Annotated in this window: 46 protein-coding genes, 2 tRNA genes and 1 pseudogene (1 of these 49 cut by a window edge); 24 read left to right on the forward strand and 25 right to left on the reverse strand. The window is 72.2% G+C overall.

The genetic code is table 11. The features are described 5' to 3' along the window. The first annotated feature begins 261 nt into the window (after positions 1-261). The 5 genes from dnaG (at position 262) to AB0M26_RS13185 (ending at position 5459) form a co-directional block, all read left to right on the forward strand. A complete protein-coding gene (dnaG, locus tag AB0M26_RS13165) occupies positions 262-2196 on the forward strand; it encodes a DNA primase (RefSeq protein WP_365259139.1) in 1935 nt (644 codons plus the stop codon). Between the two features lie 143 nt (positions 2197-2339). Beyond that, a complete protein-coding gene (locus tag AB0M26_RS13170) occupies positions 2340-3698 on the forward strand; it encodes an RNA polymerase sigma factor (protein WP_365259143.1) in 1359 nt (452 codons plus the stop codon). Between the two features lie 249 nt (positions 3699-3947). Continuing rightward, positions 3948-4598: a hypothetical protein gene (locus AB0M26_RS13175; protein ID WP_365259145.1), complete on the forward strand. Its 651-nt coding sequence runs from the start codon at positions 3948-3950 to the stop codon at positions 4596-4598. Positions 4599-4600: 2 nt separating this feature from the next. Next, complete coding sequence (locus AB0M26_RS13180; RefSeq protein ID WP_365259148.1) at positions 4601-5026, forward strand: SgcJ/EcaC family oxidoreductase; 426 nt, start codon at positions 4601-4603, stop codon at positions 5024-5026. Between the two features lie 37 nt (positions 5027-5063). After that, a complete protein-coding gene (locus AB0M26_RS13185) occupies positions 5064-5459 on the forward strand; it encodes a VOC family protein (protein WP_365259151.1) in 396 nt (131 codons plus the stop codon). A gap of 66 nt (positions 5460-5525) precedes the next feature. Here AB0M26_RS13185 and AB0M26_RS13190 read toward each other — a convergent pair whose 3' ends face one another. Further along, on the reverse strand, positions 5526-6404 hold the full coding sequence (locus AB0M26_RS13190) for an SDR family oxidoreductase (protein WP_365259431.1): 879 nt from the start codon (positions 6402-6404) through the stop codon (positions 5526-5528). Between the two features lie 40 nt (positions 6405-6444). Between AB0M26_RS13190 and AB0M26_RS13195 the strand changes: the two genes are divergently transcribed. Beyond that, complete coding sequence (locus tag AB0M26_RS13195; RefSeq protein ID WP_365259154.1) at positions 6445-6954, forward strand: MarR family transcriptional regulator; 510 nt, start codon at positions 6445-6447, stop codon at positions 6952-6954. Positions 6955-7037: 83 nt separating this feature from the next. Here the strand turns inward: AB0M26_RS13195 and AB0M26_RS13200 are convergent, their stop codons facing one another. From AB0M26_RS13200 to AB0M26_RS13215, 4 genes are all read right to left on the reverse strand, one after another. Continuing rightward, the gene (locus tag AB0M26_RS13200) at positions 7038-8969 is read right to left on the reverse strand and encodes an ABC transporter ATP-binding protein (RefSeq protein ID WP_365259157.1); all 1932 of its coding nucleotides are present in this window, start codon (positions 8967-8969) and stop codon (positions 7038-7040) included. Continuing rightward, the gene (locus AB0M26_RS13205) at positions 8966-10699 is read right to left on the reverse strand and encodes an ABC transporter ATP-binding protein (RefSeq protein ID WP_365259160.1); all 1734 of its coding nucleotides are present in this window, start codon (positions 10697-10699) and stop codon (positions 8966-8968) included. The genes AB0M26_RS13200 and AB0M26_RS13205 overlap by 4 nt, the downstream gene beginning before the upstream one ends. A gap of 91 nt (positions 10700-10790) precedes the next feature. Then, the gene (locus AB0M26_RS13210) at positions 10791-12314 is read right to left on the reverse strand and encodes an FGGY family carbohydrate kinase (protein ID WP_365259162.1); all 1524 of its coding nucleotides are present in this window, start codon (positions 12312-12314) and stop codon (positions 10791-10793) included. A 534-nt stretch (positions 12315-12848) separates the two neighbouring features. After that, positions 12849-13148 (reverse strand): YtxH domain-containing protein, encoded by a 300-nt coding sequence (locus AB0M26_RS13215; protein WP_365259165.1) that lies wholly within the window; start codon positions 13146-13148, stop codon positions 12849-12851. A gap of 160 nt (positions 13149-13308) precedes the next feature. Here AB0M26_RS13215 and AB0M26_RS13220 point away from each other — a divergent pair. Together AB0M26_RS13220 and AB0M26_RS13225 are read left to right on the forward strand one after the other, a co-directional pair. After that, positions 13309-13381: transfer RNA gene (locus AB0M26_RS13220), tRNA-Asn, on the forward strand. A gap of 177 nt (positions 13382-13558) precedes the next feature. Beyond that, positions 13559-13632: transfer RNA gene (locus tag AB0M26_RS13225), tRNA-Ile, on the forward strand. A gap of 490 nt (positions 13633-14122) precedes the next feature. Here AB0M26_RS13225 and AB0M26_RS13230 read toward each other — a convergent pair. Both AB0M26_RS13230 and AB0M26_RS13235 read right to left on the reverse strand, forming a co-directional pair. Beyond that, positions 14123-14377 (reverse strand): Txe/YoeB family addiction module toxin, encoded by a 255-nt coding sequence (locus tag AB0M26_RS13230; RefSeq protein WP_365259168.1) that lies wholly within the window; start codon positions 14375-14377, stop codon positions 14123-14125. Beyond that, positions 14374-14637 carry a type II toxin-antitoxin system prevent-host-death family antitoxin gene (locus tag AB0M26_RS13235; RefSeq protein WP_142164117.1) on the reverse strand — a complete coding sequence of 88 codons (264 nt, stop codon included), beginning with the start codon at positions 14635-14637 and terminating at the stop codon, positions 14374-14376. Before AB0M26_RS13235 ends, AB0M26_RS13230 begins: the two co-directional genes overlap by 4 nt. Before the next feature lie 382 nt (positions 14638-15019). Between AB0M26_RS13235 and AB0M26_RS13240 the strand changes: the two genes are divergently transcribed. From AB0M26_RS13240 to AB0M26_RS13270, 7 genes are all read left to right on the forward strand, one after another. After that, on the forward strand, positions 15020-16702 hold the full coding sequence (locus AB0M26_RS13240) for a DUF6880 family protein (protein ID WP_365259171.1): 1683 nt from the start codon (positions 15020-15022) through the stop codon (positions 16700-16702). Positions 16703-17140: 438 nt separating this feature from the next. Beyond that, positions 17141-18751: a TIGR02677 family protein gene (locus tag AB0M26_RS13245; protein WP_365259174.1), complete on the forward strand. Its 1611-nt coding sequence runs from the start codon at positions 17141-17143 to the stop codon at positions 18749-18751. Beyond that, positions 18748-19986 carry a TIGR02678 family protein gene (locus tag AB0M26_RS13250; RefSeq protein WP_365259176.1) on the forward strand — a complete coding sequence of 413 codons (1239 nt, stop codon included), beginning with the start codon at positions 18748-18750 and terminating at the stop codon, positions 19984-19986. The genes AB0M26_RS13245 and AB0M26_RS13250 overlap by 4 nt, the downstream gene beginning before the upstream one ends. Continuing rightward, entirely contained in the window at positions 19983-24086 is a 4104-nt protein-coding gene (locus tag AB0M26_RS13255) for a TIGR02680 family protein (RefSeq protein ID WP_365259179.1), read from the forward strand. Before AB0M26_RS13250 ends, AB0M26_RS13255 begins: the two co-directional genes overlap by 4 nt. Then, the gene (locus tag AB0M26_RS13260) at positions 24077-25330 is read left to right on the forward strand and encodes a TIGR02679 family protein (protein ID WP_365259181.1); all 1254 of its coding nucleotides are present in this window, start codon (positions 24077-24079) and stop codon (positions 25328-25330) included. Before AB0M26_RS13255 ends, AB0M26_RS13260 begins: the two co-directional genes overlap by 10 nt. A gap of 325 nt (positions 25331-25655) precedes the next feature. After that, complete coding sequence (locus tag AB0M26_RS13265) at positions 25656-26018, forward strand: YbjQ family protein (RefSeq protein WP_365259184.1); 363 nt, start codon at positions 25656-25658, stop codon at positions 26016-26018. Between the two features lie 138 nt (positions 26019-26156). After that, positions 26157-27101 carry a DUF5996 family protein gene (locus AB0M26_RS13270; RefSeq protein WP_365259187.1) on the forward strand — a complete coding sequence of 315 codons (945 nt, stop codon included), beginning with the start codon at positions 26157-26159 and terminating at the stop codon, positions 27099-27101. Positions 27102-27121: 20 nt separating this feature from the next. Here the strand turns inward: AB0M26_RS13270 and AB0M26_RS13275 are convergent, their stop codons facing one another. Continuing rightward, entirely contained in the window at positions 27122-27565 is a 444-nt protein-coding gene (locus AB0M26_RS13275; RefSeq protein ID WP_365259190.1) for a VOC family protein, read from the reverse strand. A 354-nt stretch (positions 27566-27919) separates the two neighbouring features. Here AB0M26_RS13275 and AB0M26_RS13280 point away from each other — a divergent pair, with 354 nt between their 5' ends. The 3 genes and pseudogenes from AB0M26_RS13280 to AB0M26_RS13290 all read left to right on the forward strand — a co-directional run. Then, positions 27920-30430 carry a SpoIIE family protein phosphatase gene (locus AB0M26_RS13280; RefSeq protein WP_365259193.1) on the forward strand — a complete coding sequence of 837 codons (2511 nt, stop codon included), beginning with the start codon at positions 27920-27922 and terminating at the stop codon, positions 30428-30430. Positions 30431-30516: 86 nt separating this feature from the next. Then, positions 30517-30675 (forward strand): hypothetical protein, encoded by a 159-nt coding sequence (locus tag AB0M26_RS13285; protein WP_365259196.1) that lies wholly within the window; start codon positions 30517-30519, stop codon positions 30673-30675. Positions 30676-30756: 81 nt separating this feature from the next. Beyond that, positions 30757-31014, forward strand: a pseudogene (locus tag AB0M26_RS13290) (sugar ABC transporter permease); the annotation flags it as partial. 20 nt (positions 31015-31034) lie between these two features. On the opposite strand, the gene AB0M26_RS13295 reads toward AB0M26_RS13290, so the two are convergent. From AB0M26_RS13295 to AB0M26_RS13360, 14 genes are all read right to left on the reverse strand, one after another. Next, on the reverse strand, positions 31035-31553 hold the full coding sequence (locus tag AB0M26_RS13295; protein ID WP_365259199.1) for a GNAT family protein: 519 nt from the start codon (positions 31551-31553) through the stop codon (positions 31035-31037). Between the two features lie 65 nt (positions 31554-31618). Continuing rightward, entirely contained in the window at positions 31619-34912 is a 3294-nt protein-coding gene (locus AB0M26_RS13300) for a GH92 family glycosyl hydrolase (protein WP_365259202.1), read from the reverse strand. 249 nt (positions 34913-35161) lie between these two features. Beyond that, a complete protein-coding gene (locus tag AB0M26_RS13305; RefSeq protein ID WP_365259205.1) occupies positions 35162-35629 on the reverse strand; it encodes a hypothetical protein in 468 nt (155 codons plus the stop codon). A gap of 130 nt (positions 35630-35759) precedes the next feature. Then, positions 35760-36521 carry a DNA polymerase ligase N-terminal domain-containing protein gene (locus tag AB0M26_RS13310; protein WP_365259208.1) on the reverse strand — a complete coding sequence of 254 codons (762 nt, stop codon included), beginning with the start codon at positions 36519-36521 and terminating at the stop codon, positions 35760-35762. A gap of 183 nt (positions 36522-36704) precedes the next feature. Continuing rightward, positions 36705-37289: a hypothetical protein gene (locus AB0M26_RS13315; RefSeq protein ID WP_365259434.1), complete on the reverse strand. Its 585-nt coding sequence runs from the start codon at positions 37287-37289 to the stop codon at positions 36705-36707. Between the two features lie 26 nt (positions 37290-37315). Then, positions 37316-38131 carry an FkbM family methyltransferase gene (locus AB0M26_RS13320; RefSeq protein ID WP_365259211.1) on the reverse strand — a complete coding sequence of 272 codons (816 nt, stop codon included), beginning with the start codon at positions 38129-38131 and terminating at the stop codon, positions 37316-37318. Then, on the reverse strand, positions 38128-38358 hold the full coding sequence (locus tag AB0M26_RS13325) for a Trm112 family protein (RefSeq protein ID WP_365259214.1): 231 nt from the start codon (positions 38356-38358) through the stop codon (positions 38128-38130). Before AB0M26_RS13325 ends, AB0M26_RS13320 begins: the two co-directional genes overlap by 4 nt. Next, positions 38355-39404 carry a hypothetical protein gene (locus AB0M26_RS13330; protein ID WP_365259437.1) on the reverse strand — a complete coding sequence of 350 codons (1050 nt, stop codon included), beginning with the start codon at positions 39402-39404 and terminating at the stop codon, positions 38355-38357. Before AB0M26_RS13330 ends, AB0M26_RS13325 begins: the two co-directional genes overlap by 4 nt. After that, a complete protein-coding gene (locus tag AB0M26_RS13335) occupies positions 39404-40231 on the reverse strand; it encodes a class I SAM-dependent methyltransferase (protein ID WP_365259217.1) in 828 nt (275 codons plus the stop codon). Before AB0M26_RS13335 ends, AB0M26_RS13330 begins: the two co-directional genes overlap by 1 nt. Continuing rightward, the gene (locus tag AB0M26_RS13340) at positions 40228-41853 is read right to left on the reverse strand and encodes a condensation protein (protein WP_365259220.1); all 1626 of its coding nucleotides are present in this window, start codon (positions 41851-41853) and stop codon (positions 40228-40230) included. The genes AB0M26_RS13335 and AB0M26_RS13340 overlap by 4 nt, the downstream gene beginning before the upstream one ends. 133 nt (positions 41854-41986) lie before the next feature. Then, positions 41987-46747, reverse strand: a complete 4761-nt coding sequence (locus AB0M26_RS13345; RefSeq protein ID WP_365259223.1) for an alpha-(1->3)-arabinofuranosyltransferase family protein — start codon at positions 46745-46747, stop codon at positions 41987-41989. Next, positions 46744-47493, reverse strand: coding sequence for a class I SAM-dependent methyltransferase (locus AB0M26_RS13350; protein WP_365259226.1), 750 nt, complete (start codon positions 47491-47493; stop codon positions 46744-46746). The genes AB0M26_RS13345 and AB0M26_RS13350 overlap by 4 nt, the downstream gene beginning before the upstream one ends. Then, on the reverse strand, positions 47490-48677 hold the full coding sequence (locus tag AB0M26_RS13355; RefSeq protein WP_365259229.1) for a glycosyltransferase family 4 protein: 1188 nt from the start codon (positions 48675-48677) through the stop codon (positions 47490-47492). The genes AB0M26_RS13350 and AB0M26_RS13355 overlap by 4 nt, the downstream gene beginning before the upstream one ends. A 159-nt stretch (positions 48678-48836) precedes the next feature. Continuing rightward, positions 48837-50009 (reverse strand): DUF3068 domain-containing protein, encoded by a 1173-nt coding sequence (locus AB0M26_RS13360; RefSeq protein ID WP_365259232.1) that lies wholly within the window; start codon positions 50007-50009, stop codon positions 48837-48839. 176 nt (positions 50010-50185) lie between these two features. On the opposite strand from AB0M26_RS13360, the gene AB0M26_RS13365 reads away from it, so the two are divergent. The 3 genes from AB0M26_RS13365 to AB0M26_RS13375 all read left to right on the forward strand — a co-directional run bounded on the left by AB0M26_RS13365 (position 50186) and on the right by AB0M26_RS13375 (position 52728). Continuing rightward, complete coding sequence (locus AB0M26_RS13365; protein ID WP_365259234.1) at positions 50186-50377, forward strand: hypothetical protein; 192 nt, start codon at positions 50186-50188, stop codon at positions 50375-50377. 3 nt (positions 50378-50380) lie between these two features. Then, entirely contained in the window at positions 50381-51586 is a 1206-nt protein-coding gene (locus tag AB0M26_RS13370) for a helix-turn-helix domain-containing protein (protein ID WP_365259237.1), read from the forward strand. A 548-nt stretch (positions 51587-52134) separates the two neighbouring features. Then, a complete protein-coding gene (locus tag AB0M26_RS13375; protein WP_365259240.1) occupies positions 52135-52728 on the forward strand; it encodes a hypothetical protein in 594 nt (197 codons plus the stop codon). Between the two features lie 398 nt (positions 52729-53126). Here the strand turns inward: AB0M26_RS13375 and AB0M26_RS13380 are convergent, their stop codons facing one another. Beyond that, positions 53127-53576: a MarR family transcriptional regulator gene (locus AB0M26_RS13380; RefSeq protein WP_365259243.1), complete on the reverse strand. Its 450-nt coding sequence runs from the start codon at positions 53574-53576 to the stop codon at positions 53127-53129. A 109-nt stretch (positions 53577-53685) separates the two neighbouring features. Here AB0M26_RS13380 and AB0M26_RS13385 point away from each other — a divergent pair, with 109 nt between their 5' ends. Continuing rightward, positions 53686-54705, forward strand: coding sequence for an NADP-dependent oxidoreductase (locus AB0M26_RS13385; protein ID WP_365259440.1), 1020 nt, complete (start codon positions 53686-53688; stop codon positions 54703-54705). Positions 54706-55019: 314 nt separating this feature from the next. Here AB0M26_RS13385 and AB0M26_RS13390 read toward each other — a convergent pair whose 3' ends face one another. Continuing rightward, positions 55020-55505, reverse strand: a complete 486-nt coding sequence (locus tag AB0M26_RS13390; RefSeq protein WP_365259246.1) for a hypothetical protein — start codon at positions 55503-55505, stop codon at positions 55020-55022. A 13-nt stretch (positions 55506-55518) separates the two neighbouring features. Further along, positions 55519-55989 (reverse strand): plastocyanin/azurin family copper-binding protein, encoded by a 471-nt coding sequence (locus AB0M26_RS13395; protein ID WP_365259249.1) that lies wholly within the window; start codon positions 55987-55989, stop codon positions 55519-55521. A gap of 254 nt (positions 55990-56243) precedes the next feature. Between AB0M26_RS13395 and AB0M26_RS13400 the strand changes: the two genes are divergently transcribed. Then, entirely contained in the window at positions 56244-56834 is a 591-nt protein-coding gene (locus AB0M26_RS13400; RefSeq protein WP_365259251.1) for a sigma-70 family RNA polymerase sigma factor, read from the forward strand. Beyond that, positions 56827-57280, forward strand: partial view of a hypothetical protein gene (locus tag AB0M26_RS13405; RefSeq protein WP_365259254.1) — the 5' portion only. The gene runs 311 nt beyond the window's last position; only the first 454 of its 765 coding nucleotides appear in the window; the start codon lies at positions 56827-56829; the stop codon falls past the right edge of the window. The genes AB0M26_RS13400 and AB0M26_RS13405 overlap by 8 nt, the downstream gene beginning before the upstream one ends.

Below are 57280 nucleotides of genomic sequence, written 5' to 3' on the forward strand. Positions count from 1 at the left end.
CCCGCGTAGGTGGTCTGCCGCCATGGGTTGTGTGCCCGCGGAGGTGGTCTGCCGCCATGGGTTGTGTGCCCGCGGAGGTGGTCTGCCGCCATGGGTTGTGTGCCCGCGGAGGTGGTCTGCCGCCATGGGTCGTGTGCCCGCGGAGGTGGTCTGCCGCCATGGGTCGTGTGCCCGCGGAGGTGGTCTGCCGCTACGGGTCGTGCGCCCGCGCCACGGACCACTGCGGCCGGGGTTGTCCGACCCCGGCCGTAGAATCCCCCCGTGGCAGGCAGGATCATCGATGACGACGTGAAGGCGGTCAGGGACGCGGTCCCGATCGACGCCGTCGTATCCGAGTACCTCCAGCTGCGCAACGCCGGAGGGGGCAACCTGAAGGGGATCTGCCCCTTTCATGATGAGAAGTCGCCCTCGTTCCATGTCAGTCCGAGCAAGGGGCTCTACCACTGCTTCGGCTGCCAGGAGGGCGGCGACACCATCGACTTCGTGATGAAGGTCGATCATCTCTCCTTCTCCGAAGCCGTCGAACGGCTCGCCGCCCAGGCCGGGGTCACGCTTCGCTACGAGGAGGGCGGTTACACCCCGGGCCGGCAGCAGGGCGAGCGGATCCGTCTCATCGAGGCCCACAAGATCGCCACGCAGTTCTACATCGATCAACTCGACAGTCCCGAGGCCGAGATCGGGCGGAAGTTCCTCGCTGCCCGTGGCTTCGACCAGGCCGCCGCGCAGCACTTCTCCGTCGGCTACTCCCCGGCCGGCTGGGACCATCTCGTCCGATTCCTGCGCGGACGCGGGTTCACCGACAAGGAGATGATCCTCTCCGGTCTCGCGCAGGACGGCCGCCGCGGGCCCATCGACCGCTTCCGCGGCCGTCTGATGTGGCCCATCCGCGACATCACCGGCGAGGTCGTCGGCTTCGGCGCGCGCAAGCTGCGCGAGGACGACAACGGCCCCAAGTACCTGAACACCCCCGAGACCCCGCTGTACCGCAAGTCCCATGTCCTGTACGGGATCGACCTCGCCAAGAAGGACATCGCCAAGACCAGCCGCGCCGTCGTCGTCGAGGGCTACACCGACGTGATGGCCTGCCATCTCGCCGGTGTCACGGGTGCCATCGCCACCTGTGGCACCTCCTTCGGCGGCGACCATGTGAAGATCCTCCGGCGGCTGCTGATGGACAACGCGAGCGCCGAGGTCGTCTTCACCTTCGACGGCGACGCGGCCGGGCAGAAGGCTGCGCTCCGCGCCTTCGAGGACGACCAGAAGTTCGCCGCCGAGACCTTCATCGCCATCACCCCCGGCGGCATGGACCCCTGCGAACTCCGCCTCGCCGAGGGCGACGAAGCGGTCAGGGCCCTGGTCGAGTCCCGCACCCCGCTGTTCGCCTTCGCGTTGCGGTCGATCGTCTCGCGCTACAACCTGGACACCGAGGAGGGCCGGATCGCCGCCGTCGACGCCGCCGTCCCCGTCGTCGCCGCGATCAAGAACACCGGTCTGCGCGACCGCTACGCGATCCGCCTCGTCGGCATGGTCGGTATCACCAGCCAGGCCGAGGAGCAGTCCATCATCCGGCGTGTCCGCGCGCTCTCCCGCAGCCGGGCCGGTCAGGGAGGCGACGGCCCGGCCCAGGGGCGTAACGTTCGTGGCGCGCCGGGCCCGCAGCCGTCCGGCGTCCCGGCGGCGGGGCAGGGAGCAGGCCCCCGGTCCCCGCGCGGCCCTGCCCTGAACCTCCGCAGCCCCGCTCACCGTGTGGAGCGCGAGCTGCTCAAACTCGCCCTGCAGCGGCCCGACTTGGTCTCCCCGGCTTTCGACGCATACGGTGCCGACGAGTTCACCGCCCCGCCCTACGCGACCGTCCGCACGGCGATCGAGAACGCCGGGGGAGCGGCGGCGGCCGACGGGGACTACCTCGCCCGGGTCCGTGACGCCGCGCCCAACGACACATTGCGCGCCCTGGTCACCGAGCTCGCTGTCGAGCCACTGCACACCCGGCGCGTCCCCGACGACCTCTACGCCGGCACGCAGTTGGTGGCCGTGCGGCTCGCCGCCGTCAACCGCAGGGTGGCCGAGATCCACGCACAGCTCCGCCGCCTGGAGAGTGGGCCGGAGACCTCCGCCATGATCGCCGTGCAGAACGAGCTGAAGGTCCTCCAGGACTACGGCCGGTCCCTCAAGGACCGTGGCGCGGCCGCTCTGTAGTCACCGGGCTCGCCCCTCCTCCTCCGCGCGCGCCGGTGCCGTTCACGTCATCACCCCGCAAACCAGGGCGAGTTGCTGTAATCGACCGGACGCATCGGGTCACTTTCCGCCGAGAAAGTGGGCGCAGACCTCTCGTGGCGGGCATGTGTCGTACCCCACACTGGGGGGCGGTGCCTGAGTCATCGGAGCGCGGCGGGCCCGGCCGGTCGGGGCCGGAGCCCCCTGCCGATCCGCTTCAGACGGACGGGACGGACCGCGGCCCGGCCGCAACCGTTCCTCAGCCGCATGGCCCTGATCCGGCAGCGCTCACCCTGGAGGTCGCTCCCGTGCAGACCCGGACCCTGAACGGCGAGGCCACCACGAAGCCGCCGCAGGAGCTCGCACCGCACCATCCGGACCTGGAGGACCGGCCCGTATCCGGCAGCGGCCCCGTATCCGGCAGCGGCCCCGTATCCGGCAGTAGTCCCGTATCCGGCAGCGGTCCCGCGCCGGAGACCGCCGAGGTCGCCGGGACCGCCGCGGGGGTCCTTGTCGAGAAGGCCGGGCCCCCTATGCCGCTGCGCGCGCCGCTGCGCGCCATCGAGTCCGGCGGCCCCTCCTCGGATCTGTTCCGCCAGTACCTCCGTGAGATCGGCCGGATCCCGCTGCTCTCGGCCGCCGAGGAGGTCGAGCTCGCCCGGCGGGTGGAGGCGGGCCTCTTCGCCGAGGAGAAGCTGAGCACCACCCCGGACCTCGACTCCCAGCTCGCCCTCGACCTCGACAAGCTGGTCGTCCTCGGCCGGATGGCCAAGCGCCGCCTCATCGAGGCCAACCTCAGGCTCGTCGTCTCCGTCGCCAAGCGCTACGTCGGGCGCGGCCTGACCATGCTCGACCTCGTCCAGGAGGGCAACCTCGGCCTGATCAGAGCCGTGGAGAAGTTCGACTACGCCCGCGGCTTCAAGTTCTCCACGTATGCCACCTGGTGGATCCGCCAGGCCATGTCCCGGGCGCTCGCCGACCAGGCGCGCACGATCCGGGTGCCCGTCCATGTCGTCGAGCTCATCAACCGGGTCGTCCGCGTCCAGCGCCGCATGCTCCAGGAGCGCGGCTACGAACCGACGCCGTACGAGGTAGCCGCCCATCTCGACCTCCCCGAGGAGCGGGTCAGCGAGGTGCTGCGCCTCGCCCAGGAGCCGGTCTCCCTGCACGCGCCCGTGGGTGAGGAGGACGATGTCGCGCTCGGCGATCTCATCGAGGACGGTGACGCCACCTCACCTGTCGAGTCCGCCGCGTTCCTGTTGCTCCGCGAGCACTTGGAGGCCGTGCTCTCCACGCTCGGCGAGCGGGAGCGCAAGGTCGTACAGCTCCGGTACGGGCTGGTCGACGGCCGCCCGCGGACGCTCGAGGAGATTGGCCGGATCTTCGGCGTGACCCGCGAACGGATACGCCAGATCGAGTCCAAGACCCTCAACAAGCTCCGCGAGCACGCCTTCGCCGAGCAACTGCGGGGCTATCTGGACTGACGGGCCGGCCCGCCGCGCTCGTCGATTCCACGCCATGGCGTCGTGGGACCGAACGGCCGTCATGGCCGACCACTTGGAGCCGGTGGCCGCGGTCGGCGTTCGATAAGCGAACAGATCATTGAGTCGGCCGAAGGACTGACATAGACTCAACTCACCGCATTCACCGGTCATTTGCTGTTTCACGAATGGCCATTCTCCGGGCATGGTCGGCGACCCCGGCCTGCCCTTTTTCAGGGAGACAGAACTGTCATGCCCTTGACAACACCCACCTCATCCCTGTCCACCCCACCCACCGTGCTCATGGACGACCGCGCGCTCGATCTGTTTCTCGGCGCCGCCGTCGCTCAGTACGACCGCCTCACCCCCGACACCCCGCTGCCGTGCTTCGCTCTCCTCCTGGGTCATGTCCGGTCCGGCAGCGTCCATATCGAGGACGTGGCCTTCGGGCGCAACGCGCGGACGAGCGACCCCGCGGCCAGGCGTGAGTTCACCGAAGCGATCCCGCCGCGGTTCGGCCCCTCCTACGAGAACGAGACACGGGGCTGGTGGTTCGACTCCCGCGATCTGCTGGCGATCTCGCGCCAGGCCGAGGACGAGGGACTGGAAGTTCTGGGCTCGATCCATATGCACCCCGACTGGCACCGGATCGGCCCGCCGCAGGAGCGGGACGCCGTCCTCAGTGAGCGGCCGACGCCCATGGACGCGTATCTCTTCCGCGGCACGGGCTGGCCGGTGAACATCATCTGCTACCTGGAGCGCCGGAACGGGACGCTCTTCCACGCACTCGGCGCCTGGGCTCCACTACCGGAGGGCAGCCCGGAACTCCCGTGCCCGCAACTGTCGTTACGGGTCGGGACCAGCGGCCCCCGGGTTCCCTGCGGCGCGGAAGCGACGGTGTGACCATGACCGCCATGACGACGCTGACGGCCGACGACGAGCAGCAAATCCATGAGCTGTGGGATGCGATGGCCCGGTCCTGGGCGGCCGGTGACGCCGCGTCCTTCGCGGCGAACTTCTCGGAGACCTGCGACTTCACCACCGTCCGCGGGGAGAAGCCGCCCGGCCGCGACGGCATCGCGGCCGGACACGACCGGCTGTTCCGTACGGCGTACCGGGGGACGGTGCTCCGCGCGCGGGTCACCGGGATCCGGGCGCTGCGCCCCGATCTCGCCACGGTGAACGCCGAGTCGACGATCGTGGGCGCCGATGGTACCCCGCTCGTCTCCACCCATGCCCTCGCCGTCGTGGAACGGACCGCGTCCACGGGCGGGTGGCGGATCACCGCGTTCCACAACATGGTCCCGGTCGCCGCGGCCGGCGGGCGCTGAGCCCCGGCATCCCCCACCACGTCAAGGAGCCTCCACCATGACCGCCACCTCCAGGCCCAAACTGCGCCATCTGGCCATCGTCGTACGCGATCCCGAGCGCCTGGCCGCTTTCTACAGCGAGATCTTCGCGATGGAGCTCTTCCACCGGGATCCCGACGGAAGCTGCTTCCTCAGCGACGGATATCTCTCCCTGGCCCTGATCAAGCACCAGTTGGACGGGGAGACGCCCGTGGGGATGAACCACTTCGGTTTCCATGTCGCGGACACCGAGGCCATCTCCGCCGCGCTCGTGGCGAGCGGCGCGGACAAACCCGCGGAGCGGTTCACCGACCGGCCGTTCGCCGAGTACCGGGCCATGGACCCCGAGGGGAACTGGTTCGATCTCTCCGAGCACGGCTTCGGTGGGCCCAAGCCGCCGGAGGGCGGTGCGTAGAGCGGATGTCGCCGGAGGCCGGGCCCGCACGCCGGCCCGGCCTCCGGCCGTTTCGGGGGAGGCCCGTCAGCCCAGCCAGCTCCCGGTCATGGCCAGCGTGGCGGATCCGTCGCCGTCGGCCAGCTTGGTCGCGGCGACGGCGCTGACGAACGGGGAGGTCTGGACGCGGAACGCGGGGCGCTCGGCGAGCAGGAGGTCCACGAGGGGCGCCGCGGCCTGCTCCGGTGTCTGGGAGTTGGTGGCGAAATGCTCCGCCGTCCGGTTCGCGTACGCCTGCAGGGCGTCGGCGTACGGGCCGGCCTGGGCGACGGCGGCCACCGGATCCACGCCGATGTTGGCGATGAACTCGCTGGAGACGGGCCCCGGTTCGACGACGCCGACGGTGACGCCGAGCCGGGCGGCGACCGGGGCGAGGCTCTCCATGAACCCCTCTACGGCGAACTTGGCGGCGCAGTACGCCTCGTTGAACGGCTGCCCGATCACGCCGCCGATCGAGCTCACGGTGATGAGCCGTCCGCCGGTGGCGCGCAGGTGGGGCAGAGCCGCCTTGGTCATCTGCACGACGCCGAAGAAGTTGACCTCCATGACGCGGCGTACGTCCTCGACGGTGTCAGTCTCGATGGTGCCCGCGTGGCCGGCTCCGGCGTTGTTGATCAGGGCGTCGAGCCGGCCGTGGTCGGCGATGACGCCGTCGACGGCCGCCTGGACGGAGCCGGGGTCGGTGACGTCCAGCTGCCGTATGTCGAGCTCGACCCCGGCGGCCTCGGCGGCCTTGCGCAGGGCATCGGCACGTGAGGTGTCGCGAAGGGTGGCGACGGTGGTCCAGCCGGCCTGGGCCGAGGCCACGGCGGCGGCGAGGCCGATGCCGGAGGAGGTGCCGGTGATGAGAACGACCTTGGGGGACATGGAAGTGCCTTTCGCTGGTGCGTGTGCACACATATTAATATTACGTGTGTGCGCACGCAACCCGATAGAATCTGCTCACATGACGAGAGGGAAGCTCACACAAGCGGAAATGTCCCCGGCCGACCATGCCTTCTACGGTCTGGTGTGGGCCGGGACCGTCCTGACCGACCGCGTCGACAAGGCGCTGAACAAGGCGCACGGTCTCCCGGTCTCCTGGTTCGAGGTGATGCTGTGGCTCGCCTCCCAGAATGACCCGGTCCCGGCGTCAGTCCTGGGCAACAGCACCATGCTCAGCCGCAGCCAGGTCTCGCGCGTCCTCGACGCGCTTCAGGAGCGGGGCCTGGTCGTGCGCACCCCCTCCGCCCGGGACGCCCGCTCCATCGAGGTCGCTCTCACCGCGGAGGGGCATGAGCTCTTCGAGCAGGCGGATGCCACCCGCCGCGACTGCCTCGCCCCCATCTTCACCGAAGTCCTCGACGAGGGGGACCTGGAAGCCCTGCGCACCGTCTGGCGAAAGCTGAAGGGGCGCAAGGCCGAGCTGGCCCCGCCCCCCGCGACCGGCCGGAGTGGCCGCTCCGGCACCGCATGACGTAAGCGGGCGGCAGGCGCCCGCTTACGGTCCGGCGGCACGGGCGGCAGGCGCCCGCTTCACGGCACCGCGGTCACGGGCGGCTAGTCGACCTCCGCCACCGCCTGCGCGAACTGGGCCGCGTACAGCCTCGCGTACGCACCGCCCACGGTCAGCAGCACCTCGTGCGTGCCCTGCTCCACGATCGCGCCGTTCTCCATCACCAGGATCAGGTCCGCGTCGCGGATCGTGGACAGCCGGTGGGCGATGACGAAGCTGGTCCTGCCCCGGCTGAGCCCGGCCATGGCCCGCTGGATCAGCACCTCCGTACGGGTGTCCACCGAGCTGGTCGCCTCGTCCAGCACCAGGATCACCGGATCGGACAGAAACGCCCGGGCGATGGTGATGAGCTGCTTCTCCCCCGCGCTGACGCCCGTGCCCTCGTCCTCGATCACCGTGTCGTAGCCGTCGGGCAGGGTGCGGATGAAGCGGTCGGCATGCGCTGCCCGCGCCGCCTGCTCGATCTCCCGGCGGGTCACCTCGCGCGAGGCGCCGTATGCGATGTTCTCGGCGATCGTGCCGCCGAAGAGCCACGTGTCCTGGAGCACCATGCCGATCCCGGACCGCAGTTCCTCCCGGGGCAGCGTCGCCGTGTCCACCCCGTCGATGGCGATCCGGCCGCCGCTCACCTCGTAGAACCGCATCAGCAGGTTGACGAGCGTGGTCTTCCCGGCGCCGGTCGGCCCGACGATGGCGACCGTCTGGCCCGGCTCGACCGCCAGGGACAGATTTTCGATGAGGGGCTTGTCCGGCTCGTAGCGGAAGGACACCTGCTCCAGCGCGACCCGGCCGCGGCGCTCACCGGGCGGGGGAGGGGAGGCGGGCTCGGGCGACTGCTCCTCCGCGTCCAGCAGTTCGAAGACCCGTTCGGCGGAGGCGACGCCGGACTGCACGAGGTTGGCCATCGAGGCGACCTGCGTCAGCGGCATCGAGAACTGCCGCGAGTACTGGACGAACGCCTGCACATCACCGATCGACAGGGCGCCCGTGGCGACACGCAGTCCGCCGACGACCGCCACCAGCATGTAGTTGATGTTGCTGACGAACATCATCAGCGGTTGCATGCTTCCGCTGATGAACTGCGCCTTGAAACCGGCCCTGTACAGGGCCTGGTTCTGCTCGGCGAAGTCCCGCGCGGACTCCTGCTGCCGTCCGAAGATCCTCACCACGGCGTGCCCGGTGTACATCTCCTCGATATGGGCGTTGAGCGTGCCCGTCGTCTTCCACTGCTGGACGAACTCCGGCTGCGCGCGCTTTCCGACCCGTGTCGCGACCGTCGCCGACAGCGGAACTGTCACCAGCGCGACCAGCGCCAGCAGCGGCGAGATCCAGAACATCATCACCAGCACACCGATGATGGTCAGCAGGGAGTTGACGAGCTGCCCCAGCGTCTGCTGCAGCGTCTGCGCGATGTTGTCGATGTCGTTGGTGGCCCGGCTGAGGACCTCACCGCGCTTCTGCCGGTCGAAGTACGACAGCGGCAGCCGCGACAGCTTCGCCTGCACCTGCTCGCGCATCCGGAACACGGTGCGGTTGATGGCCCGGTTCGAGAGCCGGGTGGCCGCCAGCATCAACAGTCCGCCCGCGGTGAAGAGGGCCAGCGCGAACAGAAGGACACCGCCCACCGCGCCGAAGTCGATGCCCTGGCCGGGCGTGAAGTCCGTCCCCGAGAGCATGTCGGCGACACCGCCGTCGCCCCGGTCCCGGAGGCCCTCGATCGCCTGCTCCTTGGTGAGCCCGTCCGGTATCTGCCGTCCGACGATCCCCGCGAAGACCAGATTGGTGGCGTCACCCAGGATCTTCGGCCCGGCCACCGAGAACCCGACGCTGCACACCACCGCCGATACCATCGCGATCAGCGTCGCCCGTTCCGGACGGAACTGCCGCAGCAGCCGCCTGCCGGATCCCTTGAAGTCCATCGAGCGCTGGACGGGACCCCCGCCCATCATGCGCGCCATCGGTCCCCCGCCGCTCATGCCGCCTCGGCCTCCGTGAGCTGGGAGAGCACGATCTCCCGGTAGGTCTCGTTTTCCCGCATCAGGTCGTGGTGCCGACCGGTGCCAACGATCCGGCCCTCGTCGAGGACCACGATCCGGTCGGCGTCGCGGATGGTCGACACCCGCTGGGCGACGATCACCACGGTCGCCTCGGACGTCTCTTCCGTCAGCGCCAGCCGCAGCGCGGCGTCCGTAGCGTAGTCCAGGGCCGAGAAGGAGTCGTCGAAGAGATAGATCTCCGGGCGTTGCACCAGCGTGCGCGCTATGGCCAGCCGCTGCCGCTGCCCGCCGGAGACGTTCGCACCGCCCTGGGCCACGGGCGCTTCGAGCCCGCCCTCCAGCAGCTCGACGAACTCCTTCGCCTGTGCCACTTCCAGGGCGTGCCACAGCTCCTCGTCGGTCGCCTCGGGACGCCCGTAGCGCAGGTTCGAGGCAACCGTCCCCGCGAAGAGGTAGGGCCGTTGCGGCACCATCCCCACCGTCCGGGCCAGCAGCTCCGGATCCAGCCTCCGTACGTCCTCGCCGTCGACCAGCACCGCGCCGCCCGTCGCGTCGAACAGCCGCGGTACGAGCCCCAGCAACGTCGACTTGCCGCTGCCCGTCGACCCGATGACCGCGGTCGTCTCACCGGGCCGCGCGGTCAGCGAGACACCGTGCAGCACCGGCGCCTCCGCGCCCGGGTAGCGGAAGTCGGCGTCGCGGATCTCCAGATGGCCATGACGGCCGAGTACGGTGACGGGCTCGGCCGGCCGCACCACGCTCGTCCGGGTGTCGAGCACCTCCTGGATGCGCTCGGCGCACACCTCGGCCCGCGGCACCATCATGAACATGAAGGCGGCCATCATCACGGCCATGACGATCTGCATGAGGTAGGAGAGGAACGCCGTCAGCGCGCCGATCTCCATTCCCCCGCTGTCGATCCGGTGGGCACCGAACCAGACCACGGCGACACCGGAGAGGTTCACCACCGTGGTCACGGTCGGGAACATCAGCGCCATCCACCGTCCGGTCGCCAGCGACACATCCGTCAGTTCGGCGTTGGCTGTGCCGAAGCGCTTCTGCTCGTATGCGTCGCGGACGAAGGCGCGGATGACTCGATTGCCCGCGATCTGCTCCCGCAGCACCCGGTTGACCGTGTCGATACGGGTCTGCATGGTGCGGTACAGCGGGCGCATCTTCCGGATGATCAGGCTCACCGCGATGCCCAGCACCGGGACCACCGCCAGCAGAATGGCGGACAGCGGTACGTCCTGACCGAGCGCCATCACGATGCCGCCGACGCACATGATGGGGGCGGTGACCATGAGCGTGAACGCCATGACCACCACCATCTGGACCTGCTGGACGTCGTTGGTGGTGCGGGTGATCAGCGAGGGCGCCCCGAACTTGCCCATCTCCCGCGCCGAGAAACTCTGCACCCGGTCGAAGACGGCCGCCCGCACGTCCCGGCCGAGGGCGGCGGCGGTGCGTGCACCGAAGTAGACGGCCCCGATGTTGCCGGCGACCTGGACCACGCTGATCGCGAGCATGATCCCGCCGAAGCGCAGGATGTAGCCGGTGTCGCCGGCCACCACGCCGTTGTCGATGATGTCGGCGTTGAGCGTCGGCAGGTAGAGCGTGGCCGTGGTCTGCACGAGCTGCAGCAGCACCAGTGCGGCGATGGTGCGTCGGTACGGGCCGAGACGGGCCCGCAGGAGTCGGATCAGCACAAGGAGTCTCTCTTCGGTTCGGCGCCGGTGCACTGCGCGTCGGGAACACCCTGCCGCCTCAACTCCGGTTGAGGTCAAACGAGTTTTGCCACTAACCGCTGCGGGTGAAAGCGCCCGGGTGGGTCTCTTCGCGCACGGATGCAAACTGCTGCCGCACGGCCTGGCCCACCGCCAGGTCCGCACCCGGCTCACCAGTCGCCTCTCCCGTGCCCGGGTCGAACACCTGTACCGAAGGGCCCTGCCACAGCGGTGGCTGCTGCGGCGACAGGGTGCCCTGCGCCACGCCGAGGGCCCACGCCGCCTGACGGGCCGCGCCGATCGCCGCGTAGTCCGCGGCCTGCGGAACGATCACCTGCGCACCGAGTATGGCCGGCGCCAGTGCCTGTACGGCCGGCAGTTCGGCCGCCCCGCCCAGCAGGAACACCCGCCCCCCGGCCTCCCCAGGGGCGCCCCCCGCCTGGACTCCGCGGCCGCGCAGCACGTCGAGGGCGTCCGCCAGTCCGCACAGCATGCCCTCGAACGCCGCCCGCGCCAGATGCTCGGGCTTCATGCTCTCCCGCCGCAGCCCCGCCAGTGTCCCGGCGGTGTGGGGGAGGTACGGCGTGCGCTCGCCCTCGAGATAGGGGAGCAGCACCAGCCCGTGCGAGCCGGGTGTGGACTTCAGCGCGAGCGCCGAGAGCCCGTCCAGATCGGTGCCGAGCAGCTCGGCGGTGCCGCGCAGGACGCGTACGGCGTTGAGTGTGTGCACGACCGGCAGATGCATACCGGTCGCGTCCGCGAACGAGGTGATGGTGCCGGTGGAGTCCGCCAGCGGCGCGTGGTGAACGGCGAAGATCGAGCCCGACGCGCCGAGGGAGACCACCACATCGCCGAGGCCGACACCGAGGGCGAAGGACGCGGCCATGGTCTCGCCCGTACCGGCGGATATGAGCAGCCCCTCGGGTGTGGTCCCGGCGGGCTCGGAGGGGCCGAGGACGTCCGGCAGAGCCACCGGGCGGCCCAGCGCCAGCTCCACGAGATCCGGGCGGTAGGCGCCTGTGGCCGCCGACCAGTAGCCGGTGCCCGAGGCCCCGCCCCGGTCGGTGGTCTGCCGGGGCGGACGCCCCAGCAACTGCCAGACCAGCCAGTCGTGCGGCTGGAGGACGACGGCCGTGCGCTGGGCCGACTCCGGCTCGTTCCGCGCCAGCCAGCGCAGCTTCGCCACCGGCTGTGCGGCGGTCGGGACACATCCCACAGCCTCGGCCCACGCCGTACGCCCGCCGAGCGCGTCGACCAGATCGGCGGCCGCGGACTGCGCGCGCTTGTCGTTGCCGAGGAGCGCGGGCCGTACGAGGGAACCGTCGGCGTCGAGGGGTACGAGTCCGTGCTGCTGGGCCGACACGCCGATGGCCTGCACGCCCTCGAGCACCCCGCCGGTCGCCGCTTCGCCGAGCGACATCAGCCACAGCTGCGGATCGATCTCCGTGCGCTTCCGGCCGCCGGCCGTGTCCTCGCCCTGACCGGGTTCGGAGGGATGCGGGGCACAGCCCTGCCTGAGCACGGCACCGGTGTCGGTGTCGCAGACGACGATGCGTGTGTACCCGGACGAGCTGTCCAGGCCGGCGACTATCCCCATGAGCACAGATGATGCCGCATGCACGGGATGATGCGGCCGGTCAGGCACGAGGTCGACGGAACCGGGGACCGTCGGCCCCGGCCCCGGGGCGCGCCGGGTGGGGGAGGAGGGATGCGGCGCAAACGCGTGAGAGCGGTTGTCGGGGGCGCGTTGAGAGGGTGCGCCGGGGACCGGGGGAATCACCGCGCGGTGGAGGGCGGACGGATTCGCGGAGGTGGACGTGACCGTGATCACATCGTCGGCCGAGCGGAGGGGCGCGAGGAGGACGGGGGTCGGCCCGAGCGCGCCGCCCGGGCCGAGAGCGGTCCCGTGTCCCGTCTTCGGAGTCCGCCTGCCCCGCGACACCTGGAACGCCTCCCCGACTACCGCTGGGTGGAGGTGCACCCAGCGATCGCCGGCAGAGTGTCCTCACGCTGCGTTGCCGCCGGCGCTCGCAGTGCGGCGCCGCTCTCGTCCTCCGCTCTGCGATCGCACGCACCACACGCCGCGGGGCCCGCCCTTCGGGCTGACTGCGCTGCTTCGAAGACGGGCCCCCTAGGTGTTCGTGGTGCCCCAGTCGTCCGCATCCGCGGATCGCTGGTCGCGCAGAGAGCGCACGCGCTCCGTCACGGAGTCCGGCAGGCGGTCACCCATCCTGGAGCCGACGGTTTCCATGGCGCGCGAGGCGGCGCGCCGCCCGTTCGTCGCCGCGGCCTCGGCCGCATTGCGGACGGCGGGGTTCTGGGAGACCTGCCGCGCGGTCTTGAGGAGCTGCTCGTACCGCTCCCGTCCGGCCCGTGTTCCCAGCACGTAACCGACGGCCAGACCGGAGATGAACGTGAGCCGGTACCGCATGGCTTCCACCCTTCATTCGATGCGTACTGAGCGCATGCCCAGCCCGGTGGGTGCCGATGCGGATACCGATTTCGGCGCACCCCCTGGCATGCGCTAATGTATTGCTCGCAGCGAGGGAACGCCCCCGGAGAGCAATCAGGGGCGGGTCCGAGCGGAGCAGTCCCCTGTAGCTCAATTGGCAGAGCAGCCGGCTGTTAACCGGCAGGTTACTGGTTCGAGTCCAGTCGGGGGAGCACATGATGAAGGCCCCCATCGAGGGGCCTTTTTTCATGACTTCACGAGGGTGGGAACCGCGGGCACGTGATCGATGTCATCCGAGCGAGGCGACTGCAGCCCACACGGGCGGCAGATCTTATGAGCAGCTATGCTGCGGCAGACGGCGCGCACAGATGTGCGCGGCGCGCCGATACGGGGCGGTAGCTCAGCCGGTTAGAGCAGCGGACTCATAATCCGTCGGTCGTGGGTTCGAGTCCCACCCGCCCCACCCACCTCGCTACGCGAGGAGAACCGTTTCTACCTCGGAAACGCGAGAACGGCGGGCATCACTCGCAAGGTGGTGACCTCCCTTCACCGTTCATGTCAAGATCCAGGGGACACGTAGGGGACATGGTGCGGGCGGCATGCGAGGCATGGGCGAAATTGGCCGTATCGCCTGATCGGCACCGTGGAGGGAAGGCGTCGAGCGAGGCCTCGGCTCTGTGTTGCCTCTTCCGCGCGCCGGGGTGCAGCTCTTGGTGCGGAGTATCACCGCAGCGTGTTCCATAGGCGTGAGCCCCTTTGAGCCGGAGTACCCGTGGGTCCGCTTCCGGCGCGGCCCACCGCGACGAACAGGCCGACGGGTTGGGTGCTCTCTGCCGCCCTTCATCAATCCCGAGGAGCGAAGGGCGCTGGGATGACGCCGTGCAGTGTGAGCTCGCACAGCGGGGCCGGTGTCCCTCGAAGGGGAAGGGTGGCGCCGCGTTCTTCGGGCCGTGTCAGTAGTGGTACCGAGCCTGAACGATGGTCAACTCATCGTTGGTCGGCTTGTACACGAGCCGGTGTGTGTCGTCGATTCTCCGGGACCGGTAGTCCGAAAGGTCGCCCTTCAGGGGCTCCGGCTTGCCGATGCCCTTGAAGGGATCGCGCATGGTGTCGTCGATGAGCTTGTTGATGCGTTTGACCATCTTGCGGTCGTTCTCGGCCCAGTAGGTGTAGTCCTCCCAGGCGTGGGTCGTGAACGAGATCTTCACGCCCGCTCCGCGTCGGGGTCGATCAGCTCGCGATGCTGGGCCTTGCCGGCCTCCGCCTCGGCGATGGAGTCGAGCAGGCGACGGGCGTTCTTGGGGGAGCGCAGGAGGTGCACTGTCTCGGTCCAGGAGCTGAAGTCCTCTTCGGACATCAGGACGGCGTTCCCCTTGCGGGAGGTGATGTGAACTGGTGCGTGATCCTCGTTGACCTGTTCGATCAGCGGAAACAGGTTCTGGCGCGCCTCGCTGGCGGTGATGGACATGCTTGCCGCCTCCCTTCTCGACTTGTACAAGATATAGTACGAGTCTCGTGGTGTCCACTGATCGCCAGTCGATGACGAGAGGGTTGCAGCGGACGTCTCATGGCTATGCGGAATGCGGCGCCGATCCCGGGATGTGGAGGCTGTTCTCGGCTCACCGGTACGGCGACCGTGTCATTGGCTTCGGGGTCGCCCGTTCGGCTGGAGCGAGGCTCGACAGCGTCCACCCGTCTGACCCGCGGAAACGGGAACACGCAGGCAAGATCGAGGCCGGGGCCGAGCTGCGGGCGGGGTCGGGAGGCGTATTCGGGTAGGTGAGGAAGTCTGGCTTATCGGTGGGCTGGTCGGTGTTCCGCACCTGCCGCCTCGCGGTTGAATGGCCGGCGTGGCACGGAAAGCGGTGGGATTCGGCGAGGACGATCTGCGGGCGCTGGCCGGGGCGCGGTCCTTCGAGCGGGGGCTGGGGTATCTGGACGCGGTGAGCGGTCTGGAGGTGGGGGAGGGCTCGGTTACCGCAGTGGTGCGCGGTACGGATGTCTACGAGGTGGAGCTCACCCTCGGTGGCGGTGAGGGCATGTCGGGGTGGTGCGACTGCCCGTACGGGCAGGAGGGCAACTTCTGCAAGCATTGTGTGGCGGTCGGGCTGACCGTGCTGCGGCGGGCGAAGACGATTCCGCATCAGCGGGCCGCGGCACGGGCACGAGCGTCCGGCTTGGAGGCGTGGCTCTCGGCGTGCTCGCGTGACGAACTCCTGGCGCTGGTGCGGGAACAGATCGCCGAGGACCGGGAACTGCGTCGGCGCTTGGAGCTGCGGGCCGCCGCTGCTCGTTCCGACCTCGGTATCGTCCGGGAGCGGATCCTGGCGCTGATCGATCCGCGGCCTTTCGCCCGGTACGGGTACGTCGAGCACGCCGATGCCCCCGGGTATGCGCAGCAGGTGGCAGAGGCGGCGGCCGCGTTGGGCGCCCTGACCGCCGGCGGGCAGGCGGCGCAGGCGGTCGCTCTGGCCGAGGAGGCGATCCGGGTGCTGGGGGAGGCGTACGGGGAGATCGACGACTCCGACGGGGTGGTCGGGCAGGCCGCTGACACGGTGGTCGAGGCCCATCGGGAGGCGTGCGGAGTTGCGCGCCCCGATCCGGAGCGGCTGGGCGAGTGGCTGGTCGGCCACGTCCTCGGCGACGGCAGCGGGGTGACGGACCTGGACCCGCTCGACTACGCCGAGGTGCTGGGGCCGAGCGGGCTTGCCCGCCTGCGGCAGCTGGCGGCCGATGCCCGGCGGCGCAGGCCGTCCGGGTGGGCGGAGCGGTATCTGACGGAGCGTCTGGTCAAGGCGGAGGGCGACGTCGATGCGCTGATCGCCCTGTACGCGCAGGACCTCGCCCAGTCCGGTGCCACGCATCTGCGTATCGCCGAGGAACTCGAATCGGCGGGCCGCGCGGACGAGGCGCTCGCGTGGGCGGAGCGCGGAATTCGGGACTGTGCCGCCGAGACGTACATCGATGGCCGCCTGGTCGACTACGTGTGTGCCCGTTACGCGAAGGCGGGGCGGTCGGCGGACGTGGTCGGAGTGCGCCGGGACCGGTTCCATGCCGAGCGGTCTCTGGCCGCCTACCAGCAGCTGCGCTCTGCCGCTCAGGCGGCGCAGTGCTGGGAGGCCGAGCGTGTGGCCGCGCTGGCCGTCCTGAAGGAGGACGCCCGCCGTGAGCGCGGCGGCGGGTATGGCGGTCCCGTGCTGATCGACACGCTGCTCGATGACGGCGATGTGGACGCGGCCTGGTGCGAGGCCGCCGGGCTCGCCGACGACCGGCAGTGGGAACGCCTCGCCGACCTGTCACGCGAGACGCACCCGGTCGAGGCGCTCGCGGTCTACCTGAGGCTGGTCGAGCGGCTGAAGGAGCCGACCGGCGACCGTGCCTACGAGCACCTGGCGCGACTGCTGCTGGGCGCCCGTGAGTGCCATCGCGCGCTGCAGACGCAGGAGGCGTTCACCGACCATCTCGCCGGCCTGCGGGCGGAACTGAAACGCCGGCGCAAGCTGATGAGCATCCTCGACCGGTACGGGCTGTGAAGGGGGCGGGGCCCGGTGCCCGCGCTTCCACGGCAGCGGCGGCCAGCAGGTCGACGGGACCCGCGCTGCGGTGCTCGCGCTCGGCGGTCGCGTGCCTGACGAGCCGCTACAGATCGTCGGGGCAGAAGACGAGGGCCGGATGGCCGGTCAGTGAAGCGGATCATGCGGAAGTGGCGGTCGGTGGTGAACATGGCGTCAGTGCGGTAAACGGCGGCCAGCACCACGTTCATCGCGTCGGTCAGGCCGACGCCTTTGCCGTCGTCCGCGTCCGCGTACCCCTCTGCGACAGCGATGGCGGCACTCAAGTGCGCACTGACACATGTTGCTACATCGGTGTTCTCGGGTGGTGGCGGTAACGGCCGCCGAGACCCCGATAGCTCTCCGCAGGTCGGGCCGTGGTTTCAGTGCGGCGTCTGCCTCAGGGACAATGCCAGGACGATGACGCCGCAGCCCGCCGAGCCCGACCGCACCGAGCCCGCCGAGTCCTCCGAACGTACCGAGCCGTCCGGCAACCCCCCATACGCGCCTTTCGCGCACCTCACCGCACCCAACAGCGACCTCTACCGCGACGTGATGAGGGCGTTCCTGACGGCTAAGGAGCGGTTCGCGGTGCATCTGCGGCCCGAGGACGTCCACGCCGCGCTGCCGTCGGAGCACCGCCCCGCCGCCCCGGACGCCGTTGTCAAGGCGCTGGACAGCCTCGTCGGGTGGGGCAATCTGCGGGCGGACCCGGACACCTCCCGGGTCACCGCGGTCGAGGACTTCTACCGCAGACGGTTCATCTACCAGCTCACCCAGGCCGGCGAGGCCGCGGAACAGGCGCTGTCCGTGTACGACGAGGCGCTGGGGCGGCGCGGCGCGCTGCAGGCGGTGGCGCTGCACGACACCGTCACGCAGCTGCGCGTCCTGCTGGTGATCGCCGCCGAGGACGAACCGGATCCGGCCAAGGCCCACCTGGCGCTGTCCACGCTGACGAGCAGGTTCGAGGCGCTGGCGGAGAACGCGCGGGCCTTCATGGGTTCGCTGCAGCGCACCATCGACCTGCACGGCGTCGAGGTCGAGGTGTTCCTCGCCTACAAGGACCGGCTGATCCAGTACCTGGAGCGGTTCATCCAGGACCTCATCACCCTCGGCGGGCGGATCGCCCGGCTCATCGGCGAACTGGAGGCGCAGGGACGGGTCGGCGTGCTGCTGCGGCTGGCGGCGGTGCGGGAGGCGGCCGACGCCGCCCCGGACGAGACCGAGAGCGCCGAGGCGCGGGCGTACGCGCGGTGGGCGGCGAAGTGGGCGGGCCTGTCCGCCTGGTTCGTGTCCGCCGACGGCCGCGAGGCCCAGGCGCGGCTGCTGCGCGGTCGCGCCCTCGGGGCCATTCCGCAGCTCCTCGCCGTCGTACGGCAGTTGAACGAGCGGCGAGCCGGGCGTTCGGACCGGTCGGCGGACTTCCGCACGCTGGCCCGCTGGTTCGCCGAGGTTCCCGACGCCGAGGTGCGGCACCGGCTGTGGCGCGCCGCGTTCGGTCTGTACCCCGCCCGGCATCTCACCGTCGACGCCGACACCCTCGCCGACCGCGCGGCCCGCCCGGTGGCCGCGTCCACCCCGTGGGCCGAGGCCGAGCCGCTGCGGATCAGCCCGCAGCTGCGCCGCACCGGCAGCTACGAGCGGCGCGGCAAACCCCGCAAGGTGCAGGACCGCTCCGAACAGCGGCGGCAGCTGGCGGAGATCGCCGCCAAGCAGGCGGAGGAGATCGCCGCCGCCCGCGCCCGGCTCGCGACGGACGGCATCACCCGGCTTTCCGCGCTGCGAGAGCTCGACCCCATGGCCTTCGGGCTGTTCCTGCGGCTGCTCGGCGACGCCCTGGCCACCTGGCGGCCCGGTATGACGACGACCGTCACCCCCAGCAACGACGGCACGATGGAGATCCGGCTCACTGCGCTCAAGGATGGTTCGACGGCCGAGATCCGCACGCCGGGCGGGGTGTTCCGCGGCCCCGACCACCTCGTCGAGCTCACCGATCTGACCGCGGGCGTCCCCGCACGGGAGGCGCGATGACCACACCCCTGGGTGAGGTACTGGACGGCCGGCGCACCGCCGAGTTCCAGAAAGCCGCACGCGCCCTGCTCAAGGAGCCGCTGCTGCTCGCGCACGGCCCGGGCGCCGACGCGTACCGCCTGGTCAGGCAGTATGCGGGCGAGCTGCGTGACTGGTTCGAGCGCAACACCGGTTGGTCGCTGCGCGTGGACGCGGAGGTCGCCCGGTTGCGCAAGGCACCTGGCACCCTCGCCGAGGCCACCCACCCGGCCCGCGAGGCGTCCCGCGCCGGTGCGCCGTTCACCCGCCGCCGCTATGTGCTGCTGTGCCTGGCGCTCGCCGTACTGGAACGCGGGGAGGCACAGATCGCGCTCGGCCGTCTCGCCGAACAGGTGGTGCTGGAGGCCGCCGACCCGCAACTGGCCGCGGCAGGGATCGCGTTCACACTGGAGCGGCGCGACGAGCGACTGGACCTCGCCGCCGTCGTACGGCTGCTGCTGCGCCACGGCGTGCTGCGGCGGGTCGCCGGGGACGAGGACGCCTACGTCAGCGGGACGGGCGATGTGCTCTACGACGTCCAACGCCGCGTCCTGGCCGGACTGCTCGCCGCCCGCCACGGCCCCTCCACGATCACGGCCGACGGCTTCGAGGAGCGGCTGGACCGGCTCACCGCGGAGAGCGCGCTGGACAGCGACGAGCTGCGGTTCCGGGCGATCCGCCAGAAGCTCACCCGTCTCCTCCTCGACGACCCGGTGCTGTACTACGACGAGCTGAGCGACGAGGAACTCGCCTACCTGACCCGCCAGCGCGCCTTCCTCACCGCCCGCGTCAGCGAACTGACCGGCATGGTGGCGGAAGTACGCGCCGAGGGCATCGCCATGGTCGACCCCCAGGACGACCTCACCGACGTACGGATGCCCGAACAGGGCACCCATGGGCATGTCACCCTCCTGCTCGCCGAGCACCTCGCGGCGGCGGGCGGCGAGGTGAGCCGTCAGGAGCTGGAGCGCCGGGTGCGGGAACTGGCCGCCGAGCACGGCGGGTTCTGGTCCAAGAGCGCCAAGCAGCCCGGCGCGGAAGGGGAGCTGGTGGAGCAGGCTCTGGTCAAGCTGACCGCGCTCGCCCTGGTCACCCGCACGTCCCAGGGCGTGGCTCCGCTGCCCGCGCTCGCCCGGTACGCGGTCGGCGAGACCGTCGTCGTGGAACCAGGAGTCCGCAGCCCCCGCACCTTCCGACGAAAGGCACCACAGCCGTGACCGCCCTGCCCCAGCCCGCTCCTGGCCGCGGGCGACCGCTGCGCATCGGCCTGGTCGACCTCTTCTACTACGACACCGAGGAGTTCTGGTTCCGCGACGGACGGCTGCTGCTGCGCGGCAACAACGGCACCGGCAAGTCCAAGGTCCTCGCCCTCACGCTCCCGTTCCTGCTGGACGGTGACCTGTCCGCGCGCCGCGTGGAGCCGGACGCCGACCCGAACAAGCGCATGGAGTGGAATCTGCTGCTCGGCGGAGAGCATCCGTACCCCGAACGGCTCGGATACACCTGGATCGAGTTCGGCCGCGTCGACGCCGACACCGGACAGGCCCGCTTCCGCACGCTCGCCTGCGGGCTGAAGGCGGTGGCGGGCCGGGGCATCGCCCGGCACTGGTACGCGGTCACCGACCAGCGTGTCGGCGAGGAGCTGAGCTTGCTGGACGCCACCGGCACCGCGCTGTCCCGGGACCGGCTCGCGGACACGGTCGCCGGACGCGGCATGGTGTACGACACGGCCACGGCGTACCGCAGGGCGGTGGACGAGGCGCTGTTCGGACTCGGCGAGCGCCGCTACGCCGCCCTGGTCGACCTGCTGATCCAGTTGCGCCAGCCGCAGCTGTCGAAACGGCCCAACGAGGCCGCGCTGTCCCGGGCGCTGACCGAGGCGCTGCCGCCGATGGACCAGGCGGTGGTCGCGGACGTGGCCGAGGCGTTCCGGTCCCTGGACGAGGAGAAGGAGGAGCTGCGGGCCGCCGCCGAAGCAGAGCGGGCCGCCTCCGCGTTCCTGGACCACTACCGCCGCTACGCCCGCGTCGCGACGCGGCGCCGGGCCCGGCTGCCCCGCAGCGAGCACGCCCGCTACGAGCAGCTGCACCGCGACCTGGCCCAGGCCCGTGCCCAGCGGGAGGACGCCGAGCGGGATCGGGCGGCGGCCGCCGAGCGGATCGCCGAGCTGGAGGAGACCGCCACCCGTCTGAAGGCGCAGGAGGCGGCCCTGCGCGAGGGCCCCGAGATGCGCAGCGCCCGGGAGCTGGAGCAGGCGGCGGCAGACGCCCGCCGCACCGCCGGGGAGCTGGCCCGCGCCCAGGCCGACCGGGACGAGGCGGCCCAGGCGCACACCCGGGCGCTCGGCCGTCTGGAGACGGCGCGGCGACGCCTCGACGCGGCCGAGCAGCGGGTCGCCGACACGCTCACCCGCGAGCGGGAGGCGGCAGCCGCGGCCCGGCTCGACGGCGAGCTGCGCACTGACGGCGTACCGGAGAGCCAACTGCGGCGTGCGGCCGAGGAGTCCGTGGCGCGCAGGCGCCGCACCGTCGAGCACGTGGAGGAGCTGGCGGCCCGCGCCGACGAGGCCGCCGCCGAACGGCGGGCCGCCGCCCGCCGCCTGGACGAGGCAGAGACCGAGGTCGGCCACACCGTGGGCCGACAGGCCGAGGCCGAGGGGCGGGCCGCCGAGACGGGCCGGGACCTCGTGGCCCGGGTCCGCGCCCATCTGGACGGATGCCAGGAACTGGCCGTCGCCGACCCCGCCGGGCTGCTGGACGAGCTCCAGGACTGGGTGACGCACTGTCAGGGACAGTACCCCGCACGGGGACACGCGGCTCACACCCATCGCGAACGGGCGGCACACCTGGCCGACAGGACGGCCGCCCTCGGGCAGGAACTCGCCGGGCTCCGGGCCCGGTCTGCCGAGGCCGAGCGGGAACTGGCCGAGCTGGAGGCGGGCGGCCAGTGCGGCCCTACGGCACCGCACACCCGTACGCCCGGCGTCCGCGACCAGGCGCCGGGGGCGCCGCTGTGGCGGCTGGTCGACTTCCGCGAGCATGTGTCGGCCGGTGAACGGGCCGGCCTGGAGGCCGCGTTGGAGGCCTCGGGTCTGCTGGACGCCTGGGTGTACCCGGACGGCACCGCTGTGCACGCGGACGGGCACGACGTTCTGCTGTTGCCGGGTACTCCCTCGAGCGAGCCGACTCTCGCCGACGTGCTCCGCCCTGCCGTCGACCACAGCGACGCCCGCGCCCTGGCAGTGGGCGAGGACACCGTCTCCCGGCTGCTGACGGCCGTGGGCCTCGGCTCCCGTAGCCCGGGTAACACCTGGGTGGCGGTCGACGGCCGTTTCCGCGTCGGCGCGCTGACCGGCAGTTGGTCGAAACCGGCGGCCGTGTACGTCGGCGAGGGCGCCCGGGAGGAGGCGCGCCGGGCCCGGATCGCTGGCCTGCGTGACGAACTCAGTGCCCTGGCGGGCGAGATGGACCAGCTCGAGGCCGAGCGCGTCGACGTGCACCGGAGCCGCAGCACCCTCGATACCGAGCTGGCCGCCCTTCCCGACGACGCGACCCTGCGGCACGCGCACGCGCTCGCCGCCGCCGCTGCCGATGCCGCCCACCGGGCCCTTGCCCGCCGCGACGAACACGCGGCCGAACTGGCGGCCGTGTCACGGCAGGAAGCCGAGGCCGCCACCGAACTCGCTGAGACCGCGGCGGCGGTCGACCTGCCCGCGGACCGGGGCGGCCTGGCCGTCGTCCGCCAGGCCCTGGCCGACTACGGTGCCGTCCTCGCCGCCCTGTGGCCCGCCCTGCGTGAGCGCGCCGACGCGGGGCGCGCCCTGGCCGACCAGCGGACCGAGACCGAGCGGGCCGGCGCCCGAGTGGCCGAACTGTCCCTGCGCACCGAGGACTCCGCCCGGCTCGCCGCCGCCGCCGACGCACGCCACACCACGTTGCGCTCCACCGTCGGCACCGCCGTGGCGGAGCTCCAGCGGCGTCTCGCCGAGACCGCCGACGCGTTGGCGGCCTGCGAGGGCGACCAGCGGCGGGCCCGCGAGGACCACACGGCCGCCGACCGGCGCGCCCACCTCGCTCAGGGACACACCGAACGCCTGGAAGTGGACGTCCGTGAGGCGACCGCGGCCCGCGCCGAGGCCATCGCCGCCCTTCAGCGGTTCGCGGTCACCGGTCTGCTGTCCGTCGCCCTTCCCGAGGCCGCCGTACCCCCGCTCGACGCCGGGCCGTGGGCGGCCACCCCGGCCGTCGCTCTCGCCCGCTCCATCGAGACAGAACTGTCGGGCTCCGACGATTCCGACGGCGCCTGGGAGCGGGTGCAGAAGCGGCTCAGCGAGGAGTACAAGAAGCTCCAGGACGCCCTCTCCCGCGGCGGCCACAGCGCCTCCGCACGGATGGCCGAGGAGGGCATGGTCGTCGAGATCGTCTACCAGGGCCGTCAGCGGGCCGTCCCCGAGCTCGCCGAGGCCCTCGCCGCGGAAGTCGCCGAGCTGACCCGCATCCTGTCCGCGCACGAACGCGAGGTCCTCGAAACCCATCTCCTCACCGAGGTCGCCGGCACCCTGCAGGAGATGATCGGCGCCGCTGAGCATCAGGTGCGGGCCATGAACGACGAGCTTGAGGACCGGCCCACCTCCACCGGCATGAGGCTGCGACTGGTCTGGCGACCTTCGCGCAAGGCCCCGGCGGGCCTCGCCCAGGCCCGCGAGCGGCTGCGCCAGTCCGCCGACGCCTGGACGCCCGAGGACCGGGCCGCGGTCGGCGAGTTCCTGCAGGCCGAGATCGCCCGCAGGCAGGCGGACGACACCGCGGGCAGCTGGCTGGAGGTGCTCACCGCGGCCCTCGACTACCGCGCCTGGCACGAGTTCGGCATCGAACGCCACCAGCAGGGCAAGTGGGTTCCGGCCACCGGGCCTGCCTCCGGCGGCGAACGCGTCCTGGCCGTGAGTGTCCCGCTGTTCGCGGCGGCCTCCTCGCACTACGCCACGGCCGCCCCGCACGCCCCGCGTCTGGTCACCCTGGACGAGGCGTTCGCCGGAGTCGACGACGACTCCCGCGCCAAGTGCCTGGGCCTGCTGCACGCCTTCGACCTCGACGTGGTGATGACCAGCGAACGCGAATGGGCCTGCTACCCGCAGGTTCCCGGCATCGCCATCGCGCAGCTCTCCCGCGTCGACGAGATCCCGGCGGTCCTGGTGACCCGTTGGGAATGGGACGGGGCCGAACGGATGCGGGGCACGGAGCCGTGCCATGTGCTCGTGTCCCTCCCAGCGCAGGCAACAGCCTCCACCGCTGAGCGCGAGGACGCCCTGTGGCCGTGAACGACGGGCAGCCCCCGGCGTCCGTCGACCGCGACCGCCTGGCCCGCCTGCTCGGCGGTCCTGATCTGGCCTGGCTGGTCGACCGCGTACGCCGCCGCATGGCACGGGAGGAACCCCTGACCCACCCGGTCACCCTGACCGACCCCACCCCCGCGCAGCGCGCCGCCGTCGAGCGGCTGCTAGGCCGTGGCCCCGGCGCCGGACGCTCGCTCAGCGTGCGCCTCGACGCGGTGGACGCTGTCCTACGCCGCTCCGGTGTCAGCCCCGGTGGCCTGGGCGCCGCCGTCACCGCCCTCACAGGACCCGTCGCCCGGGTCGCCGACGTTCGCGGGCGGGAGGAGCAGGCCTGGCGGCACGCGTACGAACCCCTTGAGACCCTGATCCGTACCTGTCGGCCCCAACTGGCCGACTGGGCCGATCGGTTGCGCCGCGATGGCCTCGTACGCCGCCTCGCCCGCACCCCGCACAAGGCGAAGAGACTGCTGGGCGACGCCGCCGAGGTCCTGCGCAGGCTACCCGCGGACCCAGCCGTCTCCCTGCCCGCCTTCGCCGCCGCCACCGTCGGTGACGCCCACGCCCTCGACGACGGCACCCCACTCGCCACCCTCGTACTGTCCGGCGTCCGCACGCTGACCGGCTTCCCGGACGGCAGCGGAGCCGAGTGGCGCCGCGAGGCCTGGGCCGCAGCCGGGCTCCTCAAGGACGCCCTGTCCGCCACGGTCCTGACCCTGGGCCTGCGCGGCACCCCCGCCCTCGACTGGTCGGCTGACGAGGGCGAACCGGCAGTTCTGACGCTACGGCAGCTCACCCGGCACCCGCCGCGCACGGCACCCGCTGTCGTCCGCGTCTGCGAGAACCCGACCGTCCTGGCCACCGCGGCCGACACCCTGGGCGCCGCCTGCCCGACGCTGGTCTGCCTCCAGGGGCAGCCCTCGGCCGCCGCCCTCACCCTGCTGCGCCACCTGCACGCCCAGGGAACCACGCTGCGCTATCACGGTGACTTCGACTGGGGCGGTCTGCGTATCGCCTCCGCCCTGCTGCGACGCGTCCCCTGGCACCCCTGGCGCTACACGGCCGCCGACTACCGCGCCGCCGTCGCCGCCACCCCCCTGGCTCCGCCTCTGACCGGCACGCCGACCACCGTCGCGTGGGACCCGGACCTGCCCGCGGTCCTCGCCGAACTCGGTGTGCGCATCGAGGAGGAGACCGTTCTCGACGACCTGCTGACCGACCTCGGACACTGAGACGGCACCGTGGCCGTCTCACGGGTGTGCAGCTCCTCGGCTGGGGCGCCGCCAGCGGTGTCCTACGGCGGGCTGGGGCCGCCAGGGGACACCGTCCCCGTGGCACCGGGTCGGACGCCGGACGCCGGATGCGACGGGAGATCAGGTTCCCACGCCGGAAGTGTGTTTGAGCAACAAGTACTCAGGTTCGCCACCCCTTACCGCCGGTAGCGTCATGCCGTTCCGTCCACGGGTCTTCCACCGCTGGGCACTTCACGGTGGATCGCATCGTGGAATCCGTGCCGCGCCGTGACACCCCCCAATGTTCCAAGGAGAATAAGCAGCCATGTCCTTCGAAGACTTCGGCGGCAGCCAATCATCGACCGATGTCCTCGTCGTCACCACCAACGACCTCCCGGGCTTCCGCGTGGACGCCATCGTGGGCGAGGTGTTCGGCCTCACGGTGCGTTCCCGCAACGCCGCATCCCAGATCGGCGCGGGCCTGAAGTCGTTCGTCGGCGGTGAACTGCGCGGCCTGACGAAGACTCTGGTCGAATCCCGCAACGAGGCGATGGAACGCCTCATCGAGCACGCCCGCGCCCGCGGCGCCAATGCCGTTCTCGCGTTCCGCTTCGACGTCTCCGAGGCCGGCGGTGTCGGCACAGAGGTGTGCGCCTACGGGACCGCCGCCGTCGTGTCGCGCGCCTGAGCGGTCCCCGCGAGTCCCGCGGGGTCCGGGCGGCCACGCCGATGGGTCGCCCGGACCCCGCGACGTGCCGCCCCGGTCCCGGCCGGTCATGATGGAAGGGTCCGGGACGCAGGAGGGACGGGCAGGAAGGGGAACGCCATGGAGCTGTTCCCGGAGATGCCGTACAGCCGGTGGCGGGAGACCAAGGAGACCCTGCACCGCTACGCGCAGATCATCGGCAAGATCCGCCTCGCCGCGAGCGCGCGGCGCAATCACTGGTGGAACGTGCCGTTCCATCCCACCGGACGCGGCATCACCACCCGCCCGATGGGCCAGGCCGACGGAAGCCCCCTCTTCACGGTGGACTTCGACTTCGTCGACCATCAACTGATCGTCACCGAACTCGACGGCCGGGCGGTCTCCTTTCCCCTGTACGGCCAGTCCGTGGCCTCCTTCTACGACAGCACCCTGGCCGCGCTGTCCGCCCTCGACATCCGGGTGACCATCGAGAACCCCAGGCCTTTCGATCTGCCCGACAGCGGGCGGCCGTTCGCCGAGGACACCGAGCATGCGACCTACGACCCCGTACAGGCCAACCAGTACTGGCAGGTGCTCAGTCAGGTGGCCGCGGTGCTCGAGGAGTTCGCGGCGCGGTACTCGGGAAAGGTCAGCCCCGTCCACCACTTCTGGCACACCTTCGACATCGCGCACACCCGCTTCTCCGACGCCCACGTCGACCAGCCGTCGGACGCCGACCCGGTGACGCGGGAGGCGTACTCACGGGAAGTGATCAGCTTCGGCTTCTGGTTCGGGGACGACACCTCCCCGGAGCCCGCCTTCTACTCCTACACCGCCCCCGAGCCACCGGGGCTCGCCGAGGAGCCGCTCACGCCCCCGTCCGCGCAGTGGGTGGCGCGCAAGGACAGCCATCTGGCGGTGCTGCTCTACGACGCGGCCCGCGCGGAGAGCGATCCGCGGGCGGCCGTACTCGGCTTCTACGAAAGCGCCTACCAGGCGGGGGCCGGGCGCGCGGGCTGGGACATCGCCCGGTTCGCCTGCCCCGGCGGCGTCACGGACCAGCGCCTCTCGGGCACGCGCCTGTGACCCGGAGGGCGCCGGGCGCCTCAGTCGCCTGTGCTCGCGAACACGCCTTCCAGCATGCCCGTGGCCTGGCCCACCTCGATGAGGTAGCCGTCCGGGTCCCGCATGTAGCAGCGCAGTTCGGCGCGGCGGTCGATGGGCGGGGTGAGGAACTCCGCGCCCTTCGCGCGCGCGGCCTCGTAGAAGCCCTGGATGTCCGCCACGCGGACGTTGAGGAAGCCGGAGACGGCGTGCGGCTCCTCGGGCGGCCGCAGTACGACGTCCGGCTTGTCGTCGGTGGGACCGCCGCCGGGGTTCATGATGATCCAGCCGTTGGCCACCTTGACGATGCAGGGGTTCTCCTCCAGGACCACCGTGCCGCCCAGCACACCGGCGTAGAAGGCGCGTGACCGCGGCACGTCGCGGACAGTGATGAAGTGCGTGAGCAGCAGGCCCTCGGCCGGCGCAGGAAGGTCCTCGCGGTTCATACGCCTCTCCCGCTCATGGTGTGGCCGGACATGCACCGAGCGTAAGTCGGGGGCAGGAGGGCGGCATCCCGGCTCCGGCGGCCGGACCGCGCGGGCGTGCAGGCCGCCCCGCGGGCCGTGCGCGCCGCAGCTCCCCCTCCTTACGCTGGAAGGGCCCGGTCCCACCCGGCGTCGTGGGTGGACGACCGGCCCCGCACAGCGGACTCGGCGTGCGAACAGGGTCGGAGGCGAGCGGATGATGCGACGTCCCGCGCAAGTTCTCCCGCGCCCGCGGGAAGACCTGACCGGCTCGGCGGCCCCGGCGCGCCGGGCGTACGGTGCCGCTCACCACCGGCACGGGGAGCGCTGCCGGCGGTGAGCGGCACCGTCCTCGGGCCCGGCCGGGCGGCGCTGGCCGCCGTGTACGTGCTGGGCAAGGAGGGCGGTGAACTCCGGCTCGCCGAATCGGCCGGCGGCTCCGGTGACCTCCACGGCCTCGCGCCGAGCTACCCGCTGGACGCCTACCGCTCTCCCGTCGCGGACGCCTTCCGCACCGGCAGGGCCCTCTGGCTGGGCAGCGCCGAACTCGCCGCCTACCCCGAGAGCGGCCTGGCCGCCTTGCCCGACGGGGCGACCCTGGGGGTGCTGCCGCTCGGCGCGCTCGGCAGACGGCTGGGCTGCCTGGTGGTCGTGGAGGAGCTGGGGGAGGGGTTCGACGCCGAGCGACGCAGCTTTGCGGAGCTGTACGCCGACCATGTCGCGGCACGGCTGGAGGCCGGCGGTGAGCCGGGCGGCACCGGGGCGGTGGACCCGGAGGCGTCCCGCGCCGTTCTCGGCCCCGCCCTGGACCGTACCGACGTCGGCTCCTTCACCCTCGTCCTGGGCACCGGGCGGATCGAAGCGGACCCCGAGACGCTCGGGCTCGTCGGCCTCGACCGGGACACCTTCGACGGGCGTGTGGAGACGCTGCTCGCCCGGGCCGTCCCGGACGACGTCCCCGCGCTCATGGCGATCGTCGAGCCCGGCCATATGACCCCCGGCGGGCGGGAGTTGGAGTTCCGCGTCCGCCGGCCCTCAGGCGAACTGCGCTGGCTGCGCCTGGGCTACCGGACACTGGTGGATGCCGTCGGCAGGCCGGAACGGGTGCTGGGTGTGGTAGCCGACGCCTCGGGCCTGCGGCCCGGCGCCGACGAGGTCTCCCGGGTGCAGCAGCTGTCCGCCGCCCTGGCCGGAGCCATGACCATCCGGGACGTCAGCCGGGTTGTTGCCGTCACCCTGCGCGACCAGCTCGGGGCCGACCGGGTGGCGCTCGCCGAACTCGAGGGCGACCGCCTCGTGGTCACCGTCCTCGACCCGCCGGACCAGAGCGCCTGGCCGGACGCCTGGCGGTCCGAGTGGCGGTCGGAGTGGCCCGACACTCCGGCCCGTGCACTGCCCACGCTGGAGGCGGCGATGCACGAGCACCACCCGAGCCTGTTCGCCGGCGACCAGGACCTCGAACGCAATCTGGCCGGCGCCGGTCCCGGGGGTCTCGCCGTGCTGCCTTTGCCCGCCGAGGGCCGGGTGGTCGGTGTCTGCCTGGTGGGCTGGGACGAGCAGCACGACTTCGGCCCCGAGGAACGCTCCCTGCTCACCGCCACCGCCGGCCTGGTCGGCCAGGCCCTCATCCGGGCCCGTGCCTACGATGCCGAGCACGAACTCGCCACGATGCTCCAGCGCAGCCTGCTGCCCCGCACACTCCCCGCGCTCCCCGGGGGCGTGGCCGTCGCCCGTTATCTGCCCGCGACCGTGGGCCTGGAGGTGGGCGGCGACTGGTACGACGTGATCCCGCTGTCCGACCGGTACGTGGCGCTGGTCATCGGGGACGTCCAGGGCCACAGCGCGGCGGCCGCGACGATCATGGGCCAGATGCGTACGGCGATCCGCGCCTACGCCGTGGAGGGCCACCCGCCGGACGTCGTCGTCTCCCACGCCAACCGGCTGCTGGTCGGCATGGAGACCGATCTCTTCGCCACCTGCGCGTATGTCGTCCTGGACATGGAGGAGGGGGACGCCTGGTTCGTCCGCGCGGGACATCTGCCGCCACTGCTCCGCGACCCCGACTGCACGATCCGGGACGTGGCCGTCGAGGGCGGACCGCCGCTGGGCGTCGTTGCGGACGCGGAGTACCCCATCACCACGGTCGGGCTCACCCCCGGAACCGTTATCGCCCTGCTCACGGACGGGCTGGTGGAATCCGCGACGCTTCCGCTGGAGGTCGGCATGCGGCGTGTGGCCGAACTGCTCGCCGCCATCGATCCGTCCGACGCGGGGCGCGTGGCCGATGAACTGCTCGGCGGGGCCAGGCGGCGCGACGACGACGTTGCCCTGCTTCTGCTGCGCTACGAGGGGATGAAGGACCTGCCGTTCCGCGCGCGCTGGGTGGTGCGGCGACTGCCGGACGCGGTCGGTCAGGCCCGCCGCTTCACCGCGCGCACCCTGCGCTCCTGGGAGGTGGCGGAGGAAGACGCCGCTCTGCTCGTCGTCTCCGAACTGGTCACCAACGCGCTGGTGCACACGCAGGGCCAGGTGCGCCTGGACCTTACGATGGTCGGCGACCGCCTCCGTATCGCGGTGAGCGACTCCCATCCGCGGTCGCCGGTGAGGTCGACGAGCACCGACTGGGAGGCCACGGGGGGCCGGGGGCTCCTGCTGGTCGAGATGGTGTGCGAAGCCTGGGGCTCGGTGCCCTTGGGCGGCGGGAAGCAAGTGTGGGGCGAAATCGTCCTGCGGCCGAGCGAGGCCCGCCGGGCCTTCTCCGCACCCGCCGGCGAACAGGCGCCCGTGCTGGGAGGCGGGCCCGGCCATCCTGCCGAACCGGGGTTGCGTTCGTCGCGTTTCGTGTGACGGGAAGCGCCCGTTCCCAGGGCTCCCCCGGTGGCGTCCGGGCTGCGACCGGCCGGCGGACGGCTCGGGCCGAGGAGGTCTTTCGCGTGGTGGCATCGGTGAGCCGTGTTGCCGCCGCCCTGGCCGCGCTCTCCTTGGCCGCCGGTCTCGCCGCGTGCGGAAGCGCCGGTCAGGCGGGCGACCCCGGTGGTTCGAAGAGCTCCGAGCAGGGCGGCTTCGAGAGCGGCCTGCTGCTCGCCCGATGACCGGACGCCCCGCCACGAGCAGTTCGACAGGCCCCTGATCGAGAAGAAGGTCATGGAGCTCTGCCCGGACTGCTCGGTGGAAGCCAGACCTCGGGCTCGGGCAACCTCGTGATGAACGTCATCGCGGCCGCCGTCATCGGCGGCACCAGCCTGTTCGGCGGACGCGGCACGGCATGGTCGGCACTGCTCGGCACGCTCGTCATCCAGTCGATCGCCTCGGGCATGGCGCTGCTCGGCATCCAGGCGGCCGTCCAGTTCATGATCACCGGCGGTGTGCTGCTCGCCGCCGTCGTCATCGACTCGCTCTCCCGGCGCCTGCAGGAGTCCCACGGCAGAGCCCGAGGCCGGGAGGGCCGGCGCTACCCCTCGTTCAGCTCGCCCACGAGCAGGTCCATCAGCAGGCCGTCGTGCCAAGTGCCGTCCGGGCCGCGCTCGTAGTCGCGCATCACCCCGACCGGACGGAATCCCACCTTGACGTAACTGCGGATCGCGGCGGCGTTGTCGGCGGCCGGGTCGATGACGAGGCGGTGGTGGCCGCGGTCGGCGAACAGATGGCGGGCGAGCGTACGGACCGCGTCCGTGCCCAGACCCCGTCCGTGTACGGCCGGGTCGATGTAGAGGTCGATTCCGGCGTGCCGGTAGTCCGGGTCGGTCTCCTCGCTCCACTGGATCGCGCCGACGACCCGGCCTCCAAACTCCACGACGTAGGTGGTCGTCTCGGGTTCGCGCAGATCCTCGGCCACCGCGGCGGCGAGGTCCTCCCCTCCGCGCCAGCGCCGGAAGACCTCGGGCGTGCTGCGGATCCGGGCAAGTGCGGGGATGTCGGCGTCGATCGCGGGCCGCAGGGTCACCGCCGTTCCTCGGAGCGTCTCCTCCATGCCCCGCATGCTAGGCCCTGTCTTCAAGGGTCCCGTCTGCCCCCACGGCGTCCCTCCGGTGGGGCTCAGCTCAGGGTGATCGCGTAGATCTCGATCCTCGGGTCGTCGGGCAGGGCCATCGAGCGCACCGTCCTGGACGCCTCCAGGGGCGCCGTGTCCGCGAACAGCCGGACCGCCGGGCCACCGGTGCCCCGGCCCGCCTTGATCCGGTGCGGCGTCTCCAGGGCCACGGAGCTGCCGTCCGGTGCCTTGCCGGCCCAGTCGCCGATCTTGACCGGCACCTCGGCGCTGCTCCCGTCCTCGTAGCGCACCGTCAGACGGGTCGTCACCGGCCCGTCGTGCGAGGCAGCGACCAGGCGCAGCGAGGCGTGGCGGTTCGCGGGGAGCAGCAGCGTCTGGCCGCGCGCCTCGACGAAGTTCGCGCCGCGGCCTGCCGGGTCGGGCGCGTCGTGGAGCACTCCGTTCCAGACGACAGGACCGGCTTTCGGCAGCAGCGCACCGTCATAGCTCCAGCCCCGGTCGTCGAAGTCGCCCTCGGCCGGGCGGGCGGTGGTCGCCGTGCCGTCGTGGTTCCGGTAGGGGCCGAGGCCGACCGCGCAGCTGGTGCCCGCGGTCGCCGCGCAGGTCGCGGCCGGCCGTACCTCGACAGCGGCGTTGCGGGTGACCCTGTTCGCGCCGTCCGCCGCGACGTCGATGCGGACCGGGTACGAGCCGACGGGCGTGGACGCAGGGACGGTCACCGCCAGCTCCACCGTCTTCTGCACCGGCGCGTGTCCGGACCGCACGTCCAGGGGTGGGGGCGGAGAGGCCGTCACCTTCCAGCCCGGAGGCGCCTTCGGCGTGACCGAGACGCGCAGCCGGTCCGGTGCCTGTGCGAGAACGTCCAGTGTCAGACGGGCGGTCCGGGCCGTACCGCCCTGCGGTACGGCGTCGGCGGGCGTACGGAGTGACGCGTCGACATGGCGGCGGGTGTCCGGTGCCGTCCGGCCCACCGACGGGGGTTCGACGCCAGGCGCCGTCCCCCATGCGGACGGCTTCGTGCCGAGCGTGTGGTCCAGGGAGCCGCCGTGCGCGAGCGAACGCCAGCCCAGCCAGGACGTGGTGACGTTCCGCCCGTCCAGCGACGCCTTCTGCACGTACCGCCTGGTGTCGCTCGCCCCCGGGGCCCTGATGGCCAGGGTCCCGCCCTGACGGTCGCCGAAGTGTCCGATGCGCACGGTCGCCGAGGGGAACTGCGGGCTGGACAGGGCCAGGAAGTCACCGCCGTTCATCGTCGGATAGAGGCCGAGCGAGGAGAAGACGTACCAGGCCGACATGGTGCCCAGGTCGTCGTTGCCGGTCATGCCGTCCGGGCCGTCGGTGAACAGGGTCATCGCGGCCCGCACCACGTCCGCCGTCTTCGCGGGCGCACCGGCCCAGTGGTAGACGTACGGGGCCAGCAGATCGGGCTCGTTGTTCGGGTTGTACGTGGACTTGCCGTAGTAGTCGTACGGCTTGGAGATCCAGGCCTCGCGCGCGGTGCCCGCCGGGTCGGTGAGCAGCTTGTCGTGGGCGAAGAACGCGTCGAGCCGCTTCTCCGCGGCCTTCCTGCCGCCCATCAGGGAGATGAGACCGGCCGGGTCCTGCGGCACGAGCCACTGGTACTGGTACGCCCCGCCCTCGTGGAACTGGTGCCCCGCGGCGACCGGGTCGTACGGCGTCACCCAGGTGCCGTCGGCGGTGCGCGGACGGAAGTTCCCGGTCGAGGAGTCCCACAGGTTCCGGTACCACTGCCCGCGGCCGGCGAACATCCGCGCGTCCGCTTCGTACCCGAGCCCGCGGGCCATCAGGGCGAGCGAGGTATCGGCGGACGCGTACTCCAGGGTGGCCGAGGCCGGGTGTTCGCAGTCGTTGTCGCCGCCCTTGTCGGCGCAGTCCTCGCCGATCTCCAGGCCGGAGGGGAGATAGCCGCGCGCCTCGTAATGGTCCACGCCGGAGCGGCCGTTGAAGGGCGAGCCGGCCGGCGGCGTTCGGGTCGCGTTCCTCCGCAGCAGGGCGTACGCCTCTTCCTCGTGTCCCTTCAGTAGCCCCTTCGACCACGCCTCCACGAGGAAGGGGGTGACCGGGTCGCCGGTCATGATGTTGGTCTCGCTGTTGGCGAGCGCCCAGCGGGGCAGCCATCCGCCGTCGCGGCCTATGGCGAGGACGGACAGCGCGATGTCGCGTGCGACCCCGGGTGTGAGGAGTTGCAGGAGCTGGTTCTGCGGGCGATAGGTGTCCCACAGCGAGAAGTTCTGGTATGGCGTGAAGCCGGAGGCGGTGTGGACGTCGTCGTCGAAGCCGCGGTAGCGGCCGTCCACGTCACCGGCGAGATTCGGGTGCAACTGGGCGTGGTAGAGCGCGGTGTGGAAAGCGCTTCGCCGCTGCTGCGAACCGCCCCCGATCCGTACGGCGCCGAGCTGCTTCTTCCAGGTGTCGCGCAGGGCCTCGCGCGTGGCGTCGAAGTCGTACGAGCCCTTCGTCTCGGCCCGGAGGTTCTTCCGGGCGCCCTCGATGCCGGTGTACGAAAGACCGGTCTTCACCACCACGTCCCGGTCGGATATCGCGTCGAAGGACACCCAGGCGCCGTTGCTCCCCTCACCCTCCGCGTCCCGGCTCCCGGGTTCCGGCTTGTCGCCGCGCCAGGTGCCGTGGGCCTTGAAGGGGCGGTCGAAGGTGGCAGTGAACCAGACGGTGTGCCGGTCGTCACCGGAGCAGAACTTGCCCGCGCGGATGCGGCCTTCGACGGTCCGGTCACCGACGACGTGCACCTCGGAGTCGAACACGTCCTGATTGGCCTTGCCGGTGTTGAACAGCACATTGGCGGATCCGACGGCCGGGAAGGCATAGCGCTGCCAGCCGGTGCGTGCGGTGGCGGTCAGTTCGGCGTCGATGCCGTAGCTCTTGAGTCCCACGCGGTAGTAGCCGGGCTCGGCGTCCTCGTCGGAGTGGGAGTACGCCGAGCGGTAGTCGTCCGGGTTCACACTGCGGACGGGGCCGGTGGTGGGCATGATCGGGAGCTCGCCCGAGACGCCGCAGCCGACGCCGGACAGATGGGTCTGGCTGAACCCGTGGATCTTGTCCTGCTGGTAGTCGTAGCCGCCCTGGCCGCCGTTGTCCGGGCTGACCTGGACCATGCCGAAGGGAGCGCTCGCGCCGGGGAAGGTGTTGCCGAAGTTCTGTGTGCCGACGAAGGGGTTCACCAGGTCCACGGGGCTGTCGGCGCGTGCGGCGGCGGAGCGCACAGTCCCGAGGACGTCACCGGCCAGCAGGCCGGCGACCAGCAGAACGGCCGCCGACCCCGCCGAAACCACGCGGATCCAGACTGCCCGGAGTCGCATCGGTCCACCCCTTGTGCTCGTGTGCTGCCGCGCATGCTGACAACGTTGTCCGGATGAATCCGCGAAACGGTTTCACGCGCCCCTGGCGGTGTCAATGGGCCCGTCATGAACGGCAGATGGCGATACAAGGACAGATGCGTTGACTGTGGTATGTACTGCCTGATCCGGGTCGAACCGTGGCGTTTCTCCGTCGGCGCACCTGCTGCGGCTCCGGCTGCGGCCCGAGGCTGTGGCGTCCGCCCGTGGCCGCTACCGCTCGTCGTCGGTCAGCTCGCTGCGCGCGTCGTGCAGTCCGGCGAGCGCCTCGGCCAGGAACCCCTCGGCGGCGTCCAGACTGTGCCGCACCTCGCGGTCGTCGCCCACGCTGAGGTAGGCGCTGATCAGGTTCGCCGCGGCGACGGCGGCGTTGCTCGCCGCCTCCATCGCGGACGGCTCCGGCTCGTCCGCGCTCTCCGCCTGCAGGGTGTCCAGGGCCGAGCGCTGCAGGCGGTTGGCGAGGATGGCCAGGCCCAGGCCGTCGTCGCCAACCATCGCGTTCCAGCCGGCGATCAGCTCGGGCAGGCCGGTGGGCGGGTCCTCGGCGGGGTGGATACGGGCCGCGATCTCCGTCTCGACCGTGGCCAGGAGCGCGCCCAGCAGCTCCGGCAGGTCCTCGGGCCTCGGGCCGGCGGGGCGCAGCTCGGGATCGACGACGGGTTCGGCGCCAAGGCCCACCAAGGCCTGCAAAACCTGGTCCGCGGACAGTGCGTGATCACTCTCTGAACTGGTCACCCCCGGTCAACGAGCCGCCGCGCCGACAGGTCATGCCGTACGCACCCGGTTGCCGGGTCGTGCCCGGTCCCGCCGGTCAGTCCCGGCCGTTCTCGTTCTCCCGCGCGAGATCCTCGGTCGTACGGCCGCTGCGGACGGAGGCGGGCTGCGAGCCCACCGGGTTGCGGCGGGCGTCCGCGGTCTCGTCGGGCTTCTTCACCAGGATCCAGCGCTCCTTGTCGCCGTCGCGGCCGGTCCGTGTCAACGCCCAGCCCCCGCGCAGCTTCTCGCCCTCCAGCCGGAAGGAGACATGTCCGCGCTCGACCGCCTCGGCGACCGGGACAGTCCTGCCGCGGTGCTCGGTGCGGTTCTCGTAGTGCCCCGCGTCCCACACGATGACCGTGCCCGCGCCGTACTCGCCGCGCGGGATGACGCCCTCGAAGTCGGCGTAGTCGAGCGGATGGTCCTCGGTACGCATGGCCAGGCGCTTCTCCCGCGGGTCCATAGCCGGCCCCTTGGGCACCGCCCAGGAGATCAGCACATCGTCCGCCTCGAGGCGGAAGTCGTAGTGGAGGGAGGTCGCGGAGTGCTTCTGGACGACGAAGCGCGGGGCGCCGCCCCGGGGCTCGCCACCCATGGGTTCGGAGGTACGGTCGGCGTGGCGCTTGGAGCGGTAGGTCGTCAGCCGGTCGTCCCGGTTGTGCTTGCCTTTGTCCTTCCGGCGCGTGCCTCCGCCCTTTCCGCGTGTGCCTCCGTCCTCCCGGCGCGTGCCACCGTTCTTGCGGTCCGTGACGCGCATCTGGATGCGGCTCCGGTCCCCGGTGCTGCTCCGGCTGTTCTCTGGGGTTTTCGCGGCCATGGCCGCCGGGTTCCCGTACCGCATGCCCGCAAACAGGGAGGAAAGCCGCGAAGGGGGATCGTCGCGGGTCGTGGCCGCCCGGCCGCAGGCGCCGGCGCCACCCGGCGAACGCGACGTCGTTCCTCCGCCCCTGCCCCACTCGCTGCGCCGCTCCCCACATCCCTCGGACGTCGCCTGCGCGGGCTACGGGTCGAGGCGCTGGAGCAGGCCCCAGGTGAACTCCGCGATGTGGCGCGGCCGTTCCTCCGACCCCTCCGTCCCGGGTGCCGTGAAGGCGAGCTGCCAGCGCGTGGGAGCCGTGCCCTCCATCGGCGTCGCGGGGGCGAAGGCGCGGGCGACCTCGTCGATCGTGCAGCACCACGGCCGCAGGTCCGTCATGCTGCGCAGGTCGGGTCCCGGCGCCCCCGGAGCACGCACCAGCCATTCGTTCCACACCTGGCCCCCGGGCCCGGTGACCACCTCGAAGCGCAGGTCCGGCCAGAGCGGCAGCCGCCAGCGGAGTGCCTCGCAGTTGAGGTCACCGATCCGCCGGGCGACGACCTCCTCGGGCGGGCCCAGTGCCGAGCGGTAGCGCTGCACGGCCGGGCGGGCTCCGCGGGCCCGCGCCCGGGCCTGCCAGACGCGGTTCGCCCCGCGCATCTCCGCCTTGCCGACGCCGAGTTCGCGCAGCGCGTCCTCGACCAGCCCCGGCTGGTGGTCGGCCATGCGCCGCAACAGGACGAGCGTGAGCTCCAGAGGACCGAAGGGGGCGGAACCGGGGCGGGACATGGAGGCCATGCCCCCAGTCTCCACCGTCACCACGCCGTGGGCAGGGCGCGGAGGCAGGACGGTGCGATCGCCGGGCGGGGCCGGTGCCCGGAAGGGAGGAACAGCACGGAGTTGACGTAGCGGCGGTGCGGGGCGAGGCTGCGACGCAGCAGCCCGTGCTCGGCGACATGGCCCCGGCGGTACTGGTGGCCCGTCAGGTCGAAGGATGACAAGGGCACCCAGGTCGCCCGGGGCAGCACCCAGCCGTCGTAGCCGTGGCCGTTCAGCAGGGACAGCACCGGGCCGAGCGGCTGGATGCGGACCTCCAACTCGATGAAGAGCGCGGGCCGGTCGCGCCGCAGGGTGCGTTCCGCGCCGCGCAGCACGGCCAGTTCGCTGCCGTCCACATCGACCTTGATCAGGCCGACGTCCGCCAGGCGCAGGCCGTCCAGGAGATCGTCCAGCGGTACGCACCGCACCGCAAGCGCCGTGCCGTGGACCTCGCGCCGCACCAGCGAGGACACCCCGCGATCACCTCGCCCGCCCGGCGGCAGCCAGAGCGTCGCCTCTCCCGTACGGTCCGTCGCGGCGGCTTGGACGACCGTGACGTTCGCGGGTGCTCCGGCGGCGAGTTGGCGGGCCAGATGCGGTACGGGCTCGACGGTGACGACCCGGTCGGCGCGGCGCGCCATCCGTCGCGACCACGGCCCGTACCAGCCGCCGACGTCCACGGCCGTGCCGCCCCGGGGGCAGAAGTCGGCCAGCCGCCGCAACTCCGGCTCGAACCGCGGATAGAGCAGCGCGGCGCCCGCGCCGACCCACCGCGACGGCAGCCGCGGTGCGAGGCGCGCCGCGAGGGTCACGGCCCGCTCCGCCCCGTGTCGGCGGGCGCGTTGCCGAGCAGGCGGCGGTGTTCGGGGTCCGGGACGGACTCGCCCGAGGAGGGGAGCAGCTGGGGAATGCCGTCGACGATCGGATAGCGGCGCCGCAGGCGCGGGTTGTAGAGCGCGTCACCCGGCTCCAGCAGGATGAGGGGGCCTTTGTCGAGCGGGCAGGCGAGGATCTTCAGCAGAGGGTCGTCGGGCTTCATGAGCGGGCTCCTCGGGGGGAGGCTGAGTCGGTGACGGGCACGGCGGTCGAGCCGGTCGCGGATCCGGCGGTGACAGCGGTCGTGCCGGCGGTGGGTCCGGTCGTGCCGGCGGTGGGTGCGGTCGTGCCGGCGGTGGGCGCGGAGGCGGGGGAGACCGGTGGTGCGGCGGTGTCCGGTTCGTGGCGCGGCAGCATCAGCAGCACGCTCACGGCCAGAGCCGTACCGCCCAGCCGCAGGACCAGCCGTACGGGGTCGTGCGGAAGCGGTTCCCCGAACGCGAAGCTGCCGCTCGCCACGGTGAACACACAGGTGACGGTCGAGCACACCGGCACGATCAGCGAGGCCCGGCAACGCTGCAGAGCCGTCTGCGACAGGACGAGGCCGGTGGCCCCGGTGAACAGCAGGAGATATGGATACGGGGAGGCGATCAGCTCGAGTGCCGCTCCGCGGATGTCATGGGTGCCCAGCAGTCCGGCCACGCCCTTGATGGCGAGCGAACTCACCCCGTACAACAGGCCGACGGCCACCCCGTACTCCACGCCCGTGGTCGGCGGCCGGTGACGGCGTCGGGTGCGCCGCTCCGCGGACCCGTACAGCCACAACCCGACCACCAGGGACGGTACGCAGAGCGCGAGCAGCGTGCCGGCGGGTGCTCTGCGGCTCACCGCCTCGCCGCTGCCCTGCAGGGAGGCGACGACCATGACGAGGGCGGCGATGATGACGGCGACGCCGCGGCGCTCGCGGCCGGTCGGCCGTTCGCCGAGAACGACCGAGGACAGCAGGAGCAGCAGCACGAGCCCGGAGATGAACAGCCCTTGGGCCGCGACGATCGGAAGCGTGCGGTAGACGACCAGCTGGGCGGCGAACCCGGCAGCGAGCGCGAGCGAGCCGCCGATCCACAGCGGGCTCCCGATCAGCAGCCGCACGACCCGGGCGGGCCGTCCGGCACTCAGCGGCGGCAGTCCGGCGAGCGCCCGTTTCTCCAGCACGAAGCCGGTGGAGTAGAGGACATTGGCCAGCAGCGCGGCGGTCACCCCCCACCACATCATGACGCCGCACCCGACGTCCGCCGCGCATGGAGCAGCAGGATCGAAGCCACGGAAGGCCACCGGCAGGCCGCGCGGTCCAATGTGCGCAGCGCCCGGGGCACTCCGTGGAACGGGGCGCCCGTGACCGTCACCACCTCGAAGCCGGAGGCGGCGACCAGTTCCCTCAGCGCGCGGGCGGTGCACAGCCGCAGATGGCCGACCACCTGGCTCCCCGGCCTCCCGTGGATCCGGCGCAGACTCACCTCGGAGAAGACGGGCTGTATTCCGGCGAGCAGCAGCACCCGGTTGTACCAGGCGGCGAGGTTGGGCGTGGAGAGCATCAAGTGGCCGCCGGGGCGCAGGACTCGGCGCAGCTCGTCCAGCGCGGCGTCCGGGTCCACGAGGTGCTCGATGACCTCGCTGAAGAGCACGGCGTCCGCCGCGCCCGTCGCGAACGGCAGCCCCCCGTCGGTGAGTTCGCCCCGCACCACGTACGGGACGCGAGGCGCGGCCCGGCGCAGTGCGTCCTGCGACCAGTCCACGCCCACGATCCGGTGTCCGGCCAGCACGCGGGCGGCTGTGGCCGCGGCCGATCCGTCGCCGCACCCCACGTCGAGCACGGTCGCCGGAGGCCGCGCCCCCTGCCGTACGGGCCCGAGCGCGCGGGCCAGGATCCGGGCCTGGCGCAGACTCCGTTCCTCGCCCGAGGCGACGGGCACAGCCGGGTTCTCGTAGAAGTCCCGCAGCCCCGGGGCGGCTTGCGGGGGCGGACCGGGACGCGCGGCGGTGCGGGCGGCCTCCCGCGAGGGGGAGGGGAGCTGGGGCGCGAAGCGCGAGGGGGTCATGAGGGGTTCCCCGGGGTTCGGGCGCCGGGTTTGGGACGGCCCGCGGTGAGTCCGGCAGAGACGTCCGGCCCGTACGGCACAGCAGCCGTCGCCGCGAGCGCCCGCTCGAACAGGCCGGCCAGCGTAGCCGCCGCCTCGTCGTCCAGCAGGGCGCGCGACCAGCGCAGAGCGAGGTGGAGGCGGCCCGCGGTGCTGGCGGTCGTCACCGTGAGACCGCGGGGCATCCGGGCGGGGGCCGAGAACCAGACCGCCCGCGCCCGGCCCGCGTCCCCGAAGTCCAGCGGATAGGGGACACGGCCGATGTTGCTCAGCAATGTCGTCGACGTCCACGGCGCGGCGGCCCTTCGCAACGCCCGTGTCACCGACGCCCGCAGGCCCACCGGCAGCACGGGGGCGGTGAGCAGAGCGGCCCCCCGGCCGAGTGGCGGACGGGACGCGGCCTTCAGGGCGCGGGTGGTGCGGGCGGTCCTGCGCAGCAGTTGTGCGACCGCCGCCGGATCGGGCCGTTCGTCGCTGAGCAGGTCCAGCTCGGCCCGGTCGCCCGTGGTGACGGGGACCTCGACGAGCCGGGTTCCGTTCCCGATCGGCATCTCGGCGCCGCGCGTCCGGTCGTCGACCGGCATGGTGATGCGGATGGGGCCGCAGGAACGGTCGTGCAGACGGTTCCAGCGTGCCGCCATCAGGGCTGTGGCGACGAGGAGTTGGTCGTTGACGGTGTACGGGGCCGCCGTACGGGACGGGCGGGGCGGTACGGGAAGGTCGGCGATGAGCATGCCGTTCCCGGTGGACCGGGTGGCGGTGTCACGGGCGATGCGCGCGGGTCTGGCCCACGCGGACTGTCCGGATGCGGACGGCGCCCGGTCATCCGGCTCCGGGCGGGGATCCGCTCCCGACTGCCGTACGGGAGGGGGCGCGGGCTCGTTGCCCGCGCCTCCGTAGATCTCGGCCGCGGTGGCCAGGACACGCAGGCACGCGGGCCCGTCCAGTGCGGTGTGATTGACGGTGAGGAGAAGGACGCTGCCCTCGCCCTGGTGGGGGACCTCCCCCTGGTGTGTGCCGTCCTTTTGGCAGGCGCCGTCCCCCCCGTGGGTGCCGTCCCCTTGGCGGGCGCCGTCCCCCCGGTGGGTGCCCTCCCCTTGGCGGGCGCCGTCCCCCCGGTGGATGCCGTCCCGGCTGGATCCGTCGCGGCCGCCGGTGTGCCGACCGCCCACAGGGCCCGGCGTGATCACCTCCAGCCTCACGGGCGGTGAACTCGTCAGCGGCGGGCAGGCGGACAGCGCGCGAGCACGCGCCTGCGCGAGAGCGTCGGGCCCCGGGGGCGGGAACGACACGGGATCCGTGTCCGGCGCGTCGGTGAGCTCCCACGCGTAGCGCCACCGGTACCAGCGGCCGGGAGCCTCCCGCATCAGGATCCGGGGGTGTCGCAGCAGGGCCTCGTTGAACGCGACGCGCAGCCGCCCGGGTTCGGGCCTCCCGGAGAGGTGCACTTCGATGTGCACGGTCTCGGGCTCCTCGTCAGTGAGGCAGTGGCGCGAGACCTCGTCCACTGTGCCGAACGGTATCCGTGACGCGGGCCGTGCCCCGGGCCGCCGTCGCCCCGAGGAGGAACGGAGAGCGGTCATGGTGCGTCCTCCGGGGAGAGCGCGGCCAGGGAAGCAGCCTTCCGGGGGATCGGGCAGGCGCCCTCCGGCTCGTCGGGCGGTCCGCTCCTCCGGTACCAACCGAGCCGCGTGCCACGGGGGTTGGCGGTCCCGGTCATGCGGAGCCCCCGGCGCCGTTCCCGCGTCCCTCGGCGTCCGGGCGGGCCACCCCGCTCCCCGGCCCGCCCGGACCCGAGGTGCCCGGCTGACGCCGGGGCAGCGGGGTGTGCCCGTCCGGACCGCCCGGCGGAAGGGCGCGCCGCGGCAACGGGGCGGGGAGACCGCGCCGGGGAGCGGAACGACGGTCGGACGGGGCGGACGGCGGGTCTTCCCCCGCCGGGCGGATCCGGAACCGGAGGCCGCTCGGCCCCGGTTCCCGGCTGGACCGCGGGTCGGGCGGTGTGCCGCCGGGGCCGCGGGCCATGAGGACCGGCCCTGCCGGATGCTTCGGCGTCGCACCCCTGGGTCGTGAACTCCGGTACAGAGCTGACGGGTTGTCATCGTCCGCTCCCGCTCCCGCTCCCGCTCCCGCTCCCGCTCGCGGACGCCGCGCCGTGGACGGTTCGTCACCCGGCACCTGCGGACGCCGCGCCGTGGACGGTTCGTGGTCCGCGCCCGCCCCGGACCCGCCCCGGGGCACCCCGTCGCCCGGCGCCGCCGTCCCGTGGTCCACGGCCGGGTCCCCTGGGCCGTCACCGGACGTTCCGCGCGCCCGCGCCGCGTCCGGCCGGTCCGCCGTCACCAGCGCCGCCGCGAGCGCCACAACCGCCAGCACCTGCGCGGGAGCGCCGAACGCGCCCTCGCCGGAAGCGACCGGTTCGCCCGCGCCGGCCGCCGCGGCGACGCCCGCGCCCGCCATCGCCACCAGCGCCGTCGGCACCAGAAGGCCTGGCCGCAGCCGGGCAACGACCGCCAGGACGGGAACGACCAGGGCCAACGGGCCCGCGACGGCCGCGAGGACGGCGGTCAGCACCACCGTGCCCAGGAACAGGCCCGGCCCCGGAGGCAGGAGAGCGGAGGTGCCACCCGCCCGGTGCGCCCCGGCAGCGGCCACGGAACCATCCGTGGTGCGCCGGCGTCGGACGAAGGCCAGACCGGCCAGCAGCACGACGCCCGCCGCCCCGCCGATCAGCCCCGCCCGGTACAGCTTCGCCGGCTCGTACTCCAGCCGTACCGTGCCACCCTCGCCCTCGGGGACCAGCCACGCCTGCTGCCAGCCGTCCAGCCGCAGCGGGGTGAGCTCCTTCCCGTCGAGGGTGGCCTTCCAGCCGTCGTTGGCGTTCTCGTACGTCTGGAGGTACGAGGCCCGGCCCGCGCCGACCGTCACCGTGCGGTGGTCACCGCCCCAGTCCCGTACCGTCAGGGACCGGGCGTCTCCGATGACGGCCGGGGTCTCGCCCGTCGACAGGGTGACGTCCGTGAGGGCGAGCGGCCCCGCGTCACCGGCCTCCACGACATGGCGTCCCGCGCCGAGATCGAGACTGCCGTCCTTGGCCGGGCCCGCGCACAATTCCACCTCGATCGGTCGGCGCTCCGTCAGATCCCGTACGGAACCCGACGCCTTGGTCGCGTGCAGGGTGCCGTCCATGGCCAGCGGGGGACCGTCTCCGCAGGGCACCGAGAACGTCGCGTCCGGATCCGGAGCGGGGACCCGCAGGTCGTCGAGCGCGGGGACGTACACCTCGCTCAGCCCGACGGGAAGCTGCAACTGGCCGTCCGCGAGCGGATTGTGGAGCGTCAGCGGCGCCGTGCGGCTGATCGTGATGTCCAGGCGGTCGGTCCTGATGTGGTCGAAGCGGGCCTGGCCGTTTCTGTCCACGCCTGCGGTGGCCGCGCCGTCGGGCGAACTGATCAGCACCTCCTGCGGCTGCGCCGACACGCCACCCGCCGCCGCGAAGACGATCTCGGAGATCTTCTTCTTGCCCGGCCAGCGCAGATGGATGACGGGCCGGTCACCGGCGATCCACGCCGTCGTCAGATCCCGGTCCACCAGGTTCCGCGGGCTCAGCGACAGCCCGGAACGGCTCGTCGAGTCGGCGGTCGCGGTCACCCGGTCGCGCGAGCCGGGTGCGACCCGGTCCAGCAGCCGGTCCAGCGCGTCACCGGGAACGGGCAGAGCGCGGGCGCGGATCCGGTACTCCCCGCCGGAGCCCGTACGGAACTGGCGGTGCAGGCCCACCTCGGCGGTCGCCGGCGCCAGGCCGCCAGGATCGCTGCCCCGGTGCAGTGAGTACACCGTGGACCCTGCGGCTCCGCCGCCCTCGCCCTCCGCGTCGCGCGGCAGGGCGAGCAGCCGGGTCACCTGGACCCCCGGGACCGACACCTCGGAGAAGCCCGCACCCGACAGACCGGGCCTGGCCTCCTGCGCGTCGAGGATCCGGATCCTCAGCCATGTCGCCTTCCCCGCCGGCGCTTTGACGCTCTGTCGGGCGCCGCTGGGCTGGAGCGGGCTGTCCGCGCGTCCCCTGTCGGTCTCCACCCGGATCTGCGTGGGCGCCGCCCGCATCCCGTTGCCCGGCAGTGGGGCCAGCTCGATCGACGCCGGCACCTCGACGGGGGACGAGAAGCCGATACGGAGCCACTGGCCCGCCGTTCTCCCCGGACTGCCCTCGGCCCACGCCGTGTCGGGGTTGCCGTCGAAGGCGTTCACCGGGTCGTACTGCGGGAGGTGGAACAGCCAGTTGCCGCTGCTGGACGCGGTCACGGACCTCGCACCCCGCAGCACGGCGGTCGTCTGGTGCCCGCTGCCGCGCGTGGGCAGGATCTGCCGCGGCTCCCGCCCCGGGTCCTGCAGGCTGTCCGGATGATTCCGCTCCGACTCCGTGTACGTGTAGGAGGTGTTGGAGTTCACCAGGCCGAAGCGGGTGTCCGCGCGCCGCAGTCCGTCGGCCACGGCCCGCACGGGCGGGGTACCGAGCCCGGGGTGGCCGTCCCCGGCGAGCACGGCGGGCCGCTCCCGCATCGCCGGATCCGCGGCGAGACGCAGCAGCGCTTCCGGGCCGCCGCTGACGACGGCTGTGGTGGCGGCCGGTCTCAGCGCGGCCCGCTCCGGCCGGTGCGTGCCCCGTTCCGGACGGTAGATCTCGACCGCCTGCAACCGCGGGAAGAGGCCCTGTACTTGAACCGGGGTGTCGTCGGGGATCCGGCCCGCGGTGATGAGCGGGCCGAAGCCGGCGACCTTGCGGTAGCCCGACGACTCCAGGGTCCGCTTGACCGTCTGCGGCGGCACGTAGCCGATCTGGTCGGGGTCGAGGTCGTTGCGCACCACCACCTCGTACAGTCCGGCGCGCCCCAGGAAGGCGCTCAGGCCCGGGACACGGCCACCACTCGTCAGCGCCTGCTCGACCGCGTCCAGGGCTCGGCGCGAACCCGCGGTCCCGAAGGGGACGTAATCGCGCTGCGCCCACCGGGACTCGGCGAGCACGTCGAGCGGCTGGTCGATCGGCGAGCCCCAGGTGTAGATGCCGTGCGCGGTCGCGGGGACGACGAGCGCGCGGCTGCCGGACGCATGCGTCTTCAGCCAGCCCGCCGCGCTGCTCCAGTACGAGGGCAGCCCGGTGAACGGGCCGGGCTGCAGGATGCTGCCGTTCGCGTACGGCCACGCCAGGCCGGGCAGGACGAGCAGCGCGGCGATCGCCGTGGCGAGGCGGCGGCCGGGCACTGGACGGGCGCCGCGCCGCTCGGCCGCGACCGCGGTCAGATGCGCGAGACCGAGGGCCAGCGCGAGGGCGAGCCCCGGCTGGAACTTGTAGATGTTGCGGAACGGCCCCAGCGGACCGTTCAGCCACTCCCGTACGGTCCCGTGGAAGGGCGCGCCGAACGAACCGCCGTATCCCGCAAGGGAGATGAGCACCACGGCCAGGACGGTCAGCACCAGCCAGCGCCGCTCCGGCAGATCGCGACGGGCCAGTCCCGCGAGCCCGAGCGCGGCCGCGCAGACGGAGCCGAGGATGACGACGAGCGAGGTGGCCACGGACCAGCCGGCGGGCAGCCACGCCTCCCCGAAGTGGAGGTACGCCACCCAGTTGCCCGCCCCGCGCAGCAGCTCGGTCGCGGACATGGTCGCGGTGGTGGTGTCCGCCTGCTCCACATAGGGCATGAAGTTCTCGCCGTACGTGCCGAGGAGCAGCAGCGGCACCACCCACCAGAGCGTCGCGAGCACCACGCCCGGGAGCCACCAGGCCAGCAACGCCCGCTTGCGCGGCCCGCCCGGCCGGCTGAGCAGGTAGAGGCCGACGGGCAGCAGGGAGGCCAGAGTCGAGGCCGCGTTCACACCGCCCATGAACGGGACCAGCAGGGCGGAGCGGGCCGCGGCGATCCGCGGGGCGAGATCCGCCCGGGTCAGCGGCAGCAGCACCCACGGCAGCATCGCGCCCGGCAGGGCGGCGGCGGACGTCGAGCCGATGACGATCGTGAACGTGGGCCACAGCGCGTAGGCGGCTGCCCCCAGCAGCCGGGTCCCCGGCGCGCCCACCCGGAACCGCTCGGCCAGGCGCAGGGAGCCCCAGAATGCGGCCGTCACGACGAGGGAGAGCCACAGCCGCTCGGCGACCCACACCGGAACGTGGACCAGGTCCATCAGCGCGTAGTACGGCAAGGACGGGAAGGCGTAGCCGATGTACTGGTCGGCGATCACACCGAAGCCCGCCCGGTCGTGCCAGAGTTCACCGAGGTCCCCGATGAACCTCAGCGGTTCCAGAGCCACGCCGAGCTTGGTCTCGAACGTCGTTTTCCCCGGGGAGACCGAGCCGAAGGCGATCAGGGCCAGCACCCAGAACGCGGCCAACCAGCCGCGGCCGCAGGGCCGTTCGGGGGCCGGGGGTGGTACGGCGGACGGCGCGGGCGCCTGCGGAGGAACTTGCACGGTGCTGCTCATGGAGACCTCCGGAGGATGAGGAGGAGATTCCAGGTGGCGACCTCGCGCAGTCCCGGAATCCGTGTGACGAGACCCGGCAGGAACGGCCAGTAGCGGGAGCGCGCCGCCAGCACGCTCACATCGTCACGGCCGCGCACATGCCGCAGGACCGGCCCGACGTGGACCGGGAAGAGGTTCTCGCCGACCGTGTGCTTGGCCGGGCGGCCGGTGCGCCGCCGGTAGCGCTTGCGCGCGCGGTCGGCGCCCAGGTAGTGCCACGGTGCGGTCTCATGACCTCCCCAGGGGGAGAGCCAGTTGGTGAAGGAGACATAGACGAGTCCGCCCGGCCGGGTCACCCGCACCATCTCGCTGAGGAAGGTCTGCGGATCGGCCACGTGCTCCAGGACGTTGGAGGAGAAACAGACGTCCGCCGTGCCGTCGGCCAGCGGCAGCAAGTAGCCGTCGGCGACCACCGCACCGTGCGGGAGCCGTCCGCGCGCGGCGAGTTCGGGCAGCGACGGCTCGAACAAGTAGCAGTGGGCGCCCCGGCGCCGGAACTCCTCGGTGAAGTACCCGCTGCCGCCACCGACATCGATGACGACGCTGCCGTGCAGGGGCGCATACCGGGCGACTTGCGCTGCGGCGTCGCGCGCCAGCAGTCCGTAGCACCGCTCGGGATCGTCCTGTTCGCTCAGGAATGCCCGGAAGAGAGCCAGGGATCTGCGCAGGGAAGGGTCCTTGAAGGCGGGCTCGGGCACGGAGCTCACCTCCCGGCGGGTGCGGCTCCAGCGCCTGCCGACGCGTACGCCTCGGCGGCGACGTCGCGGAAGAGGCGGACCGTACGGCTCCACTGGTACCGCGCCGCTCGTTCCGCCGCGGCCCGCCCGATCCCCTCGCGCCGCTCACCGCTGAGCGCGAGCGTGCACCAGGCGGCGGCGAACGAGCTCTCGCCGCGCGCCAGGAGACCGGTCACGCCGTCCTCCACCGAGTCGCGCAGACCGGGAATGTCGAAGCCGATGGCGGGAGTTGCGCGGGCCGCGGCCTCGGTGACCACCAGGCCCCACCCCTCGACCAGCGACGGGTGCAGCAGCAGCCACGCCTCGCACAGCAGCCGGTGCTTGTCGGCCTCGGAGACCCGCCCCGCGAAGACGACATCCGGTCCCGCCATCGCCGTGAGGCGCTCCCGCTCGGGTCCCTCACCGACGATGACGAGCCGTCCGCCGGTGACCGGCCGGACCCGCTCCCACAGCCGCAGCAGCAGGTCGATCCGCTTGTACTCCACGAGGCGTCCCATCGCCAGGAACAGCGGTTCCGGAGCCTTGGGCAGTAGCGGGCCCGGCTCCTCGACGCCGTTGTGGACGATCCTGATCCGCTCCCGCGGGACGCCGAGGGAGCGCAGAGCGGAGGCGGTCGAGCCGGACACGGCGACCATGAGATTGCGACGGTGGGCACCGGCCAGTGCCCAGTGCTCCAGCTTGCGGCCGAGGCGTGCGGCCGGGCGGGGGTAGCGCATCGACCACAGATCGGTGTGGACATGGTTCACCAGGCACAGCGTGGGGCCGCGGTGCCACAGCGGCGCGAGGTACGGCATTCCGTTGCAGACCTCGACGAGCAGGTCGCAGGGGCCGACCTGACGCGCCAACGCCCGCCTGGCGCCCAGGAAGTGACCGGCATCGCCGCCCGCGGACACCACGCGGTAGTCGCGGTACGCGGCCGGTCCGCCGCACACCAGCGTGACCTGGTGGCCGTCCGCGGTGAGGCCGGCGGCGATGCGGTCGACGAGCAGTTCGGAGCCGCCGGCGGCGGGGTTGCCCAGATCGCGGCGGGCGAGGAAGACGATGCGCCGGGGGAACGGGGGCGGGCCCGGCCGGGCGGGGACGATTGCGGCGGGTGGCTGGTCAGCGGCCGGTACGGGGGCGGGCCCGGCCACGGGTGGAACGTGCTGGGGCATGAGCGCTCCAACTCGTCTCAGGGTGCGGAACCTGCGTGGGGGGTTGGCACCTGGGTGGGGGTGGGCCGCCGGCCGCGAGCTGGGGCATTCCGGAGGACCACGGACGGCGGATTGCGCGTGGGAGTGGACAGTTTTCGCCGGTGAGTTCGGTCCGGCTACTCACCGGGATGACAAGTCCGGGCCTTTCAGGGGTGATGAGTCATCACACTGCTCAGCGTCGGGAGAAAGCGGATCAGTGCGCCTCGGCGTGAGCAGGGGCGCGGACCGGGAGCCGCTCGCGGCGCGGCGGGGTCGTCCGCGTGTCACCAGCACCCCGCCGAGAACGGCCAGCAGGGCACCCACCGCGGCGCAGACGGGCGGCAGCGTGTCGTCGATGAGTTCCAGCAGGCCGCTGTCCTCGGAGGCCAGTTCCACCTGCTCGCGCTGCGTGGCCGACGTGAACTCCAGCCGGTCGCTGCGCAGCAGGGTGACCGCGTCGCGTTCGGCGCCGGGGGCGCGCAGCGTCTTCCTCGGGGCGATGACGGCGTTGATGATCCGGCCCGTACGGCGGTCGACGACCAGCTCGATCCCGCCGTTGGAGTACCACTCCTCGGCGAGCACCTGGCCCCGCTTCGGGCGGTCCACGATCCGTCCGGGCACCTGCCGGGTCCCGGTCATCGTCGGCTTCACGGTCCCGGTGTACCGGTAGCCCTCATACCCTCGGACCTTCGCCGTGCCCGCGAAGCGGAGCGGAACCGTGGCGCCCAGCGTGCTGTCCCACCACCGGTATCCGCGTTTGCCGACGTCGAAGGGGAACTTCAGGTACGCGTCGCCCTGGAAGGCGGGCGTCTCGTCGCAGCAGTGCACGGGGCGGTTGGTGCGGCGGTCGGTGACCCAGCGTTCGGTGGTCCACTGGAGCGACCTGCGCGGGTCGTTCAGCGGCAGCGTCCGGGGTGTGTCGATGGCCTGGGAGACGTCCCACACCGCGACGCCACCCCGTTCGCTGTCGGCGACGTCTCCCAGCACCCGCTGGGTGACCGTGATGCGCTGCCCGTGCCGGGTCTTCAGGGCTTCGGCGTCGAAGTAACTCCCTGTGCCCGTCAGGACGGTGGTCACGTTCACATCGACAGGGGTCCGTTTGGCGTGGGGTGCGACGTACGCGTCCAGCAGCGGAGCGAGGACGAGCAGGAAGACGCCGAGTCCCAGGAGGGCGAGCGGAAGCGGGCGCGGGCGCTCGGAGGAGGGACGGCCGGAGGGGACGGTCGAGGAGGGGCGGCCCGACGAGGGACGGGCCGACGAGGGACGGGCCGACGACGAGCGGGCCGACGAGGAGCGGGATGAACGGCGGCGCATAGCGGGCACTCCGTTCGATTACCGGTGGGTTGTGGGGGGTCTATGGGCCGGGAACCGTAGGACGCGCTTGACGGAGTGTCAATGGGCTCCCACACTGGGCGACTACCGGACCGGGCCGGTGCGCGCTGCTGGGTGCAACCTCAACTCCTCATCGGACAGAGAGGCTTGACGAACCCATGCACAGACTGCTCGCTGCCGCCGTGACCTGCGCGGCCGCTGCCGCGCTCGCCGTCGGCACCGCCTTCGGAATAGTCGCCGCACTGGAAGCCGCACCCGAGCAGCCCAACGTGCCGCTGGTGTCCTTCCCCGACGGCCCTCCGTCGCCGTCGCCGGCTCCGCCGCGGCCGACGCGGCAGCCGGGGGAGTGACCCGTGGCCGCGCGCTCCGTCTGGCAGGACGTACCGCGCGTACGGGTACGGCAGTTCGCCGCCCTCGCCGGCGACGGACTCCCGGCTCTGGCCCAGGACATCCTCCATGAGATCCGCCGCGAATTCCCGGGGCTTCCGGTCGTCCTCGACGAGTCGGGCGAGCCGATCGCCCTGATCGGCATCCGCCGGGCACTGGAGCACTTCGTCGAGCATCTGACCGGCGGGACCGATGGACCGAGCATCCATCCCGAGGTCTTCCAGGACTTCGGGCGCGGTGAGGTCCTCCAGGGCCGCAGCCTCGACTCGCTGCAGGCGATCTACCGTCTCGGCGTACGGCTCGCCTGGCGCAGGCTCGCCGAGATCGGACAGAAAGTCGAGATTCCGACACCGGCGATGTACGAGCTCGTGGAAGTCGGATTCGAGTATCTGGACGGGCTGGTGGCCCAGTCCGTACGCGGCTACGCCGAGGCCGTCGCCCGGCAGGCGGGAGAGAGGCTACGGCTCCAGCGCAAGCTCATGGAGCTGTTGCTGACCGACCATCGCGAGGATCCGGCGGACGCGCTCGCGGAGCGCGCCGCCCGTATCGGCTGGCAGCTTCCCTCCCAGGTCGCGGTGGCGGTGCTGCTGCGACCCGCGCGCGAAGCGGTCGCCCCGGCCGTCGGCCACGACGTACTCCTGGACATGGAGTCCGAGCAGCCGCGGATGGTGGTGCCCGAGCCGGACGCGGCCGGGCGGTCCGAACTCCTGCGCCGCGCGACGGCGGGGTGGTCGGGGGCGATCGGACCGCCCGTCCCTCTGGCCGAGGCGGCCAAGTCGCTGCATTGGGCTGAGACCGCGGTACGGCTGATGGAGCGCGGCCTGCTGCCCTCCGGCCAGGTGATGCACTGCACCGAGCACACCGAGGCGCTGGTGCTGCTGCCGCCGGAAGAACTGGTCGAGGACCTGGCGCGGCGCCGTCTCGCGCCACTGACCGCGTGCGGGCCCGCGCATGGGCGACGGCTGGCCAAAACCTTGCTGGCCTGGCTGGAGACGCGCGGCGGCGCACCGGAGGTTGCGGCGCGTCTGGGGGTGCACCCCCAGACGGTTCGCTACCGGCTGCGGCAGATCCGTGAACTGTGGGGCTCGGACGTGGACGATCCCGACCGCCGCTTCGAGCTGGAACTCGTCCTGCGCGCCCAGCGGTTACGGGGCGACCTGCAAGACTTCTGACAGGCCCAGGCCGTCCCTGCGGCCGGTCGCGGCAGGGTCCGGACGGATGTCTGCCCGGCCCGGATCGGTGAACCGGGCGTAGCAGGGACACGCTCAGCGACACGCCTGCCTCCCGAGTCCAGACCGACAGCGTCGATCGGCGCTCGACCGAAACATGGGCATTCCTGGGCAAGGGGGCGGTCTGCCTGAACTGTTCAGCGGGTTCAGACACCGGCGGGTTCTGCCCGGTGACCCGGATCCAGGTGAGTGGTCAGGATGTGTAGCGGTCAGGGTGTGTAGCGGTCAGGGTATGTGCGGACGGGTCGGACCGGGGCCTCGGACGCCGATGCCGCCCTTGCGATCGTGATCCAGGGGCTCGAGGCGATCGGCCCGTTCTGTCTGCATCCGTCTGCCCGGCGCGCGGTCCGACACCGAATCCTCACACGACGCCGATGTCTTCGTTACCGAAGAGGCCATAACCTGCCGTCGACATGGACTACTGCTCTTTCTGCCGACGACACCTCAATGGGGCGCTGTCCTGCCCAGGGTGCGGCAGGTTCATGGAGGGCATGGCCCCTCCGCACGTCCCGTCCGCGGAAGATGAGGAGTCCATACCCGAGACCCGCTCCCCGGCGCCCGCGGGCCGACGGGCGCAACACCGCCGCAAGGCCCGGGCCCGCAGAGCCGCACCACGCGGTCGCCGTGCCCGCCGTACCCGCCGCGGCCCCCGCCTCGTCGTCGTCAGCGGCGCCGTGCTCGGGTTCACGCTCGTCGGGCTGACTGTCGCCGAAGTCGCCACGGAGGGAGCCCTGTCCACCTCTCTCACGGAGGGCGAGTCCTCGGCGGCGGTGTCCGAGGACGGGAAGGGCGTCGGCGCCGACGCCACCGGCAGCGCGAGCCCCTCCGAGAGCGACGCGGCCAGTGCCTCCCCGTCCAGCAGCGAGAGCGCGGACGGCAAGGACAAGAAGAAGGCCAAGAAGTCGCCGAAGCCCAGCGCCTCCTCGGACGGCTCCACCGCCACGGCCACGGGCGAGGCCTCGGCACCGCCTCCTCAGCCTCGGTCCACGCAGCCCCGGAACCCGGCCCCTCGACCGACAAGCTCCAGCGCGCCGCCGCCGGATCCCCGGCCCACGTGCACCCGCTTCCTCTGGTTCTGCGCCTGAGCCCCGCGCCCGCCCCTGCGTACCTGCATCCCGTTACGTACCTGCACGGGGCGCTGCCGCTGTCCCGCTCTCCCGCTCTCCCGCGCCTGGACTCGGTTCGCGCGGACCTGAGGTGCGGGATGCCGGTCGTGAGCCCGGCAAGCGCCCGCACATGGCGTGCGGAGCGCGGCGCCTGACGTTCCGGAAGCCGGCGCTGGTGAGCACGGGGCCTGGGACGTACGGGGCCCTGGTACGCGGGGCCCTCGTATACGGGGCCGTGACGTACGGGGCCCTGGTATGCGGGGCTGGTGATGTACGGAGGTTGCACCACCTGTGACGTACGGGTCCTGTGACGTACGGAGGTTGCACCACCTGTGACGTACGGGTTGTGGCGGCGAGGGAGGCGGCGGGTCCAGGCCTCAGCCTGCCGTCCCGGCCGCCCCGGTGCCGTCGCCCAGCATTCTGCGCAGCAGATCCCGCAACATCGTCCGCTCGACCGTCGTCAGTTCGGCGAGCGGCTCGCGCGCGAAGTCCAGTGCGTCGCCCAGCCGTGAGGCGGTCTCGCGCCCCTCGTCCGTCGGGGCCGCAAGCTTGACGCGGCGGTCGGCCGGGTCGGGGCGCCGCTCCACGAGCCCGCGCGCCTCCAGCCGGTCGACGATGCCCGTCACATTCGACGGCTCGCACTTCAGGCGCTGCGCTATCCGGCGCATGGGCATCGGCTCATGGGAGAGGAGTCCCAGCACTCGTGCCTGCGCTCCGGTGAGGGAGTGCTGGGCGGCCGCGTCCTCGTACTCCTCGTAGTAGCGCGCCACGACGGTACCGATGAGCTCGACGACTTCGAGGGTCAGGGGATCGGGGCGTGGGGCCATGGCAGCCAGGGTACCTCGTTACTTGACAACATGAAACATACAGACGCATGATTGTTTCAGTTCATGAAACATTGCCGCGGTGAAACTGCGGCTGGAGGAGGACCTCACGATGTCCGAACTGCCGAAGACCGGCCGGGAATGGCACCTCACGGCTCGCCCGCACGGCTGGCCGAAGCCCGGGGACTTCGCCCTGCGCGAAGCCGAGATCCCGGCCCCCGGTCCCGGTCAGATCCTGGTCCGCAACACTCACATGTCCGTGGACCCGTACATGCGCGGCCGGATGAACGACGTGAAGTCCTACGTGCCGCCGTTCCAGCTCGACAAGCCCATGGAAGGCGGCGCGGTCGGGGAGGTCCTGGCCTCGAACTCCGACGAGGCCGCCATCGGCGACCACGTCCTGCACGGTCTCGGCTGGCGTGAGTACGCGGTGCTGGACGCCCGGCACGCGACGAAGGTGGACCCCGGCCTCGCCCCCCTTCCGGCCTACCTCGGCGTCCTGGGCATGACCGGTCTCACCGCCTACGCGGGCCTGCTGGAGGTCGCCTCCTTCAAGGAGGGCGACGCGGTCTTCGTCTCCGGCGCGGCCGGTGCGGTCGGCAGCCAGGTCGGCCAGATCGCCAGACTCAAGGGCGCGTCGCGGGTCATCGGCAGCGCGGGCTCCGACGAGAAGGTCAAGCTGCTCGTCGAGGAGTACGGCTTCGACGCCGCCTTCAACTACAAGAACGGCCCGGTGGAGGAGCAGCTCAAGGGGGCAGCTGCCGACGGCATCGACGTCTACTTCGACAACGTCGGCGGCGATCACCTCGAGGCGGCGATCGCCACGCTCAACGTCCATGGGCGCGCCGCCATCTGCGGAATGATCGCGCAGTACAACACGACAGAGCCGACCCCCGCGCCGCGAAACCTCGCCCTGGTCATCGGCAAGCGGCTCCGGCTGCAGGGCATGCTCGTGCGCGACCACGCGGCGCTCCAGCCGGAGTTCGTGCGCGAGGTCTCCGGCTGGATCCGCTCCGGCGAGCTCAAGTACCGGGAGACGGTGGTGGCGGGGATCGACCACGCTGTGGACGCGTTCCTCGGCATGCTCCGCGGTGAGAACGTGGGCAAGATGATCGTCTCGTTCGGCGACTGACCAATCGGCTGACCGGCTGACCGAGCCCGCTGACCGGCTGGCCCGCCGGTCGGCCGATGGATCCCGACCGGCCCAACGGCCCTCGCACGCGGGGCCGTTGGGCCCAGTGGTTCACGCGGGCCGTACCCGCGAAGTGCCGGCGACGGGCCGCCGCCCTCGCCACGACGACGGCCCCCGGCACCATGTCCGCTGCCCCCGCCCGACCACGGCCTCAGCGCCCCGACGGTACCCGCCGGGTCCCGACCACACGCCGGGTCGCGACCGCATGTGCTGGGGCCCGACCGCATCCGCCGCGCCTCGACCGCACCGTCGCGCTATGGCCGCGGCCTCCCGCGCCCGGGTGCGCGGGAGGCCGCGGTCGGCGCACCGCCGCCGGCGGGTCCCATGGGGGCGGCGGTGCGTGCGGTGGTGGCCCGCGCGAGACGGGCCATCGGCGCCATCGCGGCCAGCGCGACCGTGCCCGCAGATTCGACGGCGAGGGTCGTCGTCACCCACGGGGCGTCGACCGACTCGGTGAAGCCGAAAAGACCGGTGGTCAGACTGAGCGCCAGCGCGCCCAGCGTCCCCGCCGTGAACAGCGCCCCGAGCGCGGCGACCCACGACAGGAGTCGGACGGCGGTGACCAACAGGGCCACGGCCAGCAGCCCGCCCACCACCGCGTTGATCAGGAACAACTCGCCGATCGTGGCCAGGTTCCCGTAGCCCTCGCTCCACAGGTACGCATGGATCCCGGCCATCGCCGCGGTCAGCCCCGTACCCGTGAGCCGTAGAGCGACGAGCGTGCCGGCGACGATACGCATCACAGCATCACCCTCAGTAGCCCACGCCGCCGCCCGACGTACCCGAACCACCCGAGTCGCCCACGGTGATCTGGGTCCGCATACCCAGGTCGGCGTGCGAGTCGACGGGACAGTAGACCTTGTACGTGCCCTTCTTCAGCGTCATGTTCAGGTCGGCCGTCTGCCCGGGCATGAGCGTCTTCGTCTTCTGCTCGCCTCCGGGCCCCTCGACCTCCAGCGCGTGCTCGTGGGTGCCGCTGTTCTTGGCCACGAAGGTGTAATCCCCTGCCGTGAACGTCTTCTTCGACAGCGCCAGCGTGAAGTCCTTCATGTCCACATTTACCCGTGTCGCTGTCTTGTCGCCGTTGCCGGACGACGGGGACGTGGTGTCAGAGCCACCGCCTCCGCCGTAGCCGCCGCCCCCGCACGCGACGAGGACGCCCGCCAGCACCCCTCCCGCGACCCCCAGCGCGGCACCTCTCCCGATCTTCACCATCCTGGCCATGGCTCTGCCTCCCGCGAGCGCGCCGGCTGCCCCCGCCGCCGGCCGCCCTGTCCTGGCTCCCGGCCCTGCGGCTGTCCTGCCAGTGGTTACGCATGAGCCGCGCCCCGGGATTGGCCGCACGCCGCGCAGCACGAGCGGATCGGCCCCGGCCCGCTGGGCGAGCAGGAGCGCCAGGGTGAGAATGGAGAGTGTGGCATCCACGCCGGGCGACTGGATGCGCAATCCCTCCGCCCGGCCCGGCCGTATCGAGTGACATGAGGATGGGCCTTCCTCTGGGCCGAGCCGCAGACGAAACTCTGCTGGCCGGACTCACGACCGGCGACCCCGAGATCGCCGTCGCCTTTGTGCGCCGCTTCCAGCGCACGGTCTTCGGGGTCGCCATCGCCGTCGTCGGTGACCCCCAGCTCGCCGAGGACATCTCCCAGCAGACCTTCGAACGGGCATGGCGGCACGCGCAGATGTACGACTCACGACGTGGCTCGGTGAAGACTTGGCTCACGACCATCGCGCACAACCTGGCGATCGACGCCGTCCGCGCCCGCCGGTCCACCCCCGTCGCCCCCGAGGACCTCGACTCCCTCCTCGACATCGTGGGGACCGAGACTCCCGAGCAGCACGTCGTCGCCGCCGAATCCGCCCGCCGCATCCGGACGGCGCTGGCCGCTCTCCCACGCGAGCAGGCCCGTGCCCTGGCGATGGCCGGCATTTACGGGATGACCGCCCAGCAGGTCGCGGAGTCCGAGCACATCCCCCTGGGCACGGCCAAGACGCGGATCAGGGCCGGCATGGCGAAACTGCGCACCGCCCTCGCGGCGGCCGAACCGAGGCGAGCCGGCCATGAATGACCGTGCGGGCCGCTACGACGACCGCGCCCGCGGCCAGGGCGTGACGTGCGAGGAGCTGCGAAACGGCCTCGGCACCGAACTGGCCCTGGGCATCCTTCCCGCTCAGGAGCGGGGCGCGGCGATTGCCCACCTGGACCACTGCCCCGGCTGCCGCGAGCACATCGAGCAGCTCACGCTGGCCGCCGACGGCCTGCTGGGACTGCTGCCCGGAAGCGAGCCCCCCGTCGGCTTCGAGAAGCGCGTCCTCGGCCGACTCGAGGTCCCGGGGAAACGGCAGCGCCTGCAGCGGAGGCGCCACCGGCTCCGGCTCGCCGCCGCGGCCGCCGCCATCGCCGCCGCCTTCGGTTTCGGCGGCTGGGCGATCGGTGCCGCCACCGTCGGTTCCCCCACCCCCACCGCCTCCGCCCCCTCCACCCAACACGCTCTGCTCCAGGCCGACTTGACCA

This window comes from Streptomyces sp. NPDC051776 (assembly GCF_040681345.1).
Classification (GTDB): Bacteria; Actinomycetota; Actinomycetes; order Streptomycetales; family Streptomycetaceae; genus Streptomyces.

What these genes read in the sequence shown, in the direction of transcription:
- AB0M26_RS13170 (WP_365259143.1), top strand. Translation starts at nt 2,340, where the DNA reads ATGTGTCGTACCCCACACTGGGGGGCGGTGCCTGAGTCATCGGAGCGC.
- AB0M26_RS13175 (WP_365259145.1), top strand. Translation starts at nt 3,948, where the DNA reads ATGCCCTTGACAACACCCACCTCATCCCTGTCCACCCCACCCACCGTG.
- AB0M26_RS13180 (WP_365259148.1), top strand. Translation starts at nt 4,601, where the DNA reads ATGACCGCCATGACGACGCTGACGGCCGACGACGAGCAGCAAATCCAT.
- AB0M26_RS13185 (WP_365259151.1), top strand. Translation starts at nt 5,064, where the DNA reads ATGACCGCCACCTCCAGGCCCAAACTGCGCCATCTGGCCATCGTCGTA.
- AB0M26_RS13195 (WP_365259154.1), top strand. Translation starts at nt 6,445, where the DNA reads ATGACGAGAGGGAAGCTCACACAAGCGGAAATGTCCCCGGCCGACCAT.
- AB0M26_RS13200 (WP_365259157.1), bottom strand. Translation starts at nt 8,969, where the DNA reads ATGAGCGGCGGGGGACCGATGGCGCGCATGATGGGCGGGGGTCCCGTC.
- AB0M26_RS13210 (WP_365259162.1), bottom strand. Translation starts at nt 12,314, where the DNA reads ATGGGGATAGTCGCCGGCCTGGACAGCTCGTCCGGGTACACACGCATC.
- AB0M26_RS13215 (WP_365259165.1), bottom strand. Translation starts at nt 13,148, where the DNA reads ATGCGGTACCGGCTCACGTTCATCTCCGGTCTGGCCGTCGGTTACGTG.
- AB0M26_RS13235 (WP_142164117.1), bottom strand. Translation starts at nt 14,637, where the DNA reads ATGTCCATCACCGCCAGCGAGGCGCGCCAGAACCTGTTTCCGCTGATC.
- AB0M26_RS13245 (WP_365259174.1), top strand. Translation starts at nt 17,141, where the DNA reads ATGACGCCGCAGCCCGCCGAGCCCGACCGCACCGAGCCCGCCGAGTCC.
- AB0M26_RS13250 (WP_365259176.1), top strand. Translation starts at nt 18,748, where the DNA reads ATGACCACACCCCTGGGTGAGGTACTGGACGGCCGGCGCACCGCCGAG.
- AB0M26_RS13265 (WP_365259184.1), top strand. Translation starts at nt 25,656, where the DNA reads ATGTCCTTCGAAGACTTCGGCGGCAGCCAATCATCGACCGATGTCCTC.
- AB0M26_RS13270 (WP_365259187.1), top strand. Translation starts at nt 26,157, where the DNA reads ATGGAGCTGTTCCCGGAGATGCCGTACAGCCGGTGGCGGGAGACCAAG.
- AB0M26_RS13275 (WP_365259190.1), bottom strand. Translation starts at nt 27,565, where the DNA reads ATGAACCGCGAGGACCTTCCTGCGCCGGCCGAGGGCCTGCTGCTCACG.
- AB0M26_RS13295 (WP_365259199.1), bottom strand. Translation starts at nt 31,553, where the DNA reads ATGGAGGAGACGCTCCGAGGAACGGCGGTGACCCTGCGGCCCGCGATC.
- AB0M26_RS13300 (WP_365259202.1), bottom strand. Translation starts at nt 34,912, where the DNA reads ATGCGACTCCGGGCAGTCTGGATCCGCGTGGTTTCGGCGGGGTCGGCG.
- AB0M26_RS13310 (WP_365259208.1), bottom strand. Translation starts at nt 36,521, where the DNA reads ATGGCCGCGAAAACCCCAGAGAACAGCCGGAGCAGCACCGGGGACCGG.
- AB0M26_RS13315 (WP_365259434.1), bottom strand. Translation starts at nt 37,289, where the DNA reads ATGTCCCGCCCCGGTTCCGCCCCCTTCGGTCCTCTGGAGCTCACGCTC.
- AB0M26_RS13325 (WP_365259214.1), bottom strand. Translation starts at nt 38,358, where the DNA reads ATGAAGCCCGACGACCCTCTGCTGAAGATCCTCGCCTGCCCGCTCGAC.
- AB0M26_RS13330 (WP_365259437.1), bottom strand. Translation starts at nt 39,404, where the DNA reads ATGTGGTGGGGGGTGACCGCCGCGCTGCTGGCCAATGTCCTCTACTCC.
- AB0M26_RS13335 (WP_365259217.1), bottom strand. Translation starts at nt 40,231, where the DNA reads ATGACCCCCTCGCGCTTCGCGCCCCAGCTCCCCTCCCCCTCGCGGGAG.
- AB0M26_RS13340 (WP_365259220.1), bottom strand. Translation starts at nt 41,853, where the DNA reads ATGACCGCTCTCCGTTCCTCCTCGGGGCGACGGCGGCCCGGGGCACGG.
- AB0M26_RS13345 (WP_365259223.1), bottom strand. Translation starts at nt 46,747, where the DNA reads ATGAGCAGCACCGTGCAAGTTCCTCCGCAGGCGCCCGCGCCGTCCGCC.
- AB0M26_RS13355 (WP_365259229.1), bottom strand. Translation starts at nt 48,677, where the DNA reads ATGCCCCAGCACGTTCCACCCGTGGCCGGGCCCGCCCCCGTACCGGCC.
- AB0M26_RS13360 (WP_365259232.1), bottom strand. Translation starts at nt 50,009, where the DNA reads ATGCGCCGCCGTTCATCCCGCTCCTCGTCGGCCCGCTCGTCGTCGGCC.
- AB0M26_RS13365 (WP_365259234.1), top strand. Translation starts at nt 50,186, where the DNA reads ATGCACAGACTGCTCGCTGCCGCCGTGACCTGCGCGGCCGCTGCCGCG.
- AB0M26_RS13375 (WP_365259240.1), top strand. Translation starts at nt 52,135, where the DNA reads ATGGCCCCTCCGCACGTCCCGTCCGCGGAAGATGAGGAGTCCATACCC.
- AB0M26_RS13380 (WP_365259243.1), bottom strand. Translation starts at nt 53,576, where the DNA reads ATGGCCCCACGCCCCGATCCCCTGACCCTCGAAGTCGTCGAGCTCATC.
- AB0M26_RS13385 (WP_365259440.1), top strand. Translation starts at nt 53,686, where the DNA reads ATGTCCGAACTGCCGAAGACCGGCCGGGAATGGCACCTCACGGCTCGC.
- AB0M26_RS13390 (WP_365259246.1), bottom strand. Translation starts at nt 55,505, where the DNA reads ATGCGTATCGTCGCCGGCACGCTCGTCGCTCTACGGCTCACGGGTACG.
- AB0M26_RS13395 (WP_365259249.1), bottom strand. Translation starts at nt 55,989, where the DNA reads ATGGCCAGGATGGTGAAGATCGGGAGAGGTGCCGCGCTGGGGGTCGCG.
- AB0M26_RS13400 (WP_365259251.1), top strand. Translation starts at nt 56,244, where the DNA reads ATGAGGATGGGCCTTCCTCTGGGCCGAGCCGCAGACGAAACTCTGCTG.